This is a genomic window from Nocardia sp. NRRL S-836 (assembly GCF_001279525.1).
In the GTDB taxonomy this organism is placed as follows: Bacteria; Actinomycetota; Actinomycetes; order Mycobacteriales; family Pseudonocardiaceae; genus Lentzea.
The window spans coordinates 1-57,168 of record NZ_LGDY01000127.1; the positions used below are offsets into that span (position 1 = coordinate 1).

General features: G+C 70.5%; 56 protein-coding genes. 26 read left to right on the forward strand and 30 right to left on the reverse strand.

The features are described from left to right. The 7 genes from ADL03_RS35175 to ADL03_RS35205 form a co-directional block, all read right to left on the reverse strand. On the reverse strand, positions 1–3,339 hold a 3,339-nt coding region (locus ADL03_RS35175; protein ID WP_053737934.1), incomplete at its 3' end, for a pentapeptide repeat-containing protein. Continuing rightward, complete coding sequence (locus ADL03_RS35180; RefSeq protein ID WP_053737935.1) at positions 3,336–3,827, reverse strand: TIR domain-containing protein; 492 nt, start codon at positions 3,825–3,827, stop codon at positions 3,336–3,338. The genes ADL03_RS35175 and ADL03_RS35180, both read right to left, overlap by 4 nt. Positions 3,828–3,940: 113 nt before the next feature. Further along, complete coding sequence (locus tag ADL03_RS35185; protein WP_053737936.1) at positions 3,941–4,294, reverse strand: hypothetical protein; 354 nt, start codon at positions 4,292–4,294, stop codon at positions 3,941–3,943. 69 nt (positions 4,295–4,363) lie between these two features. Continuing rightward, positions 4,364–4,954, reverse strand: a complete 591-nt coding sequence (locus ADL03_RS35190) for a hypothetical protein (protein ID WP_063798817.1) — start codon at positions 4,952–4,954, stop codon at positions 4,364–4,366. 65 nt (positions 4,955–5,019) lie between these two features. Continuing rightward, positions 5,020–5,757, reverse strand: coding sequence for a GntR family transcriptional regulator (locus ADL03_RS35195; protein WP_053737937.1), 738 nt, complete (start codon positions 5,755–5,757; stop codon positions 5,020–5,022). A gap of 55 nt (positions 5,758–5,812) precedes the next feature. Further along, positions 5,813–6,289, reverse strand: a complete 477-nt coding sequence (locus tag ADL03_RS35200) for an SRPBCC family protein (RefSeq protein WP_053737938.1) — start codon at positions 6,287–6,289, stop codon at positions 5,813–5,815. After that, a complete protein-coding gene (locus ADL03_RS35205; protein ID WP_157529580.1) occupies positions 6,286–6,612 on the reverse strand; it encodes a helix-turn-helix transcriptional regulator in 327 nt (108 codons plus the stop codon). The genes ADL03_RS35200 and ADL03_RS35205 overlap by 4 nt, the downstream gene beginning before the upstream one ends. 314 nt (positions 6,613–6,926) lie before the next feature. Between ADL03_RS35205 and ADL03_RS35210 the strand changes: the two genes are divergently transcribed. The 3 genes from ADL03_RS35210 (at position 6,927) to ADL03_RS35220 (ending at position 9,235) form a co-directional block, all read left to right on the forward strand. Further along, positions 6,927–7,856 carry a serine protease gene (locus ADL03_RS35210; protein ID WP_157529581.1) on the forward strand — a complete coding sequence of 310 codons (930 nt, stop codon included), beginning with the start codon at positions 6,927–6,929 and terminating at the stop codon, positions 7,854–7,856. A gap of 89 nt (positions 7,857–7,945) precedes the next feature. Further along, complete coding sequence (locus ADL03_RS35215; RefSeq protein WP_053737939.1) at positions 7,946–8,722, forward strand: META domain-containing protein; 777 nt, start codon at positions 7,946–7,948, stop codon at positions 8,720–8,722. Positions 8,723–8,818: 96 nt separating this feature from the next. Further along, positions 8,819–9,235 (forward strand): DoxX family protein, encoded by a 417-nt coding sequence (locus ADL03_RS35220; protein WP_053737940.1) that lies wholly within the window; start codon positions 8,819–8,821, stop codon positions 9,233–9,235. Here ADL03_RS35220 and ADL03_RS35225 read toward each other — a convergent pair. From ADL03_RS35225 to ADL03_RS35235, 3 genes are all read right to left on the reverse strand, one after another. Then, a complete protein-coding gene (locus ADL03_RS35225; protein WP_053737941.1) occupies positions 9,216–9,917 on the reverse strand; it encodes a TIGR03089 family protein in 702 nt (233 codons plus the stop codon). The two genes, ADL03_RS35220 and ADL03_RS35225, sit on opposite strands and share 20 nt — an antisense overlap. Before the next feature lie 10 nt (positions 9,918–9,927). Further along, entirely contained in the window at positions 9,928–11,154 is a 1,227-nt protein-coding gene (locus ADL03_RS35230; protein ID WP_053737942.1) for an LCP family protein, read from the reverse strand. A 73-nt stretch (positions 11,155–11,227) separates the two neighbouring features. Next, positions 11,228–12,673, reverse strand: coding sequence for an LCP family protein (locus tag ADL03_RS35235; RefSeq protein ID WP_197288919.1), 1,446 nt, complete (start codon positions 12,671–12,673; stop codon positions 11,228–11,230). Positions 12,674–12,898: 225 nt separating this feature from the next. Here ADL03_RS35235 and rfbB point away from each other — a divergent pair, with 225 nt between their 5' ends. Next, a complete protein-coding gene (gene rfbB / locus ADL03_RS35240; RefSeq protein ID WP_053737943.1) occupies positions 12,899–13,885 on the forward strand; it encodes a dTDP-glucose 4,6-dehydratase in 987 nt (328 codons plus the stop codon). Between the two features lie 6 nt (positions 13,886–13,891). After that, positions 13,892–14,722, forward strand: a complete 831-nt coding sequence (rfbD, locus tag ADL03_RS35245; protein WP_053737944.1) for a dTDP-4-dehydrorhamnose reductase — start codon at positions 13,892–13,894, stop codon at positions 14,720–14,722. A gap of 259 nt (positions 14,723–14,981) precedes the next feature. Here rfbD and ADL03_RS35250 read toward each other — a convergent pair whose 3' ends face one another. The 5 genes from ADL03_RS35250 to ADL03_RS35275 form a co-directional block, all read right to left on the reverse strand. Then, positions 14,982–16,067, reverse strand: a complete 1,086-nt coding sequence (locus ADL03_RS35250; protein ID WP_197288920.1) for a glycosyltransferase family 1 protein — start codon at positions 16,065–16,067, stop codon at positions 14,982–14,984. Next, positions 16,067–18,553: a glycosyltransferase gene (locus ADL03_RS35255; RefSeq protein WP_197288921.1), complete on the reverse strand. Its 2,487-nt coding sequence runs from the start codon at positions 18,551–18,553 to the stop codon at positions 16,067–16,069. The genes ADL03_RS35250 and ADL03_RS35255 overlap by 1 nt, the downstream gene beginning before the upstream one ends. Before the next feature lie 3 nt (positions 18,554–18,556). Further along, positions 18,557–19,108, reverse strand: a complete 552-nt coding sequence (locus ADL03_RS35260) for a hypothetical protein (RefSeq protein ID WP_053737946.1) — start codon at positions 19,106–19,108, stop codon at positions 18,557–18,559. Between the two features lie 69 nt (positions 19,109–19,177). Next, positions 19,178–19,885 (reverse strand): hypothetical protein, encoded by a 708-nt coding sequence (locus ADL03_RS35265; protein WP_053737947.1) that lies wholly within the window; start codon positions 19,883–19,885, stop codon positions 19,178–19,180. Between the two features lie 248 nt (positions 19,886–20,133). Then, the gene (locus tag ADL03_RS35275; protein WP_197288922.1) at positions 20,134–21,045 is read right to left on the reverse strand and encodes a glycosyltransferase family 2 protein; all 912 of its coding nucleotides are present in this window, start codon (positions 21,043–21,045) and stop codon (positions 20,134–20,136) included. A gap of 20 nt (positions 21,046–21,065) precedes the next feature. Here ADL03_RS35275 and ADL03_RS50930 point away from each other — a divergent pair, with 20 nt between their 5' ends. Genes ADL03_RS50930 through ADL03_RS35290 form a run of 3 tightly spaced genes read left to right on the forward strand, consistent with a single transcriptional unit; the run spans position 21,066 to position 24,139 of the window. Further along, positions 21,066–22,040 (forward strand): glycosyltransferase family 1 protein, encoded by a 975-nt coding sequence (locus ADL03_RS50930; protein WP_053737949.1) that lies wholly within the window; start codon positions 21,066–21,068, stop codon positions 22,038–22,040. Between the two features lie 58 nt (positions 22,041–22,098). Further along, the gene (locus ADL03_RS35285; protein WP_231642671.1) at positions 22,099–23,247 is read left to right on the forward strand and encodes a glycosyltransferase family 1 protein; all 1,149 of its coding nucleotides are present in this window, start codon (positions 22,099–22,101) and stop codon (positions 23,245–23,247) included. Between the two features lie 46 nt (positions 23,248–23,293). After that, positions 23,294–24,139 (forward strand): glycosyltransferase family 2 protein, encoded by an 846-nt coding sequence (locus ADL03_RS35290; RefSeq protein ID WP_197288923.1) that lies wholly within the window; start codon positions 23,294–23,296, stop codon positions 24,137–24,139. Between the two features lie 510 nt (positions 24,140–24,649). Here ADL03_RS35290 and ADL03_RS35295 read toward each other — a convergent pair. Beyond that, entirely contained in the window at positions 24,650–25,072 is a 423-nt protein-coding gene (locus ADL03_RS35295; RefSeq protein ID WP_053737951.1) for a hypothetical protein, read from the reverse strand. Positions 25,073–25,191: 119 nt separating this feature from the next. Here ADL03_RS35295 and ADL03_RS35300 point away from each other — a divergent pair, with 119 nt between their 5' ends. After that, positions 25,192–26,259 (forward strand): sugar phosphate nucleotidyltransferase, encoded by a 1,068-nt coding sequence (locus ADL03_RS35300; protein ID WP_053737952.1) that lies wholly within the window; start codon positions 25,192–25,194, stop codon positions 26,257–26,259. Further along, positions 26,252–27,133, forward strand: coding sequence for a DNA-3-methyladenine glycosylase (locus ADL03_RS35305; protein ID WP_053737953.1), 882 nt, complete (start codon positions 26,252–26,254; stop codon positions 27,131–27,133). The genes ADL03_RS35300 and ADL03_RS35305 overlap by 8 nt, the downstream gene beginning before the upstream one ends. A gap of 10 nt (positions 27,134–27,143) precedes the next feature. On the opposite strand, the gene ADL03_RS35310 is transcribed toward ADL03_RS35305, so the two are convergent. From ADL03_RS35310 to ADL03_RS35325, 4 genes are read right to left on the reverse strand one after another with little or no spacing between them, the layout of a single operon-like run. After that, positions 27,144–27,674: an NUDIX hydrolase gene (locus ADL03_RS35310; protein ID WP_053737954.1), complete on the reverse strand. Its 531-nt coding sequence runs from the start codon at positions 27,672–27,674 to the stop codon at positions 27,144–27,146. After that, complete coding sequence (locus tag ADL03_RS35315; RefSeq protein ID WP_053737986.1) at positions 27,671–28,996, reverse strand: coenzyme F420-0:L-glutamate ligase; 1,326 nt, start codon at positions 28,994–28,996, stop codon at positions 27,671–27,673. Before ADL03_RS35315 ends, ADL03_RS35310 begins: the two co-directional genes overlap by 4 nt. Further along, positions 28,989–29,942 carry a 2-phospho-L-lactate transferase gene (gene cofD, locus ADL03_RS35320; protein WP_053737955.1) on the reverse strand — a complete coding sequence of 318 codons (954 nt, stop codon included), beginning with the start codon at positions 29,940–29,942 and terminating at the stop codon, positions 28,989–28,991. The genes ADL03_RS35315 and cofD overlap by 8 nt, the downstream gene beginning before the upstream one ends. Before the next feature lie 39 nt (positions 29,943–29,981). Then, entirely contained in the window at positions 29,982–30,731 is a 750-nt protein-coding gene (locus ADL03_RS35325) for a site-2 protease family protein (protein ID WP_082373742.1), read from the reverse strand. 245 nt (positions 30,732–30,976) lie between these two features. Here ADL03_RS35325 and ADL03_RS35330 point away from each other — a divergent pair, with 245 nt between their 5' ends. After that, positions 30,977–31,273 (forward strand): WhiB family transcriptional regulator, encoded by a 297-nt coding sequence (locus ADL03_RS35330; protein ID WP_045315329.1) that lies wholly within the window; start codon positions 30,977–30,979, stop codon positions 31,271–31,273. A 41-nt stretch (positions 31,274–31,314) separates the two neighbouring features. Next, entirely contained in the window at positions 31,315–34,524 is a 3,210-nt protein-coding gene (locus ADL03_RS35335; RefSeq protein ID WP_053737957.1) for a glycosyltransferase family 2 protein, read from the forward strand. Between the two features lie 627 nt (positions 34,525–35,151). On the opposite strand, the gene ADL03_RS35340 is transcribed toward ADL03_RS35335, so the two are convergent. Then, positions 35,152–35,595: a metallopeptidase family protein gene (locus ADL03_RS35340; RefSeq protein WP_053737987.1), complete on the reverse strand. Its 444-nt coding sequence runs from the start codon at positions 35,593–35,595 to the stop codon at positions 35,152–35,154. Between the two features lie 93 nt (positions 35,596–35,688). Here ADL03_RS35340 and ADL03_RS35345 point away from each other — a divergent pair, with 93 nt between their 5' ends. From ADL03_RS35345 to ADL03_RS35385, 9 genes are all read left to right on the forward strand, one after another. Further along, positions 35,689–36,048 carry a DUF3499 domain-containing protein gene (locus ADL03_RS35345; RefSeq protein WP_197288925.1) on the forward strand — a complete coding sequence of 120 codons (360 nt, stop codon included), beginning with the start codon at positions 35,689–35,691 and terminating at the stop codon, positions 36,046–36,048. Positions 36,049–36,141: 93 nt separating this feature from the next. Continuing rightward, on the forward strand, positions 36,142–37,494 hold the full coding sequence (locus tag ADL03_RS35350; RefSeq protein ID WP_053737958.1) for a phosphomannomutase/phosphoglucomutase: 1,353 nt from the start codon (positions 36,142–36,144) through the stop codon (positions 37,492–37,494). Between the two features lie 10 nt (positions 37,495–37,504). Beyond that, positions 37,505–37,705: a Trm112 family protein gene (locus ADL03_RS35355; RefSeq protein ID WP_053737959.1), complete on the forward strand. Its 201-nt coding sequence runs from the start codon at positions 37,505–37,507 to the stop codon at positions 37,703–37,705. Between the two features lie 4 nt (positions 37,706–37,709). Further along, entirely contained in the window at positions 37,710–38,771 is a 1,062-nt protein-coding gene (locus ADL03_RS35360; protein ID WP_053737960.1) for an SIS domain-containing protein, read from the forward strand. Positions 38,772–38,791: 20 nt separating this feature from the next. Beyond that, on the forward strand, positions 38,792–40,006 hold the full coding sequence (gene manA / locus ADL03_RS35365; RefSeq protein ID WP_053737961.1) for a mannose-6-phosphate isomerase, class I: 1,215 nt from the start codon (positions 38,792–38,794) through the stop codon (positions 40,004–40,006). Between the two features lie 59 nt (positions 40,007–40,065). After that, positions 40,066–40,989, forward strand: coding sequence for a cation diffusion facilitator family transporter (locus tag ADL03_RS35370; RefSeq protein ID WP_053737962.1), 924 nt, complete (start codon positions 40,066–40,068; stop codon positions 40,987–40,989). 163 nt (positions 40,990–41,152) lie between these two features. Next, positions 41,153–42,652: an amino acid permease gene (locus ADL03_RS35375; protein WP_053737963.1), complete on the forward strand. Its 1,500-nt coding sequence runs from the start codon at positions 41,153–41,155 to the stop codon at positions 42,650–42,652. Between the two features lie 10 nt (positions 42,653–42,662). Next, positions 42,663–43,118, forward strand: coding sequence for a MarR family winged helix-turn-helix transcriptional regulator (locus ADL03_RS35380; RefSeq protein ID WP_053737964.1), 456 nt, complete (start codon positions 42,663–42,665; stop codon positions 43,116–43,118). Between the two features lie 128 nt (positions 43,119–43,246). Then, the gene (locus tag ADL03_RS35385; RefSeq protein WP_053737965.1) at positions 43,247–44,482 is read left to right on the forward strand and encodes a glutamate mutase L; all 1,236 of its coding nucleotides are present in this window, start codon (positions 43,247–43,249) and stop codon (positions 44,480–44,482) included. Here ADL03_RS35385 and ADL03_RS35390 read toward each other — a convergent pair. Together ADL03_RS35390 and ADL03_RS35395 are read right to left on the reverse strand one after the other, a co-directional pair. Beyond that, positions 44,475–44,702, reverse strand: a complete 228-nt coding sequence (locus tag ADL03_RS35390) for a helix-turn-helix transcriptional regulator (protein ID WP_053737966.1) — start codon at positions 44,700–44,702, stop codon at positions 44,475–44,477. The genes ADL03_RS35385 and ADL03_RS35390 overlap by 8 nt on opposite strands. Further along, positions 44,702–45,181, reverse strand: coding sequence for a DUF2975 domain-containing protein (locus tag ADL03_RS35395; protein WP_053737967.1), 480 nt, complete (start codon positions 45,179–45,181; stop codon positions 44,702–44,704). The genes ADL03_RS35390 and ADL03_RS35395 overlap by 1 nt, the downstream gene beginning before the upstream one ends. Positions 45,182–45,258: 77 nt before the next feature. Here ADL03_RS35395 and ADL03_RS35400 point away from each other — a divergent pair, with 77 nt between their 5' ends. Then, positions 45,259–45,837, forward strand: coding sequence for a TetR/AcrR family transcriptional regulator (locus ADL03_RS35400; RefSeq protein WP_231642674.1), 579 nt, complete (start codon positions 45,259–45,261; stop codon positions 45,835–45,837). On the opposite strand, the gene ADL03_RS35405 is transcribed toward ADL03_RS35400, so the two are convergent. The 4 genes from ADL03_RS35405 to ADL03_RS35420 are packed head-to-tail and all read right to left on the reverse strand — an operon-like array spanning position 45,830 to position 49,726. After that, entirely contained in the window at positions 45,830–46,354 is a 525-nt protein-coding gene (locus ADL03_RS35405) for a GNAT family N-acetyltransferase (RefSeq protein WP_053737969.1), read from the reverse strand. The genes ADL03_RS35400 and ADL03_RS35405 overlap by 8 nt on opposite strands. A 2-nt stretch (positions 46,355–46,356) precedes the next feature. Then, positions 46,357–46,830 carry a hypothetical protein gene (locus tag ADL03_RS48965; protein ID WP_197288926.1) on the reverse strand — a complete coding sequence of 158 codons (474 nt, stop codon included), beginning with the start codon at positions 46,828–46,830 and terminating at the stop codon, positions 46,357–46,359. A gap of 4 nt (positions 46,831–46,834) precedes the next feature. Beyond that, positions 46,835–47,311, reverse strand: coding sequence for a hypothetical protein (locus ADL03_RS48970; protein ID WP_053737971.1), 477 nt, complete (start codon positions 47,309–47,311; stop codon positions 46,835–46,837). A gap of 9 nt (positions 47,312–47,320) precedes the next feature. Beyond that, a complete protein-coding gene (locus ADL03_RS35420) occupies positions 47,321–49,726 on the reverse strand; it encodes a hypothetical protein (protein ID WP_063798819.1) in 2,406 nt (801 codons plus the stop codon). Between the two features lie 100 nt (positions 49,727–49,826). On the opposite strand from ADL03_RS35420, the gene ahcY reads away from it, so the two are divergent. The 3 genes from ahcY to ADL03_RS35435 all read left to right on the forward strand — a co-directional run bounded on the left by ahcY (position 49,827) and on the right by ADL03_RS35435 (position 52,284). Beyond that, positions 49,827–51,290 (forward strand): adenosylhomocysteinase, encoded by a 1,464-nt coding sequence (gene ahcY / locus ADL03_RS35425; RefSeq protein WP_053737972.1) that lies wholly within the window; start codon positions 49,827–49,829, stop codon positions 51,288–51,290. Between the two features lie 49 nt (positions 51,291–51,339). After that, positions 51,340–51,783 carry a hypothetical protein gene (locus tag ADL03_RS35430; protein WP_053737973.1) on the forward strand — a complete coding sequence of 148 codons (444 nt, stop codon included), beginning with the start codon at positions 51,340–51,342 and terminating at the stop codon, positions 51,781–51,783. A gap of 81 nt (positions 51,784–51,864) precedes the next feature. Continuing rightward, positions 51,865–52,284, forward strand: a complete 420-nt coding sequence (locus ADL03_RS35435) for an Imm1 family immunity protein (RefSeq protein ID WP_082373744.1) — start codon at positions 51,865–51,867, stop codon at positions 52,282–52,284. Positions 52,285–52,366: 82 nt separating this feature from the next. Here the strand turns inward: ADL03_RS35435 and ADL03_RS35440 are convergent, their stop codons facing one another. After that, positions 52,367–52,819: an Imm1 family immunity protein gene (locus ADL03_RS35440; RefSeq protein WP_197288927.1), complete on the reverse strand. Its 453-nt coding sequence runs from the start codon at positions 52,817–52,819 to the stop codon at positions 52,367–52,369. A 147-nt stretch (positions 52,820–52,966) separates the two neighbouring features. Further along, positions 52,967–53,821: a helix-turn-helix transcriptional regulator gene (locus ADL03_RS35445; RefSeq protein ID WP_053737975.1), complete on the reverse strand. Its 855-nt coding sequence runs from the start codon at positions 53,819–53,821 to the stop codon at positions 52,967–52,969. An 88-nt stretch (positions 53,822–53,909) separates the two neighbouring features. Here ADL03_RS35445 and ADL03_RS35450 point away from each other — a divergent pair, with 88 nt between their 5' ends. Next, positions 53,910–55,979: a TerD family protein gene (locus tag ADL03_RS35450; RefSeq protein WP_053737976.1), complete on the forward strand. Its 2,070-nt coding sequence runs from the start codon at positions 53,910–53,912 to the stop codon at positions 55,977–55,979. Positions 55,980–56,144: 165 nt separating this feature from the next. Here ADL03_RS35450 and ADL03_RS35455 read toward each other — a convergent pair whose 3' ends face one another. Continuing rightward, positions 56,145–57,113: a hypothetical protein gene (locus ADL03_RS35455; RefSeq protein ID WP_063798820.1), complete on the reverse strand. Its 969-nt coding sequence runs from the start codon at positions 57,111–57,113 to the stop codon at positions 56,145–56,147. Positions 57,114–57,168 lie beyond the last annotated feature (55 nt).

Genomic DNA, 57,168 nt, shown 5'->3' on the forward strand with positions numbered 1-57,168 from the left:
GTGGATGGGTTGGCCGGTGGTGGCGTCCCAGATGCGGGCGGTGTCGGTGCTGCCGGTGAGGATGCGGGTGTTGTCGGGGGACCAGGCCACGGAGTCGATGGCGTCTTCGTGTCCGGTTAGCTGGTGGATGGGTTGGCCGGTGGTGGCGTCCCAGATGCGGGCGGTGTTGTCGGTGCTGCCGGTGAGGATGCGGGTGTTGTCGGGGGACCAGGCCACTGCGTTGACCAGGCTCTGGTGCCCGGTTAGCTGGTGGATGGGTTGGCCTGTCGTGGCGTCCCAGATGCGGGCGGTGTTGTCGGCGCTGCCGGTGAGGATGCGAGTGTTGTCGGGGGACCAGGCCACGGAGTCGATGGCGTCTTCGTGTCCGGTTAGCTGGTGGATGGGTTGGCCTGTGGCGGCGTCCCAGATGCGGGCGGTGTCGTTGCTGCCGATGAGGATGCGGGTGTTGTCGGGGGACCAGGCCACTGCGTTGACCGCGGTTTCGTGTCCGGTTAGCTGGTGGATGGGTTGGCCTGTGGTGGCGTCCCAGATGCGGGCGGTGCTGTCGGCGCTGCCGGTGAGGATGCGGGTGTTGTCGGGGGACCACGCCACTGCGTTGACCATGCCCATGTACTGTGCAAAGTGTCTAAAATGCTGCTGTTCATCGCTCTCTGGAATAGGAGCGATCAAAAGGCCGACCCCAGTATTTGGGGCTGGCGTGCAGAACAACAGTTGAGTCCGGTACGTCCTTGTGCTGTTGAAGGCGACACCTTCGATGTGGCAGCGGCGGAGAATTGCCCCAACAGCGTTGGACCCACGCCACGACGACCTGGTGAGCAGCGACTCGTGAAATTCGGCGCCACTGGCCTCCGCATCAGTGAAGTCCGCCTCGGTGAGGTCTACGTGGTGGAACCGGGAACCTCGCAGGTCCGCTCCTGTCAAGGAGGCAGTGTTCATGCGGAGCTTGTCGGCCCGGCTCTCTTCTCCGAAGTGCCAGCCTGACAGCGCTGCTCCAGCGAGCTGCACCCCAACCAGCGACTGACAGGGGTAACCATGCCGCTGAGCGTGAAGTGCGTACGCGAGAGCAAGTTCGGACGCTTGCGGTCGATACCTGCGTCCTATCGTTTGCAGGGCAGCGAGCGGCTCGACCGGCTCAGCCGCGATCAGCTGACCGAGGAAGTCCAGCGTCTCAGGGCTCGGCACCGGCATCGCGACAGCCTCGATGTCGCGACCAGCACCGTTGATCTCGCAGAGGGTGCGGAACAGGTACCGCGCCAGGAAGTACTCGAAGAGTGAGCGGTGCGCGAACCTGAAGGTGTCGCCCTCACGCTTGAGGAATGTGGCCGTGCGGAAGTCCGCGGTCCAGAGGTCAGGAAGGTGCCCGCGGTAGTGCCGGAGGAGATCCGGACGCTGGTCGAGCGCACCCAACAGCCAGTCGTCCACCTCGGCGGGGCTCCACGCATTCTTGCCGGAACGCCACAGGCCGGCCGCGATCTCCTCCATCAACAGGCGTTTGTGATCGGGGGTCAGCGTGTGCTTACCGCTGTCGCGGGCGATCCAGCGGTCCACCACCTCGGCGTAGATGTCGACCGAGCGGAGCGTCCGGCCCTCCAGCTTGGCCGTCTCGATGAACTCCACCTGGTCGGCGATGAGCCGCAGCGTGATGGGTCGTTGGGAGAGTTCGGTCAGGTTGTGGACGGCGCCGATCGTCTCGAGGAAGCGGTCGACCCACTCGTCGTCCCGGCCGAGGTTGCCCTTCAGGTACTCGCGCACCTGCTCCGGCCGGAACGGGCGCATCAGCAGCGCCAGGTAGTCGTTGCCACGCAGCTTCCTGCGGGATTCGCCCGTGAAGAAGGTGACCTCGTCGCGGATGGTGCGGAAGTACTGCGTGCGACAGGTCAACAACATCTTGGACGGAGCGTCCGCGGGCAGCGCGCGCCACAGTTGACGGGTGAACAGCTGGCGGTCGTGTGGGCTCAGGTGGACGAGGACCTCGTCCAGGCCGTCGAACACGATCACCGCGCGTTGTTCGAGCTGGGACCGCACCACTGCCGCGTTGAGCCGTTCAGGAGGAACACCAGGGCGGCGGGTCGCGTCGAGGACGTTGTCCAGGATGCGGTCGAGCGTCATCGCGCCGTCGAGACCGGTGATGCGCACGTTCCGCAAGTCGAACAAGAGCGGCATCGGGAAGGACGCGTCGTTCTCGTGCAGTTCGAGCAGCCGCTGGGTGAAGAGTGTCGCGGTGGTGGTCTTGCCCATGCCCACGTCTCCGAGGAGTGCGCAAAGCCTGGGTGCCTCAGGTCTCCCGTCGATGGCCCACTCGACGAGACGGTCGATCGCGCGCAGCGGCGGGCCGACGGCGTGGCGGCTGCCGTCCAGCTGCGACTCTTGAAGGGTCGTCTCTTCCGCCTCGCCGTGTACATAGTGCCCGGTGAAGAGATGCACCTGCTCCGCGACGTGTTCCCGCAGAACGGTTTTGCTGTCGGCGACCCGGCCGCTGGGCTTGGCCGTCGAAACGGCGCCTTCGATCCGTTGCACCAGCACGTTGATGTAGTCGGTGCGCTGAGCGGAGGTTCGCAGCTGGTCCCATGGCTTGCCGAGATGGGTGATCTCGTGGCTCTTCAACGGGTGCAGGTCGACCGGCCCGTGCGGCAGGCCGCTCAGCGTGCAGGCCACGAGCTTGTGCCGCAGACCGAACACGTGCTGTCGTTCGGCCGACTCGGTCAGGTAGGCCGGGCTGACCAGGCTGACGCAGACGTCCGCTTGGGCGCTGTAGCGGCGCCGTGCCTCGGCGATGTCCTCACCCAGACCGGGTGACCGGGAGTCCGCTACTTCCCACGAGATCCCGTCGAGCGCTCCGAGCGCCGAGGTGAGCTGCTTGATCAGCGTGTGCGCGGAACGGGCGGCTGGCCCGTTCGTGGGGTGGAAGCTGACGTAGACGCGCCGACGCCGGGACTCGCCGAGCTCGGCGACTTCGGGCGCCACGGGACTGTCGACGCTGAGCTGTTCCGCGGCGTCCTCGGTGAACGCGACCAGACCCTTGTCAATCGGGTTGCCCGCGAACCACCCGTAGCGATGGTCAGGCGAGGTCTTGTGGGAGTCGAGCTCCAACTGCAGGTCGACGCCGGCTTCGACGGCGAGCTTGTTGACCTTGTTGCGGAAGTCGCGGAAGGCGTCCTGGGCACGGGTGTCGTCGCCGGTGAAGCCACCTTCGTCCAGGGCTGCGCGGAGCAAAAAGCGGTTGTTCTCGTTCACCAGGTCGCGGATCGTAGTCAGGCGCGCGGCCTGCATCGCCGTGAGCGACGACTGGAGTGCCTTGATCCGTTCGGTGATCTCGGAAGGCTGCAGGGGCGTCGTCACGCTGCGGTGTATCCGTTCTGGCCGAGGGCGCGCCGACGGATCTCGGCGGCGAGGTCGATGGCGAACTCCGCACGTCGTGGGCCTGTTGTGGCGCTGTAGCTCTTGCCCTCACGCGAGAACATGTTCAGTTCGGCCAGACCGCCGAAGTCGATCTCGGAGCCGAACGGCGGCAGGACGCCGAGCATCACCGGCAACGCGCCCTTGTCCGCCGCCGGACCCGCGAACCTGGGCAGCTCGTGCTTTCGGATGTACGGGCTGACGAGGTAGTGGGTGGAGGTCAGGAGCAGGCCGAAGTCGCACTCGTCGATCCGGTCGACGATCGCGGGCGTGAACTCCTCGCCGACCATCAGCCGGTCGTCGCCCCACCATTCGACCCTCAGGTCGGTGAAGAGCCGCAGTGCGGGGCGCAGGTCGTGCAGCAGAGCTTCCTTGTGCACCTTGTCGCGCCTGCACCAGCTCAGGAAGATCCGAACCGTTTGGATCGTCATGAGCTAACGGTAGCTCCGGATCACTCCGGATCAAACTCCGGATCGGAGTCAGCTATGGACAGCTCTAATATGACCTGGTCAGATGGGCCGCACATCATTCCAGGCCACGTGGGTCAGCCGCCCACGCAGGTGCCGAGAGCGTCACCGATCGCGGCCTTGGCCCCCACCACGCACGGCTCCTCAGCCTTCACCGACTGGTCCGCCAGCTGCTGCGCGCCCGCGATCGCGGCGTTCAGCAACCGCGCCCCGCTGCCGCTCTCCGCGGCCGCCTTCACCGACTCGTTCCTCGCCTCCTCCGTCGTGCACGAGATGTCCGTGCCGATGCCGTCGACGCGCGGCAGCCAGAGCGCCTTCTGGCCGGCCGGGCACGGCTGGACCTGCCAGTGGCCGGAGGGCACGGCGTCGGCGTGGGGAGTCGACAGTGCGGTGGCCGAGGCGACGGCGAGCGCTACGAGGAAACGTCCCATGGCGCGAACGTAACCCGTCTGACCTGCCCCGACAGGGGGAATCGTGGCCACGGTCGGGTGGGGAGCGCGCTACCCGGTGATGTCGGCTTCGACTGTGCAGCCCCGCAGCTCGCGGATCAACGCCGACGCGAGCACCCGGTGGACCGCAGGGTCGTCGTAGGTGAAGTCGCCGCCCCGCACGACGACCGGAGCCAGCGGGCCCGGCCGGTACAACGAACCGCGCACGCCGACGACCGGGCACTGGCGGACGCGCACCGCCACAACGCCTTTGCGCAACGATGGGCACAGGCGCCGCGAGATCGGCACGCACGGACGGCAGACGGGCGGCTCCGTCGACGCCATGCCTTCCGGCCACTGTGGCCAGTCGTCGCGGAAGTCGCGCAGCAGCCAGAGCACGCCGGACTCGTCCTGATCGGCCGGCTTGCCGCAAACCTGGCACAGCAACCGTTCCATCGCCCGCCGTTGCCGCAGCGGGTGGACCTTCGCGAACTCGGGACGGCCGTCACCCCGGCGCAACGCGGTCTGCCGCCACAGCACGCCGTGACCGTCGCGGTCGGTGAGGAGTTCGGACGCGTACCCGAGGCGGTCGTCCGGGAGGTCGACCAGCACGCACGGCAGGTCCTCTTCGCCACTCCAGGCGGTGACATACGGCGCGATCATCGGACTCGCAATCTCTAGAGAACCACGCGAGGCGCAGTCAAGCGTAGTTCCCTAGAGAACGCAAGTCAGTCGTTCGATGAGAAACGGTATTCGAGCAGGTATGCCGAGGAGTCGAGAGCCATCTCGTTGATCTCGACAGGGCGGCCGTCCGTGGTGCGGGCGGTGCGTGTGATCAGGATGATCGGCGTGCCCTGGGCGAGGGCGAGAGCTTCTCGCTCGGATTCGCGTGGCATGCGGACGCGGAGTTCTTCGGTGAAGCGCGTCGGCTCGGCACCCAGTTCGGCCAGCCGCGCGTAGGCGCCGCCCGAACCCGTGTCGATCCGCGTGATCGCGGTCCCTGCCACGAGCGGTTCCGGGAAGTAGGACGTCGCCAGCTGGACGGGCTTGTCCTCGACCACGTACCGGCGCCGCCGGACCACCACGCGTTCACCGTCGCCCAGGTTCAGCGCCTCGGCGATCATCGACGAAGGCTGCTCCACGTCGACGGTGACGTTCTCGGTGCGCGGCCGGGATCCGAGGTCTGCGTCCCAAATGGACTGACCTGCCCGCAACCGGTTCGGAGAGACGCGCCTGATCGGCTTGAACTCGCGCACGAAGGTTCCCGAGCCGCGCCGGGCGACGATCAGGCCCTCGTTCTTCAGCACTTCGAGGGCCTGCCGTGCGGTCGGGCGTTCGACGTCGTAGCGCGACATCAGGTCGTTCTCGCCGGGGACCCGGCTGCCGGGTGTCAACTCGCCGGAGTCGATGCGCTGCCGCAGTTCGTCGGCGATGTCGCGATATCCGACTCGTCCGTTGTCCGCCATGAGCCACCCCCTCGGCTGCACCAGGTTCCTTGTGCAGCCAAGTTACCCGGTGTCTTCAGAACGTCGGCAGCAGCTCGTTCAACCGCTCGTAGCTGCGCCCCGCGCCCTCCGACATCCCGGTCGCCAGCACCGCGTCCCGCGCCTCCTGCGACTCCAGCCGCATGGTCGCCGACATCGTCGTGCGGCCGTCCACCTCGGTGAACGTCGTCGTCACGACCACGGGCGGGTTGTCCTCGAAGTGCTCGGTGTGGACGATCCGCGACGGCGGGTCCAGTTCGAGGTACTCGCCGTGCATCTCGAAGGCCTCGGACCCGTCGGGCTGAGCCCAGCCGTAGCGCCACTTCCCGCCGGCCGTGAGGTCGATCTCGCAGATCGGCATCTCCCAGCCGTCGGGCCCGAGCAGCCACTGGCGGACCAGCGCGGGCGTGGTGAAAGCCTCCCACACCAACGCCGCGGGGGCGTCGAACTCGCGGGTCATGGTGATCTCGGTGGCGGACGGCGTGGTGACGACGGTGCCGTAGGTGGTGGTCATTCCTCGTTCTCCTTCATCTCGGTCAGCAGGGCGTCCAGGCGCGCGTAGCTCGCGTCCCAGAAGCGGCGGTAGTTCTCGGCCCACACGGCGACCTCCTTCAACGGTGTCGCGTCGAGCTGGCAGGGACGCCACTGGGCCTCCCTGCCGCGGGTGATCAGGCCGGCCTTCTCCAGCACGCGCAGGTGCTTGGAGATCGCCGGGCCGCTGATGTCGAACGGCTCGGAGAGCTCCTTCACCGTCGCGGGGCCCTCGGTGAGCCGCGCGAGGATCGCGCGGCGGGTCGGGTCCGCCAGTGCGGCGAAGGTGGCGCTCAGCTGGTCCATCGCGTACCTAACCAGTCGGTTATCTAACCTCTGGGTTAAGTACGCCACGCGGACGGGCCGCTGTCAAGCCCCAACCGCGTGACCCGCGGGCCTGGATAGCGCTTTCCGATGCGCAGATAACGGGTCGAAATGGCCCGGAAAGACCTGTTTCTGGTGGGCTCGGAATATTGCTGCTGCTGAACAGAGCAACTTCAAACAACGGCCTGGACAGCAGGTCAGAGGCCTCGCTACGTTCCCAACGCCGCAAGTTCGCCTCATTAAACGGGGTATTTCGAATGAGACCGAAAAGAACTGTTTCTGTTGTCCTGGGATTAGTGCTGGTTTCTTCCGCGTTCGTGTCGCCCGCGCAGGCGGCACCGAACGGGAGCGTGGCCAGCATCGCCAGGACGACCTCGGGTGACGTGCAGTCGGCCGCTGCCGCAGCGGACTACTGGACGCCGGAACGGATGAAGGCAGCGATCCCGGCGCAGGCACCGGCCACGGTGCAGGTGTCCAAGCCGCGTCAGCAGGGCAAGGCGGGCAGCATCGACGGAGTCGCACCGTCGGTCAAGTCCGATGTCGGGCAGGCGCAGGGGATCGGCATCCAGCTCAACGAAGCGCAGACGGTCGGCAAGGTGTTCTTCACCGACCCGGCCAGCGGCCTGAACTACGTGTGTTCGGGCGCGGTGGTGAACAGTGGCAAGAAGAAGCTGGTCTCGACGGCGGGGCACTGCGTGCACGGCGGTGCCGGTGGCCAGTGGATGCAGAACTGGGCCTTCGTGCCCCGCTACCGCGACGGCGCGCGCCCGTACGGCACCTGGGCCGCGTACCAGCTCGCCGCCCGCACCGCCTGGACGAGCTCCAGCAGCGGTGACGAGGACATGGGCATGGTGATCATGCAGACGCTCGGCGGCAACTCGATCGCCAACGTGGTCGGCGGCAACGGGTTGCGCTGGAACTGGGGCTACTCGGTGGCGGTGACGATCCTCGGCTACCCCGCGGGTCCGCCGTTCACCGGTGAGCTGCAGTACTTCTGCCAGGGCACGACCTGGAACGGCCACGCCCAGCAGGTGCGCGCCAACTGCAACATGACCGGCGGATCGAGCGGCGGTCCGTGGCTGCAGGAGTACAACGACCAGACCGGGCTCGGCTACGTCAACAGCGTCGTCAGCCACCGGCACACCGACCCGAACACCATGGACGGGCCGTACTTCGACAACGACATCAAGAGCCTCTACGACTTCGCGGAGTCGCTGTCCCCGTGACGTCGAATTCCCTTGGCCGGGCGCGGGATCGAAGAAACCGCGCCCGGCCTTCGGGCAACCCGGGAGTGACCGTGTTCCGTCCAAGGACCATGAGCAACCGACTTCTCCTCACCGGCGCCGGCCTCGCTCTCCTCCTCGCGGCCACCGGCTGCGGTGACCGGTCCGCCGCGGGCGGCAGCGGCGGGGGAGACCTGCGCGGCAAGGTGTTCGTCTCGACGTCCGTCACCGAGCAGGGCAAGCCGCGCGCCCTCGTGGAGGGCACGTCGGTGTCGCTGCGGTTCACCGACGACGGCCGGCTGATCGCCAACGCGGGCTGCAACATGATGCAGGGCCCGGTGTCGCTGGACGGCGGCACGCTGCGGGTCACCGACCTCAGCACGACGGCCATGGGCTGCCCGAAGCCGGAGCTGCACACGCAGGACGACTGGCTGTCGAAGCTGCTCGGCGCCGGTCCGTCGTGGCAGCTGAAGGACGCGAACCTGGTGGTCACCGGGCCGGACGCCGAGATCGTGCTCGCACCGGAGGCGCCCGCGCAGCTCGAAGGCGGCGAGTGGAAGGTCGACACGCTGATCTCCGCGGCCGCCGCCTCGTCGGTGCCCGGAGCAGTGCCCGCCACGCTCAGGTTCGCGGGCGGCAAGGTCGAGGTGTTCACCGGCTGCAACTCCGGCTCCGCGTCCTACCGGGTGGACGGGCGCACGATCACGTTCGAGCAGCTCGTGCACACCGACAAGGCGTGCGGGCCCGACGAGACGCTGGTGGAGAAGGCCGTGCTCGCGGCGCTGACGGGGCAGGTCACGTACAAGATCGACCGCAGCTCGCTCTCGCTGACCAACACGCAGGGTGACGGCGTGCAACTTAAGAAGTAGCTGTTGGCTTCCTGTCGAAATCATGAGGTTGTTCAAACCTGTACTAGTTTGGTTCGAAGTTGAACAGCTGAACGACAGGATCGGGGAGCAACAACCATGGTCAAGGACGTCACCGCGCTGATCGGGCGGATCGGCATCGGCATCGTCTTCATCGCGCACGGCTGGCAGAAGTTCGCCCAGTACGGGATGGACGGCACCGCCGCGAGCTTCGAGAAGATGGGCGTGCCGCTGCCCACCCTGTCCGCGTGGTTCGCCGCGGTCGTCGAGCTCGTCGGCGGCATCGCGCTCGTCGCCGGTGTCGCGCTGCCGATCGCCGGTGTCCTGCTCGCGGTCGACATGCTCGGCGCGTGGCTGATCGTCCACCTGCCCAACGGCCTGCTCGGCGAGGGCGGCTCCGAGCTCGTGATCGTCCTCGGTGCCGCGGCGCTCGCGCTGGGCTTCAACGGTGGCGCCTACGCGGTGGACCGCGTGCTGTTCAAGAACAACAGGGTGCTCAACCCAGCGGCAGCGTGACGCTGACCTTCTCGACGTCCCGGCGCGCGGCCAACCGGCCCGCGTCGGGATTCGTCACCTGCACGAGCGAACCACCGGCCGCCAGCACCGCGATGAACCCTTCCAGCACATCGGAAGGCGTGTTCCACTCCAGGGTGGACAGCACGCGCGGCTGGTCGCCCAGCGCCTCGGCGAGCTCGCGCGCCCGTGCCACCAGCTGGTCCACAGTGGACTCACCCAGCGCCGGGGCGGAACCGGCGACCGCGTCCCACGGCGTGAAGTCGTCGCCGTGCACGCGCACGTCGTCGTTGTAGTCGACCGCCGCGCCCGAGCCCAGGCCCATGGGGTGCAACGAGGCCACGGCCACCACGTCGGCGTCGGCGGTGCCACCCGGCGGCACCACGGCCACCTTCGCGCCGGCGCCGCCGGAGTCCGCGCCCATCACCACGTGCGCCCCGCACCACCAGGCACCCAGCAGCACGCCGGTGGTCTGCCAGTGCGCGGGCAGCAGCACCGCCACCCGGTCGCCCGGCTCGACGTCGTGCTCGTCGCGCAGCCAGTTCGCCGTCTTCGCGGCCCAGTTCGCCACGGTCGCCCGGGACAGCTCGACCCGCGTGCCCGCCGCGTCGTCGTAGTGCGTGATCAGCGGACGACCGGAGTCGGCCTTCAGCAGCGGCGCGAAGAGGATCTCGGTCACGCTCACGGATGAACTCCTAGTCGACGCAGGGCACAGAGGGTTGCTGCGCTGCCACGGCGCGGACGCCGTCCAGCGACAGCAGCTTCCCACCGCCGAAGCGCGCGGGCGTGCTCGGGGTGGTGCTGCCAGAAGGGGTCCCGGACGGGGTCGCCGAGGTGCTCGGCGGCACCGGCGTCAGCGTCTCGCCGATCAGCTGGCGCACCCACGCCTTCACGGCGTCGCGGTCCACCGTCACGACGCTCTGGCCGCGCTCGTTGCGCGCGTCGATGTTCGTGACCGGGATCGTGGCGAACTCCACGTTGCCCGACGCGAGGCCCTGCGCCTGCGTCGCGAGCGTCGCGAGGTCGAGCTTCTGGTCCACCACCACGGACTTCGACACCGCGTTCAGCAGGCCGTTCATCCTGGCCGGGTCGGTGAACGTGCCCGCGGACAGCAGCTGCTTCACCGCCTGCGACATGAACACCTGCTGCCGCGCGATGCGCCCCAGGTCACCGCCGGGCATGTTCCGCTGCCGCACGAACGACAACGCGTCACCACCGGAGACCACCTGCTCACCGGCGCGGAAGTTCGCGCCGGAGTTCGGGTCCGACGTGCCGGCCTTCAGGCACACCCGCACGCCGCCGATCACCTCGGTCAGCAGGTAGAAGCCGTAGAGGTTGATCTCGGCGTAGTGGTCGACGCGCATACCGGTCAGGTCCTGCACCGCCTGCACGAGCGCCTTGCGGCCCGCCTCGTCCGACTTGCGCTCCCGCTCGGCCTGGTCGCTCACGCCCTCGGCCTGCAACCGCTGTGCCGTCAGGTACTTCACCGCGCCGTACGCGGAGTTGATCTTGTCTTCGCGGTAGCCGGCGATCGGCACGTACGTGTCGCGGGGGATGGAGATCGCGCTCGCCTTGCCGCCGTTGCGCGGCACCCGCAGCACGATGATCGTGTCGGTGTTCACGCCGTCGGTGCTCTCGGTGCGCAGCTTGCGCAGCACGTCCGCGGGCAACGGGCGGCCCTGCGCGTCCGTCCGGCTGTCGCTGCCCACGAGCAGGATGTCGACGGCGCCGTCCTCGACCGGCGGCGAGTTCGGGATGTCCTCCAGGACCTCGAGGATCTGCGTGGTGTTGGTGTTCTGCTTGACCAGCCGCAGCGCCGTCCAGAAGTACCCGGAGAACACCAGCGTCGCCACCGCGACCAGCGCCACCGCCGTCCGGCCGGTGACCAGGGCGGCCTTCCTGGCCCGCGATGCAGCGCTCAACGGGTGTTCCTTCCAGTACGGGCTTCGAATGCACAGCGTAACCGTCGACCACCCGTACCGCCGGGATTTCCGGTCAGTTGACGCAGACGAGACCACCTGCGGTGATCCGCGGTGTGCTGCTCGTCGCACTCGACGGCGAGCCGGTCGCGTTCTGCGCCTCGACGTCGTTGCCGTCACCGTTCGCAACCGCGTGGTCGGTGCCGACGAACACGTGCACCTGTCCTCTTCGGACGGTGCTGTCCTCCTGGACGGTCACGTCCGGCCCGAGCTCGCTCGCGACCTTGCGCGCGGAGCCCTCCTCGCCGGGCGCGTAGCGCACCACCGTCGCGTCCTGCTGCTGGGCGGTGAACGCCTCGCCGCGGGTGAAGCCCTTGGCCGCCAACGCGGTCAGCACCTCGTTGGCGAGGCCCTGGCGGTTCGCCGCGTTGTGCACCTGCACGGTGATCGAGGAGTTCGGCGGCGCGGGCAGCGTGGTCGTCGGCGTGGCCGGGCCGCTGCTCGCCGTCCGGTCGCTCGCGAGGCCGGTGATGAAGTCCTTGACCTGCTTGGGGTTCACCGGCAGCACGTTGCCGTCGCCGTAGGTGTCCATCGGGTCACCCACCGGAATCGTGCGGAACTCGATGTTGCCGCCGACCAGGCCCTGCATCTGCTCGGCGAACGTCGTGATGTCCCAGCCGTCGCTGAGGATCACCGACTTCTGGATGGCCGAGATGAGCCCGGAGAGCTTGCCGGGGTCGGTCAGCGTGCCGGTGGACAGCACCTTCTTCGCGAGCGCGCCGATGAACACCTGCTGGCGCACGATCCGGTCCAGGTCGCCGCCGGGCAGGTTCTTGCGCTGCCGCACGAACGACAGCGCCGCGCGGCCCTCGATCAGCTGCGGGCCCGCCGCGAAGTCGGCGCCGGAGTCGCTGTCGGAGGTCGGCTCCCTCAGGCACACCTCGACGCCGCCGATGGCCTTGGTGACCTCGTAGAAGCTCGCCAGGTTGACCTCGGCGTACCGGTCGATGCGCACCGACCCGCCGGTCATGCCCTCGATGGTCCTGATCAACGTCTTGCGGCCGGCGGCCATCGACTCGTCGCGGATCTGCTTCTCGTCGGACATGCCCTTGGCGCGCAGCTCCTGGTCGACCGTGTTGCGCTGGCGGGCGAACGCCGAGTTGAGCTTGTGCTTGCCGAACCCGTCGGCCATCTCCACGTACGCGTCGCGCGGGAAGGAGATCGCCACCGCCCGCGTGCCGTCGACCGGGATGTGCACCAGGATCATGGTGTCGGTGTTCTGCTCGCCGTCGGCGTAGCCGCCGTTGAGCAGGGCCAAAGCTTCCTGCGACAGCGGGTTGCCCTGCGCGTCCGTGCGGCTGTCCATGCCGACCAGCAGGATGTCGATGGCGCCGTCGAGCGGCTTGCGCCCGGCGTCCTTCGCGATCTCCTGGTCGATCACGTCGGTCTTCGCGATGCCGTCGTTGGCGTTGTTGTACTGCGCCCAGCCCACCGACGTGACGAGCAGCACACCCGCGGACACGAGTGCGACGAAAACGCGCCCCGTGATCAGGAATGCGCGGAAAGCGGCTGACGGCCGGGCAGCCGTGACCCGCGCCGGCAGACTTCTGCCTTCCACTGCTGGTTCCTCCCCCACCACATGAAGTTTAGTCGTTTATAAGACACACGACGTGACATTGCTGTGGGTTGCACCGATGGACCACATGACAGACTGCAAGTGGTGGAACGCCACGGGAGGAAACTGAGCATGCGCGTACTGGTGACTGGTGGGGCCGGGTTCATCGGCTCGCACTACGTGCGGGAGTTGGTGAGCGGCTCGTACCCGGCCTTCGCGGGTGCCGACGTGGTGGTGCTGGACAAGCTCACCTACGCGGGCAGTGAGACGAACCTCGCACCGGTCGCGGGCGGTTTCGAGTTCGTCCGCGGCGACATCTGCGACCCGGCCGTCGTCGCCGAGCAGATGCGCGGTGTCGACGTGGTCGTCCACTTCGCCGCCGAATCGCACGTGGACCGCTCCATCACCGGGTCAGCGGACTTCGTGCTGACGAACGTCCTCGGCACGCAGACCCTGTTGCAGGGCGCGCTGAACGCCGGTGTGGGCCGGTTCGTGCACGTGTCGACCGACGAGGTCTACGGCTCGATCGAGTCCGGTTCGTGGGACGAGTCGCACGCTTTGGAGCCGAACTCTCCGTACTCGGCCTCGAAGGCCTCCTCCGACCTGCTGGCGCGGGCGTTCCACCGCACGCACGGACTGCCGGTCAGCATCACCCGGTGTTCGAACAACTACGGGCCGTACCAGTTCCCGGAGAAGGTCATCCCGCTGTTCGTCACGAACCTGATCGACGGCAAGAAGGTGCCGCTCTACGGCGACGGCCTGAACGTGCGCGACTGGCTGCACGTCGACGACCACTGCCGTGGCATCCAGCTCGTCGCCGAGGCGGGCCGGCCGGGCGAGATCTACAACATCGGCGGCGGCACCGAGCTCACCAACCGCGAGCTCACCGAGCGCCTCCTCGCGGCCACCGGGCGTGACTGGTCGTTCGTCGAGCCCGTCGAGGACCGCAAGGGCCACGACCGGCGCTACTCCGTCGACATCTCCAAGATCGCCGCGGAGCTGGGGTACAAGCCGCGGGTCGACTTCACGACCGGGCTCGCGGACACCGTCGAGTGGTACCGCTCGAACCGCGCCTGGTGGGAGCCGCTCAAGGAGCGCGCGGCGCTGGCGAAGGGCTGAGCGGTCGTGATCCTCGTTCCCGGTGGCCGCGGTCAGCTCGGCCACGACCTCGCTCTGCTCTCTCCCGACGTGCGCGCGGTGTCGTCGGCCGAACTCGACGTGACCGCGGTGACCGCCGACGACGTCCGCGGCTGCACGGCGGTGATCAACTGTGCCGCGTACACCGCCGTCGACGCGGCCGAGACCGATGAGGACCGCGCGTTCGAGGTGAACGCCGTCGGTGCCGGGCGGCTGGCGCGGGCGTGTGCTTCCCTTGACATCCCGTTGATCCACGTGTCGACGGACTACGTCTTCCCCGGTGACGCCACGCGTCCGTACGAGCCCTCCGACGACGTCGGCCCGAAATCCGCTTATGGGCGAACCAAGCTCGAAGGCGAACGCCGGGTGCTCGAAGAGGGCGGCTGGGTCGTGCGCACCGCGTGGGTCTACGGCGCACACGGCTCGAACTTCGTGAAGACCATGGCGGCACTGGAGTCCACGCGTCCCACACTGTCCGTTGTGGACGATCAGCGCGGCACGCCGACGTGGGCGCGCGACCTGGCCGCCGGGCTGCTCGAAGTGGCCGCGTCGCTGCCGCCCACCCGGCTGCTGCACGCGACCGGCGGCGGTGAGACGACGTGGTTCGGTTTCGCCCAGGCGATCTTCGAGGAGCTGGGCGCCGATCCCGCGCGCGTCACGCCGTGCACCACCGCCGACTTCCCGCGCCCGGCGCCCCGGCCCGCCTACTCGGTGCTGTCGGGTGCGGAGTGGGCGGAAGCGGGACTGAGCCCGTTGCCGCACTGGCGCAGCGCCCTTTCGGAGGCCTTCCGGGCAGGTGTGGTCGCTCCCCGTACCTGAGCTGGTCCATTGGGGTGACCGGGGTGGCACGGCTGTGGGTGATGAGGGAGCCTGTTCGGCATGTTCGATTCCGGGCGCGACCCCCAGCGTCCCGCGACAACGGATTCCGACAGGCAGCGTTTCCTGCGCTGCGTTGCCGTGGTGACGGGCTCGCGACAGGTGTCGCTGGGCCAACTCGACAAGCAGCCACCTCGTCCGCATTCGCGGTGACGTGGAAAAGGTGGTGGGGCGTCAGGGTTTCCTGACACCCCACCGCGCCTCAGGCCCTGCTGCGCCGGTACGCCCCGAGCGTCAGCTCCGCACACCGCCGCCACGTGAACCCCGCCGCGTGCGTGCGCCGTTCCGCCTGGGCGGCCGGGGTCGCCGGTGCCGCGACGGCCTGCGCCAGCCCGGCCGCCAGCGCGTCGACGTCACCGACCGGCACGTGCAGGGCGTGCCCGCCGGCCACCTCGCGCAACGCGGGCACGTCCGAGCAGACCACCGGAACGTTGCACGCCAACGCTTCCAGCACCGGCAGGCCGAAGCCCTCGTCCCGGGACGGCAGCACCAGCGCGGTCGCGCCGGCCACCACCGAACGCAGGTGCACGTCCGACAGGTACCCGGTCCGCAGCACGCGACCGTCCACACCGGACCGACCCGGCCCGACGATCACCAGCGGCGGCAGCGACGGGTCGGACGCGTGCGCCTTCACCAGGTACTCCAGGCCCTTGCGCGGCCCGTCCGCACCCACGAACAGCAGGTACTCCGACGGCAGCCCGAGCCGGCCGCGCAGCGTCGCGGACGGCGGCCGGGAGGCGAACCACGCCGGGTCGACGCCCAGCGGTGTCACGACGATCTTGTCCAGCGGCACCGCGAACCGGTCCGCCACCACGGTGGCGACGGCGGCGGTCGGCGTGCAGATCACGTCCGCCCGCTGCGCCGACAACCGCACCAGCTCCGGCAGCCGCGCGTCGGACGGCGGCAGGTCGCCGGGGCTGTCCAGGAACGCCAGGTCGTGGATCGTGACGACCTTGCCGGCCCGGATCGTCGGCGGCAGCACGAAGTTCGTGGCGTGCATGACGTCGGAGAAGCCGGTCAGCAGCTCCACCGGCGGGAACGGCGCGCGCAGCCACAGCCCGCGCAGCGCCCGTGCCGCGACGGGCAGGCCGCGGGCGGTGACGTCGTGCGGCAGCACCGTCCGCAACGCGCGCCAGCCGCGCAGGGTGAACGCGACCGCCCGCACATCGGCCTCGTCCGGCATCGACGCCAGCTCTTCGGCCAGAGCCGCCGTGTAGCGGCCGATTCCCGTGCGGTGTCCGAGCAGGGGGGTGCCGTCGAGCAGCACCGAAAGGGGTTTACGAGCCATCAGCTACCGCCACGCGCGATCTTGCGCAGACGCCCCGTCGCCCGCTTGGCCAACTCGGACGGGCCACCCGCGTCGAGGTACTCGCGCACCAGCCGCAGGTCCCGCTTCACCTTGTCCGCCTTGCTCAGCTCCGGTGTGCGCACCAGCGGCGCCGAGCCGGGCAGACGGTCCGCGGCGGGCCTGGGGTTGCGGCAGAACTCGGCCAGCGGCGCGAGTGCCGTCTCCCAGGTGAACCGCTCACGGACGACGGCGATGCGCTCACGGCACGCGGCCGCGAACTCCTCGTCGTAGAGCACCTTCTCCAGTGCGTCGGCCAGCGCCTCCGGGTCCTCCGGTGGCACCACGACGCCCAAACCCTCCCGTGCCACCAGGTCCGCGAACGAGTCGCCGGACGTGGTGACGATCGGCAGCCCCGACCACAGGTAGTCGAGCACCCGCGTGCGGAACGCGAACGTGGTCTCCACGTGTTCGTAGTGCGTGGTGACACCGCAGTCCGCGTCGAGCAGCCAGTTCTGCCGCTCGGTGTAGGGCACCCAGCCGTCGTTGAAGAACACGTGCTCGCCGGTCAGCCCCAACGACGCGGCGAGGCCGCGCGTCTGACCGGCGATGTCCATGTCCGGCACCTCGGGGTTCGGGTGCTTCATGCCCAGGAAGTACAGCTTGGCCGACGACCGCCGCTTGCGCAGGTGGTCCATGGCCTCGATCAACGTCAGCGGGTCGAACCAGCTGTAGACGCCACCGGCCCAGATCACGACCTTGTCCGCGTCGCTCACGCCCGGCACCACGCCCTTGATCGCCGGTGCGGTGCGCTGCGGCGGCTTGCCCGACAGTCCGAAGGGGACGATGCCGAGCAGCGATGTGGTCGTGGGGTCGTTGTCGTACAACGTGGGCGTGAGCCGGCCGAGCGAGGCCAGGTGGCCGAGCCAGAAGTGCCGCTGGCGTTCCGACGCGCACAGGAAGAAGTCGCCGCGTTCGAGCTGGGTGTTCAGCACCCGCGTGACCGTCTTCAGGTCCAGCGCGCGCTTCTCGTCCGTGTCGTCCTTGCCCTGTTCGAGCAGCTCCAGGTGCATCGGGTCGTACATGTCGCAGACCACGATCTTGGTCGAGGACTTGCGCTTCAGCTCCTGCACCATCTCCAGCGCGTGGCCCTGCAACACGATCACGTCCGCCCACGCCACGTGCGGCGGCAGCTCCTTGGGCCGCGCGCGCTCGACGGCGAACGGCGCGTCCGGCGGCGCGCACAGCGGGTTCGTCGTCACCAGCCGCACCTGGTGCTCGCCGGACAGCACGTCGGCCATGTGCCACGCCCGGATCGCCGGGCCCGCCATCCGGTCGGAGATCGCGTCACCGGTGATCACCAGGATCTTGCGCGGCTTGCCGAACACGTCGTCCAAGCCTAGGACGTCGACCAGGATGTCGTGGGCGGCGAGGTAGCGCGGCAACGGGTACGCGGGCTCCAGGGCCTTGCGCATCAACGGGACCAGGTCGGTGTCCGAGAGCCGGCGGCCGGCCTGCTCGACCTTCCGCGACTCGGCCAGCGACGGCATCATCTCGACGAACTGGTCGATCGCGAGGAACCCGGCGAGCGCCTGCCGCTGCACCGCGACCGGTTCGCGGTCGAGCGCCGGGTCCGCCGGCCTGCGGGTGATCTCCAGCTGCGTCGGGTCGAGCTCACCGCGCGCGGTCGCCCTGCGCACGCACAGCGCCAGCGCCGCGGGCAGCACCTTCGCGAGCGTCTCGTCGGAGAAGTTCTTGTACAGCGCCGCGAGCGCGTTGCGCTCCAGCAGGTACAGCTCGCGGCTGTGGTCGATCGAGCTCATCGACGCGTGGTGGCGGTGGAACGTGAGCGACGCCGGCTCGTAGCGCACCCGCCAGCCGCGCAGGTTCATCCGCCAGCCGAGGTCGACGTCCTCGTAGAACATGAAGAACCGCTCGTCGAACCCGCCGAGCTCGCGGTACAGCTCCGCACGCACGAACAACGCCGACCCGGTGCCGAACAGCACGTCCTGCGGCCCGTCGTGGCTGCCGTCGTCCGGCTGCCCGGCGTGCCGCTTGTAGCCCATGCCGAACCAGGTCAGCCCGCCGTCGACGAAGTCGATGTTCACGCCGTCCCAGTCGAGCACCTTGCTCGCGACCGCGCCGACCGCGGGTTCGGCGTGGAAGACCTTGATCGCTGCCTTGACCCAGTTCCGGTCCGCGCGCGCGTCGTTGTTCAGGAACGCCAGCACACTGCCGGTGGCGTGCTCGACGCCGAGGTTGCAGCCGCCCGCGAACCCGAGGTTCTCCTGCGAGGTGACGATCCGGGCCGACGGCAGCTCCCTGGTCAGCCGCGCGGTGTCGTGCGCCTCGTTGTCGACCACCACGACCTGCAGCAGCTCGGCCGGGTAGTCGAGCTCGGCGAGGCCGCGGACGCAGGTGATGGTGTCGTCCGCACCCCGGTAGTTGACGATGACAACCGACACGACGGGCAGAGAGGCTCGATCCACGCGCTAAGCCTGCCTCATCACTCTGCGCGCCCGCAGGCTGGTCGCACAGATCAGCAGGACGAAGATCGCGATCGGTACGCCGAACACCCACTCCGCCGACCAGTCGTTGCGGTCGGCGAGCAACGGCCGCATCCACTCGTGCCGCAACACCGCCACCGGCCCCGGCGGCACCCGCTTGTCGGCCTCACCCTGCACGACGACCGTGAGCACCGCCCCGTCCAGGCACCGCACCCGGTGCGCGTACGCGGGCGTGTCCGTCCCCGTGACCTCGTCGACCCGCTCGACCACACACGTCTCCCGGTGCGCGACGAGGTCCATCAACGCCCGGTGCCCGTCACCGACCAGCACCGCCGTGCCCGGCACCAGCACCATCAACGCCGGGAGCACCAGCCACGGGTCGCTCAACCTGCCGACCCCCCACGCGAACGCGCACGCCAGCAGGCACCCCGGCACCATCACCGCGAGCCGGTGCTCGTCGGGCACGACCGCGCCCAGCACGACGGCGGCGGCGATGCCGAGCACGCCGGAGACGATCAACGGGACGGGTCGGTTCACAGGCTTCTTCTCACGGCTTTCACGGTTTCACGGGTTTCACGGCTTTCGGCGCAGGGTTCTCGCGGGTTCTCACGGCTTTCGGCGCAGGGCTTTGGCCAGTGACACGAGGGCGATCATCGTCAGGGGGACGCTTGTGACCAGCCAGAGGTTCCATCCGGTCGGTTCGGCGAACACCGGCCGAGCCGGCGGCCCCACCCTGACCTCGGCCTGCGCGGTGCGCAGCCGGTCCGGCCAGTCACGACTCAGCTCGACCACGCCACTCGGGCACGCCAGCACGTAGTCGACCGACGGGTACTTGCTCCGCGGGCGCTCCACGGCCTTCGTGACCGTGCACTGCTCCGTGTGGCCGATCTCGTTCATCAGCACGCTGTGCCCGCCGAACGTAAGGACGAACGGCGCCGCCAGCCCGACGGCGAACGCGGGCAGCGCGACCACCTTCCGCTCCGCCACGCCGCTGACGCCGAGCGCGAACGCGAGTCCGCCGAGGAGGGCGGCGAGGAGGAAGCCGACGTTCACGGTGATGCCGAGGGCGGCGCCGACGACGACGGTGGTCGCGCCTGCTGCGGTCAGGCGCCCGGCGAGGCGTTTTTGGGCGGTGTCGAGGGCGTGCAGGTAGTGCGGGGCCTCGGGGTCGAGGGTGAGGCTGGGGTTGTGGGTCGGGTTGGGGTTGTGAGCCTGGCTGGGGTTGTGGGTCGGGTTGGGGTTGTGGGCGGGGTTGGGGTCGCGCCTTTGGGTGGTCTTCGCGCGGACCGGTCTGCGTTTGCGTCTACCCGGCATGAATTGTCAGACCCCTTTGCGACGATGGGAGTGGGGGCCGAAACACCCCCAGCGGGGGCGCTAGGCGGGATCGATTCAGGTCAGCAGGCCGAGTTGGTGGGCTCGGGTCGGCTGGCCCAGGTCAGTCGGCTCAGTTCGGTTGTGGCAGGCAGACAGGTCGCGCCTGTCCATCGAGCCGACACCGCTGGCCGAGCCCGTCTGCCAGCCTGCAAAGCCCCAGGTCGTCGACCCAGGCCAGTCGGCCCAGCTCAGCGCCCCGACCAGGCGCGCCACACCGCCTGCCGCGACACGGTCGACCGGCCACCGATCCGCACCCGCTGCCACAGCGTCGCCGGCAACCTCAGCACCACCTCCGCCAGCACCTGGACGCGCAACCCCACCCGGAAGTTGGCCGCCTCCGGCACTCCCCTCCGGCGGAACGGCAGCAAAGCCGTGATCGCGGCGAACCGGCCCAGCTCGCGCGCCGCCACCACCCCCGGCGCGCACCGCAGCAGCATCAGCAGGCGGTTGCGTTCGTTCCAGCGGTGGAACAGGCGCGAGCCCAGCCGCGTGGAGGCGCCGTGGCGGTGGCGCACCCGTGCCGGGTCGACCGAGATCACCCGGTGCCCGGCCAGGCGCAGCCGCCAGGCCGTGTCGGTGTCCTCGTAGTAGCAGAAGAAGCTCGCCGGCACCCCGCCCGCGGCGCGCAGTGCGTCGGTGCGCAGCAGGGCTGCCCCGCCGCAGAAGCCGAACACCTCGCGGCCGGCGAGCACGACGTCCTTGCCGTGGCCGTCGGCGGTCAGTGCGACGCCCACGGACTGCGTGGAGCCGTCGGTCAGCAGGATCGACGAGGTCGCGGCGGCCGCGGCGGGGTCGGTCCGCAGGGCGTTCTCCAGTTCGGCGAGCCACGACGGGTCCGGGACCGCGTCGTCGTTCAGCCAGGCGACGTACCGGGTGTCGACCATCGCCAGGACCGCCGCCAGGCCGCCGGCGTAGCCGCGGTTCGCGGGCAGTCGCACGACCTCGTGTCCGCTGATCAGGGCGGCGGTGCCGTCGTCGGAGGCGTTGTCGACGATGATCGTCCTGTGTGGACTCTTCTGGGCGGAGAGGGCGTCCAGGCACGCCGTGATGTGGTCACGGCCGCGCCACGTCACGACCACCACGGTGCTGAGCGGCGACACGGCGTGAGACGGTACGCGACGTGCCCGAGCTAGTGCTGCTGACCGAGCAGCTCAACGCGCCCGTCCCCGGTGGGACCGGCCGGTACACGGCGGAGCTGCTCAAAGCGCTCCGGACGACCGCGCCCGAAGGCTGGAGCGTGACCACCGCGGCCACCGCGAACGCGGACCGCGTCATCAGGGTGCCGCGCCGGGTGCTCGTGGCGCTGTGGGAGCGCGGTCTTCCGCCGAACCCCGGGCCGCACGTGCACGCGCCGACGCCGCTCGCCCCGCGTGCGGGTGCTGTGGTGACGGTGCACGACGTGGTGCCGTGGACCCACCCCGAGACGCTCACGCCGCGCGGGGTCGCGTGGCACCGCAAGGTGATCACGCGCGCGGCGAAGGAGGCCAGGGCGCTGGTCGTGCCGACGAGAGCGGTCGCGGACCAGCTCGGCGCGTTCGTCCCGGTCGAGGTCCCGGTCCACGTGGTCCCGAACGGCGTCACGAATCTTCAGGTGACCGACAGGGCCACCGATCTGCCGGAGAACTACGTCCTCGCGGTCGGCACGATCGAGCCGCGCAAGGGTTTCGACCTGCTCGTGCGGGCCACAGAACGGCTGGGCGTGCCGCTCGTGGTCGTCGGGCCGCAGGGCTGGGGCGGGGTGGACCTGCGGGCGCCGCACGTGCGGCTGCTCGGGCGGGTCAGCGACGAGCGGCTGGCATCGGTGCTGGCAGGGGCCACGGTGCTGGCCGCGCCGAGCCTCGCGGAGGGGTTCGGGCTGCCGGTGCTGGAGGCGATGGCGGCGGGGGTCGCGGTGGTGCACTCCGACGACCCGGCGCTCGTGGAGGTGGCGGGCGGCGCGGGGACCGTGGTCCGGCGCGGTGACCTCGCGTCGCTCACCGAGGGGCTGCGCGCGGTGCTGGCCGATCCGCATCACACGACCGAGGCGGGCATCACTCGCGCGAGTGAGTTCACCTGGGAAAATACTGCGCGTGGTGTTTGGGAAACCCACGTGTAACGGCTCAGATGGAGCATTCGGTGTAAACGGGTTTCGTGATGACCGTACGCTGCTGACCGTGCCGATCGTCGAACCCAGCGTGCTGATCGACGCCACCGCCGTGCCCGCGGACCGAGGTGGCGTCGGGCGATACGTGGATTCGCTCGTCGCGGCGCTCGACGCGGACGGGGCCAAGCTCTCCGTCGTGTGCCAGCCACGTGACGAGGACCTCTTCACGAAGATCGCCCCGAACGCCCGCGTGATCCGCGCCACCGACGCCGTCGCCACCAGGACAGCCCGCCTGACCTGGGAACAGACGACGCTGCCGCGGCTGGTGCGCACCCTGGGCATCGACGTGCTGCACTCACCGCACTACACGCTGCCGCTGGCCAGCAAGGCCGCATCGGTCGTGACGCTGCACGACGCGACGTTCTTCACCGACGCCGTGCTGCACTCCTCGGTCAAAGCGCGCTTCTTCCGCGCGTGGACCCGTGCCTCGCTCAAGCGCGCCGACCTGTGCGTGGTGCCGTCACAGGCCACCGCCGACGAGCTGGTGCGCGTCGCCGGCGCGGACCGCAGGGCGTTGCACATCGCCCAGCACGGCGTCGACACCGAGCGCTTCCACCCGCCGTCGCCCGACGAGATCCTGAACGTGCGGCGCACGTTGTCGTTGGGGGACATGCCTTACGTGGCGTTCCTCGGCGCCCTGGAACCCCGCAAGAACGTGCCGGCGCTCATCCGCGGCTTCGCCCAGGCCGTCTCCGGCCGCGCGGACCCGCCCGCGCTGGTGCTCGCCGGCCAGCCCGGCTGGGACAGCCAGGTCGAACGTGCCCTCGACTCGGTCCCGCACCGCATCCGCGTGATCCGCGCCGGCTACCTGCCGTTCGAACAGCTCGCCGGTTTCCTGGGCGGCGCCGAGCTCGTCGCCTACCCGTCGCTCGGCGAGGGCTTCGGCCTGCCCGTGCTCGAAGCCATGGCGTGCGGCGCGTGCGTGCTCACCACGCGAAGACTGTCGCTGCCGGAGGTGGGGGGCGAGGCGGTCGCGTACTGCGGTGTCGGAGCGGGTGACATCGCGGCGGCGATCGCCGAGTTGTTGGACGACCCGGCCCGCCGATCGTCGCTGGCCACGTCCGGTCAGCTACGCGCGAAGGACTTCTCGTGGGCCGTCAGCGCCGAACGCCACCGCCTCGCCTACGAGCGCGCCGCGCTGATCCGTCACCGCCGCTGACGACGCACGCGTTTTCGGTCAACAACGAACCACTATCGTGTCGCGCGTGAACTACGGCGACGGACTAGGTGTCGTGACGGTCACGTACTCGCCGGGCGAGACGCTGGCACCGTTCGTGGACACCCTCGCGAAGGCGACAACGCGCGAAATCAGGGTGATCCTCGCCGACAACGGCTCCACAGACGGCGTGCCCGAACAGGTGGCCGCCGAACGCGAGCACGTCACCTTTGTGCCGACCGGGGGCAACCTCGGCTACGGCGGCGGAGCGAACCGCGGCGTGGCGGCACTGCCGCACGACGTCGGCTGGATCCTGATCTCCAACCCGGACATCGAGTTCTCCCCCGGCAGCGTCGACGTGCTGATCGACGCGGCCTCCCGCTGGCCGCGGGGCGGCATGTTCGGACCACTCATCCGCGAACCCAACGGCGAGATCTACCCCTCGGCCCGGCTGCTGCCGTCGGTCGGGCGGGGCATCGGGCACGCCCTGTTCGCGGTCGTGTGGCCCGGCAACCCGTGGACCCGCGCCTACCGGCAGGAGCAGGAACCGGTCGAGCGGGAGGCCGAATGGCTGTCGGGCTCTTGCTTCCTGATGCGCCGCGAGGCCTTCGACGCGGTCGGCGGGTTCGACGAGAGGTACTTCATGTACTTCGAGGACGTCGACCTCGGCGACCGGGTGGCGCGGGCCGGGTGGCTCAACGTCTACGTGCCCGAGGCGGAGGTCGTGCACATCGGCGGGCACTCGACGGCCCGGGCCTCGGACCGGATGCTGGCCGAGCACCACCGGTCGGCGTACCGGTACCTGGCGGACCGGCACCGCGGGGTGCTGTGGGCGCCGTTCCGGTGGGCGGTGCGGGTGGGGTTGAAGGTGCGGGTGCGGTTGCTGACCCGGTGAAGTGGCGCGCTCCGGGTGGCTGAGATGCCGCCCGGTTGCGTTGGTGGCCGGTTGCGTTGCGGCCGGTTGCTTCGGCGGTCGGCGGGCACGGCTGTGGGGTTCGGCAGCGGCCGGTAGGCGAGAAAATGGCAACCTGCCAAGGAAAGCGTCTCGCCGACGGCCCGATCAACGTCGTGCGCCGCGTCCCGCGTTCGCACACACCCGATCTTGTCGGTGCCCCTGAGTACCGTGGGCCGCGGGGGACCCGAAACCCGAGGGGACCCCTGCGCGAGCCTGCAAGGGCGCCGGACAACGGGTGAACCCGCTCACCCGACCCCGCCGAGCCCACGATGGACGCACGAGCTCAAGCCGGGCGACGCGACACTGCGATCAATCTCTGTGTGGAAACGGACGCCCACGCGTCGAGGCGCAACTCCGAAGCGCGCAACGCCACAACCGCCGCGCGCCACCAAGCCGTCCACCCCCGAACCACGCGAGTCCGAACTCACACCCCGCGCGCGAAGCGGGCAATCACATGTCGCCGCTCAACCGCTGCGACAGCGACGAACGGGTCGTCTGGTGGTGTGAGACGGTCGGGATCATGCCCGGCTGGACGACCTGGGTGATCTCCGCGTCGTCGGCGGCCTGCGCGGGCAGGGGCTGGGTCGGCATGGGCGGCGGCGGTCCGGCCTGCTGGTGCGGGCGGGGTGACTGCGCCGGGCGCTGCGGCTGGGCCGGGCGGTGCAGCGGGGCCTGACCGGAGGCCTGGGCCGCGGTCAGGATCATCGTGGAGTCCGGGTCGAGGCGCGGGTCCACGGCGTTGACCAGGGTGCGGGGGATCTGGAGGGTGTCCGAGGAGTCCATGGGGGACGTCATGTTGTCCGGCGTCACGATGTTCCGCCCACGTGCGCGGGCGCGGGCGAGCATGGCGTCGGCCCGGTCGCGGGGGTCCATGTCGGATTTTGCTCCTTGCCGGGGACCAGATCCCTGCCGGGACCAGACTCCATCGGACGATCTGCTTCGTGTCAGAGTATTCCGTCGAACGGCTTGCCGTAACGCGGAGGAGGAAAAAGGTGCACGGCGTTGAAGCTGTGGTGCTGGTCGGGGGTAAGGGCACCCGTCTTCGCCCGCTGACCCTGTCCGCTCCCAAGCCCATGCTCCCGACCGCTGGGGTGCCATTTTTGACACACCTGCTGTCGCGGATCAAGGAGGTCGGGATCACCCACGTTGTGCTCGGGACCTCCTACAAGGCAGAGGTGTTCGAGGAGTACTTCGGGGACGGATCGAGGCTCGGGCTGGAGCTCGAGTACGTGGTCGAGGAGGTGCCGCTGGACACGGCGGGGGCCATCAGGAACGTGGCGGACAAGCTGCGCGAGCCCGATGTGATGGTCTTCAACGGCGACATCCTGTCGGGTGTGGACCTGGCCGGGATCGTCGACACCCATCGCGAGCACGCGGCGGACGTCACGCTGCACCTGGTGAAGGTGGCCGACCCGCGGGCCTTCGGGTGTGTGCCGACGGACGAGGAGGGGCGCGTTCAGGCGTTCCTGGAGAAGACCGAGAACCCGCCGACCGACCAGATCAACGCGGGTTGCTACGTCTTCAAGCGCGAGGTCATCGACGCGATCCCGGCGGGCCGGCCGGTGTCGGTGGAACGGGAGACGTTCCCGGGGCTGCTGGAGGCCGGGAAGCGGCTGCAGGGTCACGTGGACGCGACCTACTGGCTGGACCTGGGCAAGCCGGAGGCGTTCGTGCAGGGGTCCGCGGACCTCGTGCGCGGGGTCGCGCCGTCGGCCGCGGTCGCGCAGCCGGGGGACTACCTGGTGCTGGCCGGGGCGAGCGTGCACGAAGGCGCCACGGTCCGGGGCGGCAGCACAGTCGGTGCGAACTGCACGGTGGCCGAGGGTGCGGTGCTCGACGGCGCGATCCTGTTCGACGGGGCCGTGGTCGGTGAGGGCGCCGTGGTCGAACGGTCGATCATCGGTGCCGGTGCGCTGGTGCAGGCCGGCTCGGTGCTCAGGGACGCGGTCGTGGGCGACTCGGCGGTGATCGGGGCGCGGTGTGAGCTGATCGGCGGGGCGCGCGTGTGGCCGGGCGTGGTGCTGCCGGAGGCCGGCGTGCGCTTTTCGACGGATGCCTGAGAGGAGCTGGACACCACCGTTCCCGCTCGACCTGGGAGCGGTGCTCCTGCCGTTGCGCCGCGGGCCGGGTGACCCGTCCTTCAGCACGGAGGGCGGCGTCTGGTTCGCGGCGAACACCCCGTGCGGGCCCGGCACGATGCACGTCACGCGCACCGGCGGCGAAGTGCGCGCCGAGGCGTGGGGCGAGGGCGGCCCGTGGCTGCTCGACGGCCTGCCCGCCCTGCTCGGCGCGGACGACCCCGTGGACGAGTTCGTCGCGCACCACGACGTCGTCGCCGAGGCGCGCAGGCAGCGGCCGGGTCTGCGGCTGGGCAGCACGGGCCGGGTCTGGGACCTGCTGTTCGCCTCGATCCTGGAGCAGAAGGTCACCGGTCTCGAAGCGTTCCGCACGTGGCGGGAGCTGGGCCGCCGGTTCGGTGAGCCGGCGCCGGGGCCGATGCCGCTGAAGGTGCCGCCGACGCCGCAGCGGTTGCTGGGCCTGCGGGACTGGGAGTGGCACCAGTGCGGGCTGGACGGTGCCCGGCGCAGGACGTTGGTCAACGCCGCCCAGGTCGCGCACCGGCTGGAGAAGGCCGCCGAGATGCGGAGCCGGGAGCTGCTGGAGAAGGTGCCCGGCATCGGCGTGTGGACCTCCGCCGAGGTCGCGCAACGGTCGTGGGGCGACCCGGACGCGGTCAGCGTCGGCGACTACCACGTGGCGAAGAACGTCACGTGGGCGTTGACCGGCACGCCCGGCGACGACGACGGGATGATGGAGCTGCTGGCGCCCTACACGCCGCAACGGCACCGCGCCGTCTGCTACCTGCTGGCCGCGGGCCTGCGGCGGCCGCGGCGGGCACCGCGGTTCTCGCCGCGCGACTACCGCCGGTTCTAGCCGCGCGGTGTCACCGGCGCAGGCGGGCCAGCGCCGACTCGATCAACGGGTGCAGGTCGTCCACGTTGTCCGGCAACCCGTCCAGCGGCCACCACTGCAGGTCCACCGACTCGGCCGACCGCACCGGCCGCGCACCGACCGGCGCCCGCACCAGGAACCGCACGTCGAAGTGCCGCGTCGGCACGCCCAGCGAGCACGTGATCGGGTGCACGTCGAGGTGGATCGGTGTCGGCTCGATCCGCAGGCCGCGCATGCCGGACTCCTCGGTGGCCTCGCGCAACGCGGCCGCCGTCAGCGTCTCGTCGCCGGGCTCGCAGTGGCCGCCGAGCTGCAGCCACCGGCCCACGCGCGGGTGCAGCGTCAGCAGCGCGTGCTCCGCCGTGGCGTCCAGCACCAGCGCGGAGGCCGTGAGGTGGCCCGGTTCGCACGACCGCTGACAGGCGTCCTCGCGGGCCGCCAGGAAGCCCAGGTAGGCCTCCTTCAACGCGTCCTGGCCCACGAAGCCGCGCAGCGTCGCGACGGCGTCGGCGTGCAGTGTCACAGCTCGATCAGTCCTTCCAGCGGCTCGCGGGGGACGAGCGGCTCCAGCGGGTGGCCCACGGCCACGGCGCCCAGCGGCTCCCACTCCGGCGGCACCCCCAGCACGGAACGCACGACGTCCGCGCAGAAGATCGTCGACGACACCCAGCACGAGCCGAGGCCCTCGGCGGCCAGCGCCACCAGCAGCCCCTGCACGGCGGCGCCACCGGCAATGGTGAACATCGTCTTCTCGGCGTCGGCCCTGCGCTCGTCGGGGTAGCCGTGGGCGCCCTCGCGGACCAGGAACGGCACCACGACCTCCGGCGCCTCCACCAGCAGGTCGCCCCGGCGCACCCGGCGCGCGACCTGCTCGTCGGTGAACCCGTCACCGCGCAGGTCGGCCTCCCACCGCTCGCGCATTGCGCGCAGCAGCTCGGCCCGCTTCTCGCGCACCAGCACGAACCGCACCGGCCTGGTGTGGTGCGGCGCGGGGGCGGTCAGCGCCGCACCGACCGCGCGCTTCACGGCGGCCAGGTCCACCGGCTCGTCCGAGTAGAACCGCACGGACCTGCGCAGCAGCACGGCCTCGGCGCGGCCCTGGGCCAGCGCCTCCTCGGTGCCGAGCCGGAACAGGTCTTGCTCGGTCGGCCGGACGAGCTCACGGGCCGTGGAGCCGTCGTCGACCACGTCGAGCCCGCGCAGCACCGCCACCGGCATGGCGCCGAGCTTGCCCTTGACCAGGTCGGCGGCCGCCGCGATCTCGTCGGCGACGGCGATCATCGTCACGGCGAGCTCGTTGCCGTGCCGGTCGACCGAGCCCGCGTAGTCGTGCAGCACGCGGAGGCCGGACGAGCCGATCGCGGCGTCGGTCTGGCCGACCCGCCACGCGCGGCCCATGGTGTCCGTGACGACCACGGCCACCTCGACGCCGAGCAGGGTCTTCAGCGCGCCGCGCAACGCCGCCGCCGAGCCGTCCGGGTCGACCGGGAGCAGCGCGATCTCGTCACCGGCCACGTTCGAGGCGTCTACACCCGAGGCGGCCTGCACGATGCCGAGCTTGTTCTCGGTGATCAGGGTCCTGCCCTTGCGCGCGAGCACCCGCACCGACTCGGCGGCGACGTGCTCGCGGCGGATCCGGTCGCGTTCCTCCGGGTCGGTGGGCACGGCGACCAGCCTGCCCTCCACTTTGGACAGCACCTTGGAGGTGACGACCAGCACGTCGCCGTCGCGCAGCCACGGCGCGGCGGCCGCGATCGCACCGGCCAGGTCGTCGCCGGGCCGGAACTCCGGCAGGCCCGGCACCGGCAGCAGCTCCAGGGCGGCCGGTGCGGCGTGGTCAGCCAACGTCGACTCCGGCGAGGTCGAGCGCGGCACGGGCCATCTGCGCCGTCGCGTCCACATCGGACATCAGCAGTGGGACCGCGCGCACGGCCACACCCGGCACGTCGGCGCGGTCGCCGGTGTGGACCAGCCACGCGTCGAGGATGCCGTCCTCCGAGCACTTGCGGGAGCCGTACAGCCGGCCGACCGCCTCGGCCGTCGTCTCCAGACCGATCGCGTCCAAACAAGCGTCGGCCATGCCCCGCAACGGTTTCCCGCCGATGATCGGCGACAGGCCCACGACACCGGCCTCGGTCTTGCGCAGCGCGTCCCGCACGCCGGGCACGTTCAAGATCGTGCCGATGCTCACAACCGGGTTCGAGGGGGCCAGGACCACCGCGTCGGCCTCGGCGATCGCCTCCAGCACGCCGGGGCCCGCGGTCGCGGTCTCGGCGCCGACGAACGCGAACGACTTCGCGCGCACACCCGCGCGGTGCTTGACCCACCACTCCTGGAAGTGGATCGCCTTCGTCTCGTCGTCGAGCTCGACGACGACGTGCGTCTCCACCCGGTCGTCCGACATCGGCAGCAGCCGCACGCCCGGCTGCCAGCGGTCGCACAACGCCTCGGTGACCGCGGACAGCGGGTACCCGGCGCGCAGCATCCTGGTGCGGACGAGGTGCGTGGCGATGTCCCGGTCGCCGAGCCCGAACCAGGTCGGCTCGGCGCCGTAGGCCACCAGCTCGTCCTTGACGGTCCACGACTCGCCCGCACGGCCCCAGCCGCGCTCGGAGTCGATGCCGCCGCCCAGCGTGTACATGCAGGTGTCGAGGTCGGGGCAGATGCGCAGCCCGTGCATCCACACGTCATCGCCGGTGTTCACCACCGCGGTGACGTCGGCTCCCAGGTGCTTGAGCCCTTGCAGGAACCTCGCGCCGCCGACCCCGCCGACCAGTGCTACGACCTTCACGTCAACCCATGCTTCCACAGCCGGTCGGACGGCCTGGAGTCAGCGCCAGAACATGAAGTTCTCAGAGCCGTAGAACGCCGCGATGGTGTTGCCGCCCATGAGCTCGAACAGCCACGTCGACACCCGCCACAGCAGCAGGCTCACCTCGGAGAAGGTGAACAGCACCGCGAACAGCACCAGCGGGGCCCACGGCCGGACCTTCGCGCCGAACTGCTGGGCCTGGTACGACATGAACGGCTCCCAGACGCCCCACCCGTCGAGACCGGGGATCGGCAGGATGTTCAGCACGAACGCGAGCACCTGCAACAAAGCGAGGTACGAAATGGCCGCCATCAGCGCGGCCGGCGGCGAGAACAGCACCACGACCCCGACGAGCAGAGCGCCGATCACCAGGTTGCTGGCCGGGCCGGCGAGCGAGACCAGCGACTCGACCTTCTTCGAGCGCAGCGCGTGGTGGTTGATCCACACGGCGCCGCCGGGGAGCGGGATCCCGCCGAGCGCGAGCAGCACCAGCGGCAGGACGATGCTCAGCACCGGGTCGGTGTAGCGGCGGATGTCGAGGGTCAGATAACCCTTGTCGCGCACCGAGAAGTCGCCACCCTTGTAAGCGACCGCCGCGTGCCCGAACTCGTGCAGGCACAGCGTCACCGCCCAGCCTGCGAGTACGAAGAGGATGGTGCCGGAGATGACCGCCACATCGCCTTCGAACAGGGTGAGAACAGCTCCGGCGGCGGTCGCCGCGAGCAGGCCGAGGAACAGTGGACTGGGGCGCACCGCTGATCGCTTCACCCCACCAGTGTGGCGTGTCGGCTGGCGCCGTGGGCCGTTCGGGGACCCGTTACGACACGTGGATCACTGTCCGTGCTGCCAGTCAAGGTCTTTGCGGCCATCCGCGCGAATATCCCCCGACGTGTGGACTCGGCTTGACCCCCCGCTGTGACGCAGGTGTAATCACATCGGTGTCATTCGTCGTTGTGGGAACGGCGACTGGCGTCCGCCAACCGGGGAGAGCGGAAGGCGAGGAGGCGGACGAAATGCAGGAATTCGAAGAAGATCACGTCGCGCAGCCGGTCGTACAGGGCGAACTGTCGTACCTGTTCGACCCAGCCGACGAGCAGGACTGGCAGGAACGCGCCCTGTGCGCGCAGACGGATCCCGAGGCGTTCTTCCCCGAAAAGGGTGGTTCGACGCGGGAGGCCAAGCGCATCTGTCTGGGTTGCGAGGTGCGTTCGGAGTGCCTTGAGTACGCGCTCCAGCACGACGAACGGTTCGGCATCTGGGGCGGTCTCTCGGAGAGGGAACGCCGCAAGCTGAAGAAGCGAGCGGTCTAGCCGCGCGCGGAAGTGTGATCTTTTTGCCCTAACTTGAGGGAGTGACAAGCCCTCACCCGAGGCTCCGGACCGCGCCGGTGCTGTGCGTCCTGGTCTGCCACGACGGCGACCAGTGGCTCAGCACGGCGCTGTCCGCCTTGCGGCGTCAGCGAATTCGTCCTCGGCACGTGATCGCGGTCGACACCGGATCCCACGATCGCACCGCGACCGTGCTGAACCAGTCAGGGCTGTCCGAGTCCGACGGTCTGCTGGACGGCGTGCTCTCCCTGCCGCGCGGTACCGGTTTCGCGACCGCCGTGCGGATCGCGGTCGAGCACGCCGTCGAACGCTGGGGTGATCCCGGCAGGTGGCTGTGGCTGTTGCACGACGACAGCGCACCCGAACCGGACTGCCTCGCGGCACTGCTGACCGCCGCCGAGGTCTCGCCGTCGGCCGCGGTGCTCGGTCCGCTGTGCCTCGATTGGGTGGATCCTCGGCTCGTCGTGGAGGCGGGTCTGTCGACCGACGCCTCCGGGCACCGGCAGACCGGGCTGTCCTCCGCCGAGCACAGCGCGTCGTTCCAGCAGAGCACCGAGGTGCTCGCGGTCTCCTCGGCCGGCTCGCTGATCCGCCGCGAGGTCTGGCACGAGCTCGGCGGCTACGACGAGGCGATGCCGTTGCTGCGCGACGACCTCGACTTCGGCTGGCGGGTCAACCGCGCGGGGCATCTGGTGCTTTGCGTACCGGTTGCCCGAATGCGGCACGCGCGTGCCGCGACCAAGGGCGCACGCCGTCTGGACGCGGCCATGGCACGGCCCGGTCCGTCGTTCCGCGGTGTCGACCGCGCGCACGGCATGCGCACGTTTCTGGTCAACACATCGGGTTTCTCGTTCCTCATCGGACTCCCGCGCCTGCTGTTGTTGTCCTTGTTGCGTGCTTTGGGATTCCTGCTGCTCCGACGTCTCGCCGACGCGCACGCGGAAGTGGGCGCCGCCCGGTACCTGCTCACCCGCGGCCGGTTGCTCGAAGGCCGCCGGGCCCGGCGTGGTTCCGCGGTGGTGCCGGGGCTGTTCACGAGCCGGCTGACCCGGTTCCGCAACGCCCTGCGCGCCGGTGCCGCGTTCCTGATCCGCCGCCGGGTCGAGGCCGACGCCGCGCTGGGTCGTTTGCCCGCAACCGATTCCGGTGCCACCTGGCTCGAACCGTCCGAAGTGGACGTGCCACGACCGGTCGGCCCGTCCGCGCTGCCCGCGGGTGCGCGCGGCCGGCCGCGGGTCGCCGGCCTGCGCCGTCCACCGGTCGTGGTCACGGTCGACGCGGCGCTGCCGGGGGCGTTGCGGCCGTCACCGAAGCCGCGGCCGTCGCCGGGACCGCGCCACGACATGGTGTTCGTCGAGGTCGACCAGGGCCGGATGCTGCGCTCGCTGCTGCTGGCGCCGCCGGTGCTGCTGGTGCTGGGCCTGTCTGCGGTGGCGCTGGCCGCCAACTGGTCGCGGCTCGGCCTCGACCTCGCGGGCGGCCGGTTGCTGCCGGTCGGCTCGGTCGGTTCGGTGTGGTCGTCGTACCTGGCGTCGTGGCACCCGGTCGCCGGCGGCACCGCGGCACCGGCCCCCGCCGCGCTGGCGGTGCTGGGACTCGTGCCCGGCGGACCGCAGTTCGCGGTCGCCCTGCTGCTCCTGTTCGACCTCCCGCTGGCCGCCTTGTCGGCGTACATCGCTTCCCGCGGCATGCGCGTACGGCGTTCCGTGCGCGCGGTGGTCGCCGCGTTCTACGGCTTGCTGCCCGTGTCGACAACGGCCGTCGCCGAGGGTCGTGTGGACGTCGTCGTCGTGCACGTCGTCACGCCGTTGGTGTTCGCCGGCGTGTACGCCGTCTTGCGCGCGTCGTCCACCCACGCCTGGCTCGCCACGGCCTCGGGAACGGCGATCGGCGTCGCGGTGCTCGGCGCGTTCTCGCCGCTGAGCCACGTGGTCGTGCTGGTGGGCGCCCTGGTCGGCTTCGTGGCCGTGTCGGGTGGCGCACGCCGCATCGCCGCGCTGTTCGCGATCGTCCTGCTGCCGATGGCGTTGCTGCTGCCGTGGCCCGCCGTGCTGCTGCAACACCCCGAGATGGTCCTGAACGGCCTCGGCGCGGCCTACGACTCACCGGCGCCGAACCTGATCGTGTGCTCGGTGTTCGTCGCCGCCGCCTTCGCCGCCGCGGTCCTGCGCCCGAACAGGTCGATGCTGCCCGGCCTGTTCGTGATCGTGCTGGCGATCGGCGCCTTGGCCGCCGTCACCGCCGCACGGGCCTGGCCGGGTGCGCCGCTGGTGATCCTGGCGTGGGGTCTCGTCCAGGTGGTGCTGGCGGGTTGTCAGCGCGGCGTCGCCCCCGGTGTCGCCGGCCACGCGCGGGTGCGGCGCGCCGTGTACGTCGCCGGGGTGGTGACGCTGGTCAGCCTGGGCGTGGCGGGCCTGCTGGACTTGCGGACCGGTCCGCTGCGGGCCGGCGGCGGCGAGCGGCTGAGCCCGTCGCTGACCGCCGAACTGGAACGCACCGGCCGTTCGGTGCTGATCATCGGCACACCGACCCGCCAGGTCGCCGGCCGCATGCCCGCCTTCGGCGACGACGACCTCGTGCCGACCACGTCGTCGCCGGCCCGCCTGCGGCGGTGGACCACGTCACTGCTCGACGGCTCGTCTTCGGCCGTGGGCGTGGCATTGGCGCAGGCGGCGTCGTCCGGGGTGTCGTTCGTGGTCATGCCCTCGAACGCGGCCGCCGACCGCGTGCGTTCCGCGGCGGGGGAGCTGGTGTCGCCGGCGCCGCCGACGACGGACGGCCGCCCGGTGCTGCGGGTGCGCCTGACCGCCGACACGGGCGTCCTGCTGCCCCCCGACCTGGCCCGCCGCGCCCGCACCGGCGGCGACCCGCCGTCGGCCGCGACCGAGATGGTGCCGGTGAACGTGACGCTGCCGGACGTGGCGGTGCGGGTCTCGCCGGGCTCCGAGGGGCGGGTGCTGGTGCTCGCGGCGGAGGACGAGCCGGGCTGGGAGGTGTACGTCGACGGCCAGCGGGTGCCCGTCGTGCGGGCGTGGGGTCACCTCGTCGGGGTGCCGCTGCCGGGCGCGGCGGCGGAGGTGAGGGTGACGATGAGCACAACGCTGCGGGACCTGCTGCTGCTCGCCCAGACCGCGGCGGCGTTGTTCACGTTCCTGACGGCGATCCCGACCCGGTCCGGGCCACGCCCTCCTCGCCCGGAGGGACGGCCCGTGCCGCGGCCTTCTCGCCGCTAGGAGCGGCCGGCCGCTGCCTTCGCGGGCCGAGGGTCCGCCCGTGCCGCGGGCTTCCCGGCCCGAGGGGTGGAGCGCATAGCGCCGTGTTGCTCGGCCGAGGGACGTCCCGCGCTGCGGCGTTCCCAGTCCGAGGGGATGCCCGTGCCGCAGCCTTCCTGGCCCGAGGGGTGGAGCGCGTAGCGCCGTGTTGCTCGGCCGAGGGGACGGAGCGCGTTGCGCCGTGTGCTGCTGGGCGCGAGGGACGTCCCGCGCTGCGACGTTCTCAGTCCGACGGGCTGCCCGTGCTGCAGCCTTCCCGGCCCGAGGGGAGTAGCGCATAGCGCCGTACTGCCCGGACGAGGCGACGGCGCGCGAAGCGCCGTGCGTTGCTGGGCCCGAGGGAGTGACGCGCATAGCGCCGTGTGCTGCTCCACACACACGAGCCCGCCGGGTTCCCCCAATTCCGATTTTACTCGGCGGGTCCGACAACGAGCCGTGCTCCACCACGCGTGGACCCGCCCGCCCATTCACCCACAGGACCCTCCCCAGCCTCATTTCGTCGTACGCGGGGCCCTTTCGTACGCCAGGAGCGCACGAAAGGGCCCCGCGTACGACGAAGACGAAGCGGGAGGCGGAGGAACGACGGGCTCAGCCCTCGTCGATCACGTCCGGGTCCAGACCGAGGTAGTTCGCCACCTGCTCCACCAGCACGTCGTGCACCAGGTCGGCGAGGTCCGCGCCGTCCTTCGCGCGCGCTTCCAGCGGCCGCCGGTACAGCACGATGCGCGCCCGCTGGTCCGATCCGGCCGGCAGCAGGCGGGCGAGCGGGACGTTGCCGTCCTCGACCACGCCGTCCTCGCCCTCGACCTGCACGTCGGGGACGTCGTCGACGGCCACGTCGAGCTGGGTGAGCTCGGTGCGCCAGCGGGCCTCGATGGGCTCCAGGGCCTCGATCACCAGGGCGTCGAAGCGTTCCGCGCGGGAACGGGCCGCGGGCAGGGTGGCCGGGTAGAGCGGGCCGCGCAGGCCTCGGCCGTGCCGGTCGCGGCTGCGCCGACGCGACGAATCCTGCCGCCGTGAACCCCTTGCCATCACCACAACCCAGCAGCCTAGTTGCTTCCCCGCGCGACCAAACACAGCGTGCCTCACACACAGCCCCGCGTGGACGCGCTATCGTCCCCGATCGTGCGGAGCGTGAGACGGTGCTCGCGAACCGGGTGTGCTAACCCGGCTGTCGCCACGCTCACCTACGCCTATGCGGACTCCACCGCAGTCGTCGGACCGCTCGCCACGTACTCCGAACCGCACAGCTACGACCTGTGCGAGGAGCACGCGATGCGGCTCACGGCGCCGCGCGGCTGGGAGGTCGTGAGGCATCAGGGTGAGTTCGCGGCACCCGAGCCGAGCGTGGACGACCTGACGGCCTTGGCCGAGGCCGTGCGCGAGGCCGGGCGAGCAGATGTGACCCCGAAGCTGCCTGAGGTCCCAGCGGGGACCCAGCGGCGCGGTCACCTGCGCGTTCTTCCGGATCCGCACGAGGACTGAGCGCTCAGGCCACGACCACACGCACCACTGATCTGCTCGCCGGTAGGCTGCCCTGGCAGTGGCCGTCAAGAGCGAGTTTCGGGAGTGTGCGGCGTGCGTGACCTGTCCGGCATCGTCAAGGCGTACGACATCCGCGGGGTGGTCGGCGAACAGCTGGACGCCGGTGTGGTCCGGGACTTCGGCGCGGCCTTCGCGCGCCTGGTCGGTGGACCCGCGATCGTGATCGGGCACGACATGCGCGACTCGTCGCCGGAGCTGTCCAGGGCGTTCGCCGAGGGCGCCCGGGCGCAGGGCGTCAACGTGATCAGCATCGGTCTGGCCAGCACCGACATGCTCTACTTCGCCTCCGGCAAGCTCGACCTGCCCGGCGCGATGTTCACCGCGAGCCACAACCCGGCGCAGTACAACGGCATCAAGCTCTGCCGCGCGGGCGCGAGCCCCGTCGGCCAGGACACCGGTCTCGCGCAGATCCGCCAGGACGCCGAGAACCAGGTCCCGGACGCGGAGGGCGTCGAGCCCGGCACGTTCGAGGAGCGCACCATGCTCGTCGACTACGCGGCGTACCTCAACGAGCTGGTCGACCTGAAGAACATTCGCCCGCTCAAGATCGTCGTGGACGCGGGCAACGGCATGGGCGGCTACACCGTGCCCCAGGTCTTCGAGGGCCTGCCCATCGAGGTCGTGCCGATGTACTTCGAGCTCGACGGCAGCTTCCCCAACCACGAGGCGAACCCGCTCGACCCCAAGAACATCGTCGACCTGCAGGAACGCACCAAGGCCGAGGGTGCCGACGCCGGTGTCGCGTTCGACGGCGACGCGGACCGCTGCTTCGTCGTGGACGAGAACGGCGACCCGGTCAGCCCCTCCGCGATCACGGCGCTGGTCGCCGTGCGCGAGCTGGCCAAGGACCCCGGCGGCACGGTCATCCACAACCTGATCACCTCGCACGCCGTGCCGGAGATCGTGCGCGAGCACGGCGGCAACCCCGTGCGCACCCGCGTCGGCCACTCGTTCATCAAGGAGGAGATGGCCAAGACCGGCGCCATCTTCGGTGGCGAGCACTCGGCGCACTACTACTTCCGCGACTTCTGGCGTGCCGACACCGGCATGCTGGCCGCGCTGCACGTGCTGGCCGCGCTCGGCGAGCAGGACGGCCCGCTGTCGGCCCTGACCGCGGACTACAACCGCTACGCCGCCTCCGGTGAGATCAACTCCACGGTGACCGACCAGGCCGGCCGCATCGCCGCCATCAAGGACGCCTACGGCGCGAAGGACGGCGTCACGATCGACGAGCTGGACGGTCTGACCGTGCAACTGCCGGACGGGTCGTGGTTCAACCTCCGCGCCTCGAACACCGAGCCGCTGCTGCGCCTGAACGTCGAAGCCCCCACGCCCGAGGCCGTCGCCGCGCTGAGCGGCGACGTGCTCGCGATCGTGCGGGCCTGAGGAGAACATCGTGGCCGTCAAGCTCGAAGAGCAGTTGCTGCAGATCCTCGCCTGCCCGTGCCCCGAGCACGCACCGCTGCGGGTCGGGACGCCGGACGACCCGGAGGCGGACTTCCTCACGTGCACCGCGTGCGGGCGTTCGTTCCCGGTCCGCGACGGCATCCCCGTCCTCCTGCTCGACGAGGCCGTCGAGCCGCCGTCGGCTGGGTGACCCGGTGCTCGACGACACGCTGCTCGACGACGCGAGCCGCCTGACCGACGCCGACACCGGCGGCTGGCTGCGTGCCGCCGCACGGGCCGGCGCGCAGGTCCGCTCCACCGCCGAGGCCGCGGCCGAGGCGGGCGTGGAGCGGGTCTTCGCCGAACGCCCGCGCGCGGTCGTGCTGGTCACCCGGCCCGGCCACGCGGTCGCGGTGGCCGGCGTCGTCGTGGCGTTGCTCGGCCCCGGCTGTCCGGTGCCGGTCGTGGTGTCCGACGAGGTGCCGCCGTGGGTCGGCGCGCTCGACGTGGTGCTCGCCCACACCGAGGACCCCGGCGACCGGGTGCTCGCCGAGTCGATCGACCGCGCCGGCCGCAGGGGCGCGCGGACGCTGGTGACCGCGCCGGACTCCGGACCGGTCGCCGCCGCGGCCGCCGGCCAGGCCGTGCTGCTGCCGCCGCGGGTCGACGTGCCGCCGGGCTTCAGCTTCCACCGCGCGCTCGCCGCGTGGCTCACGGTGCTGGGCTCGCTGGGCCTGCTCAAGGTGGACGTGTCGCTGATCGCGGACGAGCTCGACCGCGAGGCGGAACGCGACCACCCGGTGCACGAGTCGTTCGTCAACCCGGCCAAGTCACTGGCCCTGCGGGTGGCCGACCGCACGCCGCTGCTGTGGGGCCTGGACGACGTCGCCACGTCGGTCGGCGTGCACGGGGCGGGGGTGCTGGCCGCGTTCGCCGGGGTTGCCTCCGACGTCGCCGGGTACCCGCAGGCACTGACCCGTCCGGTGCTGCACCGCCGCGCGGTGCAGGGGACCTCCGGCGCCGACCTGTTCGCCGACCCGGACGACGAGATCGGTGGTCTGGTCCGCGTGCTGCTGCTGGCCGTGCGCCAAGGCCCGGTGGCCGAGGCGCTGCGCCGTGCCGCGGAAGACGCTCTGCCAGGAGCCGACGTGCTCGAACCGGCGGTCGAGGTGGCGGGAGGCGACGCGGTCAGCGCCGCGCTGCTCGCGCTCCGCTTCGAGCTCGCCGCGTTGTACCTCGGGCTGGCCGCCGGGACGCTCGGTGGCAACCCGTACTGAGTTGGGGAGCTGAACGGATAGTGGACCTGCTGCACAACGCGGTCAGGCCGTACGCGTGGGGTTCACGCACGGCCATCGCAGAGCTGCTCGGGAAGGAGGTGCCCGCACCCCATCCCGAGGCCGAGCTGTGGATGGGCGCCCACCCCGGCGACCCGTCCCGCGTGGTCGGCCGGGACGGGACCCAGCACTCGCTGCTCGACCTGCTGTCGGCCGACCCGGACAACCAGCTCGGACCGCGCGTGGCCGGGCGGTGGGGCAGCCGGCTGCCGTTCCTGCTCAAGGTGCTCGCCGCCGAGGAGGCGCTGAGCCTGCAGGCGCACCCGTCCGCGGCCCAGGCGGCGGAGGGCTTCGCCGCGGAGGAGGCGGCCGGCGTGCCGCGCGACGCCGCGGTGCGCAACTACAAGGACCCGGCCGCGAAGCCGGAGCTGGTCTGCGCGCTGACCGAGTTCCACGCCCTCGCCGGCTTCCGCGCACCGGACCGCACGGCGGCGCTGCTGCGGTCGCTCGACGCACCCGCTCTCGCGCCGTACACCGAGATGCTCGTGGCACAGCCGGACTCCTCCGGCCTGCGCGCGTTGTTCACGATGCTGATCACGCTGCCGCAGACGTCGCTGAGCGTCCTGCTGCCGCAGGTGCTGGACGCGTGCGTGCTGCACGTGAAGGAGCACGGCGAGTTCGACCTGGAGTGCCGCACGATCCTGGAGCTCGGCGAGTCCTACCCCGGTGACGCGGGCGTGCTGGCCGCGATGCTGCTCAACCGGATCGTCCTGCAGCCCGGCGAGGCGATCCACCTGCCCGCCGGCAACCTGCACGCCTACCTGCGCGGCACCGGCATCGAGATCCTCGCAAACTCCGACAACGTGCTGCGCTGCGGCCTCACCCCGAAGCACGTCGACGTGCCGGAGCTGTTGCGGGTGCTGGACTTCGCGTGCGACGACATGCCCGTGTCGACCGGCGAGGAGGTCGCGCCCGGTGTGCGCGTCTACCGCACGCCCGCGCCGGAGTTCGAGCTGTCGCGACTGGACGTGACGGACGAGACCCTCATCGACCACGACGGCCCGCAGATCATGATCTGCACGGACGGCGCGGCGGTGCTGTCCAACGCGCGCGGCGAGGAGCTGCACCTCACCCGCGGCCAGTCCGTGTGGCTGCCCGCGTCGGACCCGGCCGTGCTCGTGCGACCGGATGGTGTCGAATCCGCCCAGCTTTTCCGCGCGACCGCCGGAACAGACTAAGGTTCACGACCGGACAAAGCGGACTGGTCTCGGCCAGGACAGGTTGCGAGGAGACACGCGTGTCAGCAGGAGGCGGTAGCAAGGCCATCATCGCGGCGCTATTGGCTAACGCCGGTATCGCGGTGGCCAAGTTCGTCGGATTCTTGATCACCGGCTCGTCGTCGATGCTGGCCGAGTCGGTGCACTCGCTCGCCGACACGTCGAACCAGGGCCTGTTGCTGCTCGGCCAGAAGACGGCCCGGCGCAGGGCGACGAGGCTGCACCCGTTCGGCTTCGGCCGCGACCGCTACTTCTGGTCGTTCGTCGTCGCCCTGATGCTCTTCACCCTCGGCTCGGTCTTCGCGCTCTACGAGGGCATCCACAAGCTGCAGCACCCGGAGCCGCTGACGAACCCGCTGGTCGCCGTCGCGATCCTGCTGGTGGCCATCGGCCTCGAGTCCTACAGCTTCATGACCGCCATCAAGGAGTCGAAGCTCATCAAGGGCGACGCCACCTGGTGGGGCTTCATCCGCAACTCCCGCACCCCCGAACTCCCGGTGGTGCTGCTGGAGGACGCGGGCGCGCTGATCGGCCTGGTGCTCGCCCTGCTCGGCGTGGGCCTGTCGACCGTCACCGGCAACCCGGCCTTCGACGCGCTCGGCACCATCGCGATCGGCGTGCTGCTCGGCGTCATCGCCGTCATCCTGATCATCGAGATGAAGTCGCTGCTGATCGGTGAGGGCGCGTCCGACGCCGACCTCGACGCGATCTGCGACGAGCTCGCCGCCGGCAAGGTGCAGCGCGTCATCCACATCAAGACGCAGTACATCGGCCCCGAGGAGCTCCTGGTCGCCGCGAAGATCGCCCTGGAGCCGCAGCTGCCGCTCGACCAGGTCGCGCAGGCGATCAACGACGCCGAGCTGCGGGTGCGCAACCGGGTGCCGCACGCGCGCCTCATCTACCTGGAGCCGGATCTGGACCGCACGACGGTCGCCAGCTCCTGACGTTCCGCTTCGAAGCCCGTCCCGGTTCCGCCGGGGCGGGTTTCGTCTTGTCCGGGACCGGGAAGCACGGAGGTCCTGACAACGTCCGAACAGCGCTGTGGGGATCTCACCTGGTGAAACGTCTAGGGTGGGCCGGACGCGTTCCATTGAGGAGGTATCCATCGTGCCGGGCAACGGGTTGTGGCGCACGAAGTCGATCGAGCAGTCGATCGCGGACACGGACGAGCCGGACACCAAGCTCCGCAAGGATCTCACCGCGTGGGACCTGACCGTGTTCGGCGTCGCGGTCGTGATCGGTGCCGGCATCTTCACGCTCACGGCGAGCACCGCGGGCAACCTGGCGGGGCCGTCGGTGTCGCTGGCGTTCGTGCTGGCGGCGGTCGCGTGTGCGCTGGCGGCGTTGTGCTACGCCGAGTTCGCGTCGACGGTGCCGGTGGCGGGAAGCGCTTACACGTTCTCGTACGCCACGTTCGGCGAGTTCGCGGCGTGGATCATCGGCTGGGACCTGGTGCTGGAGTTCGCGCTCGGGTCCGCGGCGGTGGCGAAGGGCTGGTCGATCTACCTGCAGACGGTGCTGGGGCAGCTCGGCATCCACGTGAAGACGACGCTCGCGATCGGGCCGGTCGACTTCGACTGGGGTTCGGTCGTGCTGATCGGCGCGCTGACGGCGTTGCTGGTCGTCGGCACGAAGCTGTCGTCGCGGGTCAGCGCGGTGATCACGACGATCAAGGTGGCCGTGGTGCTGCTGGTGATCATCCTCGGCATCCAGTACGTCAAGGCGGAGAACTACACGCCGTTCATCCCGCCCGCGGAGTCCGGCGGCGGTGCGCACACCGGCGTCGACCAGTCGCTGCTGAGCGCGATCACCGGGTTCGGCGGCAGCTCGTACGGCACGCTGGGGCTGCTGGCCGCCGCGAGCCTGGTGTTCTTCGCGTTCATCGGGTTCGACGTCGTGGCGACCACGGCGGAGGAGACCAAGAACCCGCAGAAGGCGGTGCCGCGCGGCATCCTCGGGTCGCTCGCGATCGTCACCGTCCTGTACGTCGCGGTGTCGCTGGTGATCACCGGCATGGTGCCGTACGAGAAGCTCAAGACGCAGCCCGACGGGTCGCGTGCCACGCTGGCCAGTGCGTTCGCCGAGAACGGCGTCACGTGGGCGGCCACGGTCATTTCGGTCGGCGCGCTCGCCGGTCTGACGACCGTCGTCATGGTGCTGATGCTGGGCCAGAGCCGGGTGCTGTTCGCGATGTCGCGGGACGGCCTGCTGCCGCGCGGTCTCGCGAAGACCGGCAAGCACGGCACGCCGACGCGCATCACGGTCATCATCGGCTTCGTCGTCGCGATCGCGGCCGGCTTCACCTCGATCGGCACGCTCGAAGAGATGGTCAACGTGGGCACGCTGTTCGCGTTCATCCTCGTGTCCGGCGGTGTGCTGGTGCTGCGCAGGACCCGGCCGGACCTGCCCCGTGGGTTCCGGGTGCCGCTGGTGCCGTTCGTGCCGATCCTCGCGATCCTCGCCTGCCTGTGGCTGATGCTGAACCTGACCGTGTTCACCTGGATCCGGTTCCTGGTGTGGATGGTGCTCGGTGTCGGCGCCTACTTCGTCTACAGCCGACGCAACTCGGGGCTGGCGAAGCAGAACGAGAAGACCAGCACCAACTAATCTGCGCACCATGGCGAACCCGCGGTGGCTGTCCGAGGAGGAGACGTACGCCTGGCACCACTTCGTCCAGGCGTACCACCTCCTCGAACGGCAGATCGAGCAGCAGTTGCAGCGCGACGCGGGGCTTTCGCACGCGCAGTACAACGTGCTGATCGTGCTGTCCGAACAGCCCGGTCACCGCATGCGGATGACCGAGCTGGCCCGCCGCGTGGTGGTGTCGAAGAGCTCGCTGACCTACCAGATCGGCAAGCTGGAGAAGTCGGGGCTCGTGCGGCGGGAACCGCACGAGTCCGACGAACGCGGCATCGTCGCCGTGCTCACCGAGGCAGGTCAGGCGCTGCTCACGACCACCGCGCCCGGCCACGTCGAGACCGTGCGCGAGTACCTGGTGGACCTCTTCACACCGGAACAGCTCGCGCAGCTCGGCGCGTTCATGAAGGTCGTGCACGAGAAAGCCGACGACTAGAACGCCGGCGGCACCACCGGTTCCGGAGCCGGACCCACACCGCCGCCGGGGCCGGACCGGCCACTGTGGACAGGTCCGCCCTCGAAGATCCCCTTGGGTGTGAGCTCCGCGGTGCGTTAGCTTGCCTTGTGATCCTGTGCCTCGACGTCGGTTCCACCTGGACCAAGGCCGCTCTCGTCACCGAAGAGGGCGAGCTGGTCCGCACGGGACAGCACCCGACCACCCCGCCCGAGGTGTTGCACGGCATCGACGCGCTGCGCGGGTCCGTGGGCGACGGCGAGGTTCTCGCGTGCTCGTCGGCCGGTGGCGGGCTGCGGCTCGCGGTCGTCGGCCAGGAACGCGTGGTCAGCGCCGAGGCCGGGTACCGGGTGGCGCTGAGCGCGGGCGCCAAGGTCGTGCACGTCAGCGCCGGACCGGTCGACGTGCACGCGTTGCGCGCGGCCGCCCCCGACCTCGTGCTGCTGGTCGGCGGCACGGACGGCGGCGACCGGTCGGTCCTGCTGCACAACGCCGCGAAGCTCGCCCGCGTCGCCGTGCCGATCGTGCTGGCCGGCAACGCCGAGGCGCAGCCGGAAGCGTTGGAGCTGCTGGCGAAGCGGACCGTCGTGGCGTGCCCGAACGTGCTGCCCGACGTCGGCAGGCTCGCACCGGAACCCGCCCGCAGGGCGATCAGGGAAGCGTTCCTGCAGCACGTGATCGGCGGCAAGGGCCTGTCGCGCGGGCAGCGGTTCCGCCGGCTCGTCCGCGCCGTGACACCGGACGCCGTGCTGGCCGGTGTCTCCCGGCTGGCCGCCCAGGAACGTGAGGGCGCGGTGCTGGTGGTCGACGTCGGCGGCGCCACCACGGACGTCTACTCCGCGGTGTCCACCGCGGACGGTGAAGGCGTGGAACGCACCGTGGCCCTGCCGCCGGACCGCCGCACCGTCGAGGGCGACCTGGGCATGCGCTGGTCGGCACCCGGCGTGGTCAAGGAGGCCCACGCCGAACGCCTGACCACCGAGGACCTCACGGCGGAGGCGAGGAAGCGGGCCGAGAACGTCGGCTGGCTGCCGGAAGACCCCGCCGTGGACACGAAACTGGCGTCGTTCGCCGCGATCCTGGCCGTCCGCAGGCACCTGCGGCAGGTCGACGGCCAGCTCGGCCCGCACGGCGCGGGGCTGCTCGTGCTGTCCGGCGGTGTCTTCCGGCACGCGGCGGACCTCGCGCCGATCGAGGAGGCGTTGCGCGGCGACCCGGTGCTGCGGCCGGTGCTGCGGACCGCGGCGATCACCGTCGACCGCGACTACGTGCTGGCACCGGTGGGCCTGCTCGCCGGGTCGGGGCGCCTCGACGCCGCCGACCGGCTGGCGGAACGGCTCAGCTGACCTGGTCTTCCTGCTCGTCGTCGACGAACTCCAGCAGGTCGCCCGGCTGGCACTCCAGCACCCGGCACATGGCTTCGAGCGTGCTGAACCGCACGGCCTTCGCACGGCCGTTCTTCAGCACCGCGACGTTCGCCGGCGTCAGCCCGACCTTCTCCGCGAACTCGCCGACGCTCATCTTGCGCTTGGCCAGCTCGACGTCGATGCGCACGACGATCGCCATCAGATCACCGACTCCATGTCGGCGCGCAGCGTCGTGGCGCGTTGCAGCAGCGCCCGCATCACGACCAGCACGAGTCCGACCACGCTCACCCCCGTCGTGAACAAGAAGAACAGCACCAGCACACCGGGGTCGTCCGCGTTGAGGCCGACCCACACGAACACCCCGACCAGCACGACCCACGCGGCCGCGACCGCCCAGACCATCACGTCGACCCACCTGATCGCCGCATCGGTGAAGATCAGATCTTTGCGCACCAGGGTGAGCAGCTTCCAGGTGGCCACGACCACCACCTGCACGCACACCACCCAGAACACCGAGACGATCGTCGACGGCCACCGCAGGTAGGCCTCTTCCGGGTGCTGCTGCGCCATGTACGCGTACTGGCCGGGGAGCGAGAACGTCTCCAGCATGACGAGGATCCCGAACAGCGCCGCGAGGAAGAACCGGAGGGCTGTCACCGCCCAGCGTTCAGAAATCATGCATCGAGTATCGGTAATCATCTATCGAAAGTCAATCGGTAGTGATCGTGTTGCAACAGGTCTCTACAGTGATCGCCGTGGGACTGCGTGAGCGCAAGAAGACCGAGACCCGAGCGGCGCTGTCGGCCGCCGCACTGCGCCTCGCCCTGGAGAAGGGCGCCGACAACGTGCGGGTGGACGAGATCGCGGAGGCGGCGAACGTCTCCCCGCGCACCTACAACAACTACTTCGCGAGCCGCGAGCAGGCGATCGTCGCGGGCATCACCGCCACGAGGGCCCTGCGGGTGGCCGACGAGCTGCGGGCCCGGCCGGCCGACGAGCCGCTGGTCGACTCGATCGTCGCCGCGTTCGCCGAGCAGTACCGCGAACCCCCGTCCGAGGCGCTCGCCCTGATCACCTCGACGCCGTCGCTGCGCGAGGCCTACCTCGACTCGGTCTCCTCGATGGAACCGCCGATCGCCGAAATCGTCGCGGCCCGCCTGGGCAAGGACCCGCTCGGCGCCGCCGTCCTGGCCGCCGCCGTGTCCGCCGCCGCGCGGATCGCCGTGCGGCGGTGGGTGGACGTGCGGCCGTCCGGACTGGTCGTGGTGCCGGCCGCGCCGATCGAGGCCCTGCTGCGCGAGGCGATCGGCCACCTCGCGCCCGCACTCACCTGAGCTCGTCGCGCAACACGCACATCAGCAGCGCGTCGTGCCACTCGCCGTCGCGGTAGAACGACTGCCGGAACCGCCCGTCGACCTGGAAGCCGACCTTCTTGTACGACTTGACGGCGCGCTCGTTCGCCTCGACGACGCCGAGCTCGATCGAGTGCAGCCGCATGGTGTCGAACCCGTACCGGCAGGCCGTGCGCAGGGCGTCCGTGCCGTAGCCGCCGCCCCAGTGGTCCTTCTCGCCGATGTAGATGTCGACCTCGGCCCGCGCGCTGACCGGGTCCGCGTCCCGCAGCACGACGACGCCGATGAGCTTGCCCTCCTCCAGCGTCTCGATGCAGAAGGTGACCTTCTCCTGCGAGTTCTCCTGACGGTCGGCGAAGCGCTTGCGCGTGGCCGCCAACGACGTGTGGTAGTAGCTCTGCAACCAGCGCACGACCTCCTCGTCGTTGTGCCACCGGTAGAACGCGTCGGCGTCCTCCGGCTCGACGGGACGCAGGCGGACGAGGTTTCCGGTGAGCACGTTCAGGGCCTCCAGTCGGATCGGACGACGCCGTCGTCGTCGGGTAGCACCGCCGCGAGCAGCGGGTGGTGTTCGTGCGCGTAGAACGAGTTCGCCATCGCACCGCGGGCCTGCGCCAGCCGCAGGTAGAGGTCGAGGTGGTCCTCAGAGCGGGCGAGCGCCTTGCGGAAGTGGCCGTCGCGGTCCTCCCACACGAGGACGTACATGCGGTCGTCGTCGTCCCGGATGGTGCGCAGGACCTCCTGGACGTCGACGTCCAGTTCGGGCCACACCAGCAGGCCCGCCCGTGGCGTGAGGTGCCGCCTCAGCTCGCCGAGCTCCCCGGTGCGCAGCCGGTGCCAGCGTTCGGCGTTGCGGACACCGACCTCCTCCAGCAGCACCGAACCGCGCTCGCCGACGAGTTCGGCCACCTCGCCCCAGAACGCCTCGTCGGCAGGCCGCGGCGGGTCGTCGTCATCGTCATCAAGGCTCCACATCGCGTCACCGGCCGGAATGGCGAAGAGGCCGAGCGCGCGCGCGTTCCACGGCCTCGCCACAGGGCTCGGAACTGCCGATGTACATGTACTGGTCGTAACCGACCCGCACGAGGAACCGGTCCGCGACCTCAAGGCGGCACCACGCGCCGTTGTCGCGCAACATCGCCCTGACCAGCGCGACGCCGGTGCTGAGCGGCACCCACGCGCCGTCGTGGAAGCCGGTCAGATCATCCGGGAACAGCCCGGCGAGTCCGTGTCCGGGGATCGGCGCCTCCAGGCCGAAGTTGACGAACCCCGTGACCTCGGGGTCGCGGATCGTCAGCTCGGTGACCCCGCATACCTCGGCGAACGCCTCGACGGCCGCGAGGTAAGCCGCCTCCTTGGGGCCGTGGTCGCTCAGCGAGTCCTCGGGACCTTCGTACCCGGACGAGCCGTAGTCGTCCGGGTCGTACTTGGTCACGGTGTAGCCGTACGGGAGCACCCGCGCAGGTTAGGAGCCGCCCAGCACGTCACGCGAGCCGATATTCGGCCTGCGCGCGAACGGCAGCGGCGGCGTCTCCGGCGTGTCCACCCGCATCAGCCCCGCCGCGATCGCCACCGCCCGGTCCCACTCCGGGTCCGAGGTGTAGTCGGAGTGCGCCGACACCCCCGACCGCCAGCGCCGGCCGGGGAAAGGTCCCCGCTGCGGGTCCGGCAGCCAGTGGTCGCCGCCGAGCACGAGCGCACCGGTGGGCCCGCGCAACGCCGGTGCCAGTGCGCCCTCCGAGCCGTCCTCGCGGTAGCCGACGCCGAGCAGCATGCCGTTGAATACCTGCCGCCGCCACGTCATCACCGCGCCGCCCAGCGGGTCCGTGCCGCGGCACAACGCCCGCCAGCGCCCGTCCAGCCCACCGGCCAGCCGGGCCAGCGACGCGTGCGGCACCACCGCCGGGAACGCCCGCGGGTAGGCCCACTGCAGCTGGGAACCGGCGGTGACGAGCCCGATGCGTTCGCGGTCCTGCGGCGGCAACGACTCCAGCAGCCGCGCGGCCGCGACGGCGACGAGCAGCGAGCCCTGCGAATGTCCACAGAGGACCACGCGGGTGCCGGGGTCGCGCAGGTGGTCCTCGACCCGTGACACCAGCTCCGGCACGACCTTCAGCGCGTAGCAGGGTGGCACGATCGGGTGCGCCTCGCGCGGCCAGAACTGCGCGATGTCCGCGATGATCCCGAGCCGCCGCCCCGACTCCGGCTGCCGCGCCGCCAGGTAGACCGCCCGCAGCAACGACACGGCCAGCAGGCCGAGCACGCCGACGCCGAACGCCGAGAACGGCCGGGTCCACGCCGCCAGCGGGACGTCGCGCACCCGCAGCACCGTGGCGATCACGGCACCGATGAACAGCACGGACGCGATGATCAGCATCAGGTGGTGGCTGTGGTTGCGCTCCCAGCGCGCCCACCACCACGCCCGCGTCGCGGCACGGAGGTCGCGCATCCGGCCGGAGTGCAGCAATGACGCCTCGCGCGCCCACAGCTTGCCTCTGCGGAACGCCCGCCAGCGCACCAAGCCCGTGAACGACGCCACCGCGAACGTGCTCAGCAGCCCCAGCGCGCCCGCCACGCCCCACAGCAGCGTGATGTAGCCGTACCCGGCCGGCAGGTCCAGGTGGTCACCGAGCGCCTTGCGCACCGGCAACGCGATCCCGGCACCGAACCCGCCGCCGAGCAGCCCCGCGACCGCGAGGACCGGCGCGGCGAACCAGCCGCCGGCCCACGGCCGCAGCTCGCGCGGCAGCCCCTTCCACGTCCCGCGCGCCAGCACCGCGGCCGGCACCAGCAGCAGCCCGAACAGCACCAGCACGAACGCCATCAGCAGCGCGATCACCTGCACGGTCACGTCCGCGCCGAGCACGCGGTCCGGCAGCTGCTCCTGAAGCCCGAGCGTGACCAGCACGAGCACCGCGGTCAGCACCAGGAACACCCGGCGCGGCCCGCGCGACAACGCCGCCCGCAACCACCGCCCGCCGCGGTGGGGAGCACCGCCCGTCGGGTCGTCGATCAGCAGCGTGCCGAGCATGCAGAGCCCGATGAACACCATCGCCGCGACCCACGCGACCGTGATCGCCACCTCCATCGGCCCGGTGGCCGTGAGCTGCTTCAACGGGCCGCCCAGCGCGATCAGCGCGGCCGTCGCCAGCCCCATCACCACGTGCAGCGAGCGCAACGCGGGCGTGTCCGGGTCGGTCGCCACGTGCGCACCGGGCAGACCGGAGGACGGCTGGCGCTCCTCCTGCTGGGCCTCGGCGATCTCCCGGCGTTCGATGCGCCACTCGACGTGCGAGATCCGGCGCATCACCGACACCAGCACGACGACCGGGAGCAGCCCCAGGGACGTCCGGAACCAGGGAAAGGCCCGCACCTCGGCCGGGACGCCGGTCAGGCAGTCGGCACCGGGCCGCAGGCACTGGCCGGCGAGCAGGTCGAGGCTCACCACCGAGACCTGGGCGATCAGCAGTGCCGTGAGGAGCAGCGCGAACACCCGCAGCAGCGACCGCAGCCCCAGCCCCAGCAGGTGCGCGGGCAGGTTGCGCTCCGGCACGGGCGGCAACATCCAGTGCGCGACGTTCGCGATGCTGAACGGGAAGAGCAGCGCCCACGTGGCCTTGGCCACACCACCGGACGTCATGCCACCCCACAGGTAGCCCTCGACCACGCGGGGCACCGACCGCGACTCCGTCTGGAGCACGGGCCCCGGCGCCGGTCTGCGGAGCCGGTCGGCCGGACGCACGATCCGCCCTAGCCCGTCTCCCGCAACGTCCACGGCAGCGACGGCGTCGACCAGCGTCTGCGGCGTCGTCCCCTGCACGCCGTGCACCCGCAGTTCGACGACCCGTGTGTCCGGGCCCGTGATGAACACCCGAGACCTCCCTCACCCAACGTGGGGGTCATAGTGGTGCATTGTGGGAGCGGTATGGTCGCACGACACCCTCTCTGAAGTGCCTTGGAGGACTTCGCAAATGACTGCGGACCGCTTGCAGACCCGCAACGGCATCGACTTCGCTGTGGCCGACCTGTCACTCCACGAGTTCGGTCGCAAGGAGATCCGTCTCGCCGAGCACGAGATGCCCGGCCTCATGGCGTTCCGCCGCGAGTACTCCGGTGTGCACCCCCTGAAGGGCGCCCGCATCTCCGGCTCGCTGCACATGACCATCCAGACGGCCGTGCTCATCGAGACGCTGGTCGACCTGGGCGCCGAGGTGCGCTGGGCCTCCTGCAACATCTTCTCCACCCAGGACCACGCGGCCGCGGCCGTCGTCGTTGGCCCCCACGGCACCGAGGAGGAGCCCAAGGGCGTCGCCTGCTTCGCCTGGAAGGGCGAGACGCTGCCGGAGTACTGGTGGACGTGCGAGCAGATGCTGACCTGGCCCGACGGCAAGGGCCCGAACATGATCCTGGACGACGGCGGCGACGCGACGCTGCTGGTCCACAAGGGTGTGCAGTACGAGGCCGCCGGTGTCGTCCCCGCGGCCACGGAGGACGACTCCGAGGAGTGGACGATCGTCCTCGACACGCTCCGCGCGTCGCTGGAGAAGGACGGCAAGAAGTGGACGAACATCGCCGAGGGCATCCGCGGCGTCACCGAGGAGACCACGACGGGCGTCATGCGCCTGTACCAGCTGGCCGCCGCCGGTGAGCTGCTGTTCCCCGCGATCAACGTCAACGACGCCGTCACCAAGTCGAAGTTCGACAACCGCTACGGCATCCGCCACTCGCTGATCGACGGCATCAACCGCGGCACCGACGTCCTGATCGGCGGCAAGGTCGCGGTCGTCTGCGGCTACGGCGACGTCGGCAAGGGCTCCGCCGAGTCCCTGCGCGGCCAGGGCGCCCGCGTCATCGTCACCGAGATCGACCCGATCTGCGCCCTGCAGGCCGCGATGGACGGCTACCAGGTCGCGCGCCTGGAGTCGGTCCTGCCGATCGCCGACATCATCATCACGACGACCGGCAACAAGGACGTCGTCACCGTCGAGCACATGGCCCAGATGAAGCACCAGGCGATCCTGGGCAACGTCGGCCACTTCGACAACGAGCTGGACATGGCCGGCCTCGCCCGCTACCCCGGCATCCGCAAGAACAACATCAAGCCCCAGGTCGACGAGTGGATCTTCCCGTCGGGCCGCACGATCATCGTGCTGTCCGAGGGCCGCCTGATGAACCTGGGCAACGCCACCGGCCACCCCTCGTTCGTCATGTCGAACTCGTTCTCCAACCAGGTGATCGCGCAGATCGAGCTGTTCACCAAGTTCAAGGAGTACGACAACGAGGTCTACCGCCTCCCGAAGGTGCTCGACGAGAAGGTCGCGCGCATCCACCTGGAGGCGCTCGGCGGCGAGCTGACCAAGCTCACCAAGGAGCAGGCCGAGTACATCGACGTCGACGTCGAGGGCCCGTACAAGGCGGACCACTACCGCTACTGACCGGTCCTGACAGGGGCCTCTCGCGCACGCCGCGGGAGGCCCCTGTTTCATGTCCGACGTGGGATTCTTCGGCACCTATGCCTACGAGAACGGCTCCTGGACGACCCTGTCCGAGGGCGAACTGCCGCCGCTGACCGAACCGTGGCTGTGGATCGACATCCACGACAGCGACATCACCTCGGTCGTCTACGCGCCACCCGGCCCCGGCACCGGCGTCGCCTACCTGGGCCTGACGCCGCGCACGTACTTCGAGAACCCCGGCGCGTCCGATCCCACCGATCCTGTGCGGGAGGCCGCCGGGCTGGCGGCGTGGGCCTCGGTTCCGGCCGAGGAGATCCGCGGGTACCTCGCGGAGGACGAGGACCCGGACGACTTCTCGTGGGACGAGGTGGAGGACGTGGACGCGATCGACGACGGCGAGGTGTTCGTCGAGGTCAAGACGGCGCGGTTCCTGGCGGCGCTGGGGTTGCCGGTGCCGTACGAGCTCAGCTGACGCTCGACACGTTCGCGTAGATGTGCGCGGGCATCGACGCGCTGCCGCGCAGCGGACCTACCGGGGGAAGGAAGCCCAGGGATGAGCTGTGTCTTGGAGGCTTCGTACAAGCACGGCGCCGGCGTACGGCTCCTGCGCGGTGACGATGACATCGACAGCTTCCTGGCCGAACTGCTGGGCGCCGGGCCGGACTACCGGTCAGCGACCATCTACGCCGTGGACGAGGCCGCCGCCGAGGACCCGTCGCACGAACTCGTGATCGGTGTGGACGAGGCCACCGCGCTCGGTGCCGTCCGCTACGCCGGCGACGACGGCGAATGGTTCAGCAAAGGCGAGAAGATCAATCCCGATGGTGTGCGATTCACGTACTACGGCACCGCGCACGAGTACCCCGCCGACTCGGAGGTACCACTCGACGTCGTGCGGCAGGCCCTGCGGGAGCTGCTGGCGAACGAGGGCAAGCGGCCCGAGTGCGTGACGTGGCAGGCGGCTGGCGACTAGCGCTCGCCGCCGCTGACGAACGCCCGCCACGCCTCGACGGTGAACTCCGATGACCTGCGGTCCGGCGAGCGCCGGCCGCATCTCAGGCCTCGGTGACTTCGCGCAGGTGCGGGAAGTCCGCAGGAATCAGCCCGCCGTGGTCGAGGTAAGCGGCCAGCACGGCGCGGACGGTGTCCAGCGGGACCTCGTAGCTCGCAGGGATCAACGTCTCGTGCCCCTGGAAGTCGTACACCCGCACTCCAGTCGCATCAGGCGTGCCCTGAGTCGCGCGCAGCTCGTCCATCCCGCTGATGCGGACATATCCCTTTTCCGCACCGATGCCGGCGTTCACCGTGGGGAATCCGTAGGGGTCCTCCGCGATGGACACCTCCACCAGCGACGGGTACGGCTGGGTCGCGGATCGTGTGCTCACCCGATCGATCAACGCGGACAACTCCTCGTGCGTCTGCACGATGATCGCCGGCTCGCCCAGGCCGTAGTCGCTGTCCGGTTTCTGGTCGTACCAGATCTCGGCGAGTCCCTCCACGACCTGCACAACGCCTCCGGACTCGCGGTTCGCCACATGCTCAGACGGCCACGAACGCCCGCCAGGCCTCGGCGCGTCAGGCTCTCGCAGGGGTACCCCCACCAAGGGGACCCCTTGATTCAATTCTCCCAGACAGCACCGACAATTTCGGGCCGCTCACGCCCGGTGCAGGTTCCGCCCGCCGAAGTGCTGCCGGGCCCGACTGGCGAGATCGGCGACCATCGCTCGTGACTGGGTCTCGTTGAGAGCAACCGCATCCAGCCGCTCGAAGATCGCCTTGCACCCCTTGACACCAGCCTGGTCCTGCACGAACACCTGGGCGATGTCGGACTCCGCGTAGGCGACCGCGCTGCGCTTCTCGTAGTCCCACAGCGTGTAGGCGCCCATGAAGACACCCGCCGGACCACTCGCCGCCGTCACGATCCGGATGACGTGCGTGTTGAAGAGCAGCCTCATCAGCTGGTCTTCCATCACCTCGGCGCTGCCGACCTGGAGCCGCAGAGCGTTCTCGTGGATGAAGAAAGTGCATTGCGGCCGGTCGTGGCGCTGGAGGAGCGTCGTCCGCTCCGAGCGGAAGCGAACCGCCACCTCGATCTGGTCCGGCGGCAGCACACCTCGGGCTTCGTACAAAGCCTGCGTGTACTCCTCCGACTGCACCAGGCCCGGCATGGTCGCCAGGGTGTAGCAGGTGATGCCCTGCGCAGTCGTCTCGGCCATCGACAGGGTCCGCAACTTGCCGGGCGCCTGCACGAAGTACGGGTCGAAGGCGCGGCGATACCGGTCCAGAAACCCCTCGATGAACTCCAGCGACCGCCCACACCTCCCTAGGTACTGGACGAGGTCGATCTCGCTCGCGCGCACCTTCCCGTGCTCGATGTTGGAGACCTTGGCCGGGTCCCACCCGAGCATCCGCGCGATCCTGCGCGCGTGGAACGTGGTGTAGCGCTCGCGGACCTGCCGCAACTCATCGCCCAGGTCACGGCTGTACGGAGTGGACGGATCGCCGTTCATGGGACTCGACGTTAGGCGTTGTGCGAAGAACATCACCGGCCCCGAACGGGTGCACTTACTCGGTTGACGTGCGAGGTTGACTGAGCGGGTGCTCACGACCCTCATCGGCCGGACCCTGCGCGTGCCCACCTCGACCGGGGCCGTCGGTGACGGCCGGGCGGAGGCCAGGCGGTTGGACGCGGCGCTGGTGCAGGTGGGGTTCAAGGCGTCGAAGGAGCTCGTCGAGCACGTGGCGGGTCTGCGGAACCCGGCCGCGTACACCCGGACGATCGTGGACGCCGTCCGCAGGCTCGTCGGGGACGACGTGCGGCACAACCCCTACTTCAAGGACTTCCCGCACGGCGTGCCGGACACCGTCGAGTTCTGGGCGCACTGCCTGCGCGACGCGCTCCTCAAGAACGTGCCCGCCGACGAGATCGCCGCGAACGGCGTGCTCAACCTGCTCGCGTTGCCGGAGTACGGCACCCGCCGGCACACCTACGAAGAACTCCTCCAGGCGCACGACGCGCTGATCCCGTCCGTCAAGGACCGCGTCACCGTCCTGCACCTCGGCGGGACGGAGGCGGAGGAGACGCGGCGCCTCTACCTGGAGCTCGCCACCAGCTCCACCCCGCTCAACCCCGCCGACCTGGAGCTGCTCGGCGAGCTGGCGCAGCAGACGAACGAGTGGCCGGTGGTCATCCCGGTGCGGGAGAACCGGGCCGTCATCAACGCCGCGCGGCTGGTCCGCGGGCTCGCGGTGCGCGTGGACACCGTCACCGACGTGCTGCGGCTGGCGTGCCGGGCGTCCGGCGGCGATGTCACGCTGGTGGAGCCGACGCGGTTCCGGTCGTTCTGCCGGCCGGAGCGGCGGCTCGTCATGGCCGCGCTGGACGAGGTCGTGGCGGAGAACCCCGGCAAGCTCGGCGACGTGCGGCAGCGCCGGGAGGCGTGGAAGCGGCTCGGGGAGCGGGTGCACCCGCACGAGTACCGGAACCTGCCGCACGCGCAGGACGTGTTCGCGGTCGCTCGCGGGAACAAGGTCGTGCGGTCGTTCGCGGGCCGGGCCGAGCTCGCGTTCTCGGACGGCGACATCGCGCGTGCCACCGAGATCCTGAAGCAGGCGCCGGGCATGTTGCTCCGCCAGGTGGACCGGCTGCTGCGCAACGCGTCCGAAAAGGACGTTCCCCTTGTCGTCGACGCCGTGCGGGAAGCCGTCCCCGCGGTGTCCGGCCGCGTGCTGTGCTCGTTGTTGCAGCACCTGGAGAACCGCGAGGAGCCCGAGGCCGCACGGGTGTTCGCCACCCGGCACCGCAGGGCGTGGATCACGTACGACACCCGGATGCCGCTGGCCTGCGACGTCGTGCGGGAGCTGACCGCGGTCCTGGAGGACGAGCTGGTCCGCCGGCTGCCGGAGGTGGCGGAGCTGACCGTGGCCGACGAGGTGCGCGACGTCGTGCTCCCGTTGTCCGGCAACGCCTCCGAGGACGGCTTCGGCGTGCTGCCGCGCGGGTCGAAGGTGCGGCTGGAGGGCGATCTGCTGCGGTTCTTCGTGTATTGGAGGGAAAAGGCGCGGTCCACCGACTACGACCTGTCCGCGGTGCTGCTCAACGGCAACTTCGACCACGCCGGTCAGGTGTCGTGGACCAACTACGAGCAGGGCGGCGCGTACTACTCGGGCGACCTCACGAGCGCGCGCGACGGGGCGACCGAGTTCATCGACGTGCCGCGGCGGGCGGTGAAGGCGAAGTTCGTGGTGCCGCAGGTGAACATCTTCGGCGGCGAGGGGTTCACCGAGGTCGCCGAGTCGATGTTCGGGTTCATGTCACGGGAGCTGGACCAGCGCGGCAGGCCGTTCGAGCCCAGCACGGTCCGCGCCCGCAGTGCGATGCGCGGCTACGGCAACGTGGCGGTGCCCGTCGTCTTCGAGCGCACCGACGACGCGTGGGTCGCCACGTGGCTGCACCTGTACCTGCGCGGAACGCCGTGGGCGAACCGGGTGGAGGACAACCGCGACATCTCCCGGCAGCTCGCGCGCGGTGTGTTGAGCCGCAGGTACTTCACGGTCGGGCGGCTCGCGGGGCTGATGCGCCGGAAGACCGCGGTGGACGGTCTGCGGCTGCACGTCGACCTGACGAACGTCGACCAGCTGGACAAACTGCTGGAACCGATGGGCTGAACGCGCTAGCGTGAAGCCCGCGAGGCCATGAGAGGGCTTCCTTCTCACACTCCTGGAACTAGCCCTCTCGCTTTCCTCGCGCCCAGCTCCGGGGAGGTGTGTCCGCGGACCGCGCGGACCACATCGCCCGGCGTGTCTTCTGGGGCCACCCCAGACCCCGGGTTTCTAACTCCACTCGACCGCGATGCCCGCGATCCCCGGCCCGACCTCGCTGAAGTAGGCGCTCACCACGCCGCCGAGCCCGCACACGAGCTCCTCGACGTCGACCGGCGTGGCCTCCGGCGAGGCACGGAACTGCTTCATGCACCGGGCGGGCATCGCGCGCCGGTGGAACGACAGCTGCACCAGGTACGAGCCGCACGTGTCGCGGAACGTGCGGTGCGTGCCGGGGGTCGGGCCGCCGGTGTCGTCGACGATGGTGAAGCTGAAGACGTGCTCCTCACCGGCCGCGAGCCTGCGGTCGAAGAGCAGCTCCACGGCCAGGTTCCGGGAAGCGCTTTCCCGCCGCAGCCGCCCCTGCCGGCAGCCCTCGCCGGCGCGCACGAGGGCGTTGTCGATCATGGCGCCGTCGTCGCCCTGGTGGACGGCCAGGTAGCGGTCCGGGCCCTGGCGCAACGCGCGCACGACCAGCCGTGTGGTGATGGAGCGTTGTTCGCGGTGCATGCCGATCTGCACGGTGTCGTGCACGGACAGCACTTCGAGCTCGGCGTTGCTGCGTGCGGCCTCGGGCACCGAGCCGAACGAGGCGAGCAACGGCGCCGAGTCCGGCCAGGTCGGCACCGGGCGTGGCAGGTAGGTGTTGGCGGTGCGCGGGCCGATGAGGTCCAGCAGCGACGACGGGGGCAGCCGCAGGACGGACTCCAACGCGCGCACGGTGCCGATGGCGCGCGGGACCTCGGGGTGGCGCAGGCCGCGCTGCCAGTACGAGAGCGTCGACTGGCCGACCTGGACACCGAGTTGTTCGAGGTGGGCGCGCAGCCGTGCGAGCGAGAGGCCCCGGTGGGCGATCGCCTCGCGCAGTGCGCGGTGGAAAGGCCCGTAGCGCAGCGTCTCGGCGAGCGGGGTCGGCAGACCCCCGGTCGGGGTACCGATCGGTTCGTCGACCGATTCGGCGTGCCCGGATTCCGCGGCCACCGCGGCACCTACCCTTCACACGCGCCGTGTGACTGTTCACCGTAGTCACTCGTTC

Bases quoted from the DNA above. Each gene is read 5' to 3' on its own strand.
- ADL03_RS35180 (WP_053737935.1), bottom strand. From the start codon at position 3,827: ATGACGATCCAAACGGTTCGGATCTTCCTGAGCTGGTGCAGGCGCGAC.
- ADL03_RS35380 (WP_053737964.1), top strand. From the start codon at position 42,663: ATGGCGAACCCGCGGTGGCTGTCCGAGGAGGAGACGTACGCCTGGCAC.
- ahcY (WP_053737972.1), top strand. From the start codon at position 49,827: ATGACTGCGGACCGCTTGCAGACCCGCAACGGCATCGACTTCGCTGTG.
- ADL03_RS35265 (WP_053737947.1), bottom strand. From the start codon at position 19,885: ATGCCGGGTAGACGCAAACGCAGACCGGTCCGCGCGAAGACCACCCAA.
- ADL03_RS35445 (WP_053737975.1), bottom strand. From the start codon at position 53,821: ATGAACGGCGATCCGTCCACTCCGTACAGCCGTGACCTGGGCGATGAG.
- ADL03_RS35250 (WP_197288920.1), bottom strand. From the start codon at position 16,067: ATGGCTCGTAAACCCCTTTCGGTGCTGCTCGACGGCACCCCCCTGCTC.
- ADL03_RS35185 (WP_053737936.1), bottom strand. From the start codon at position 4,294: ATGGGACGTTTCCTCGTAGCGCTCGCCGTCGCCTCGGCCACCGCACTG.
- ADL03_RS35390 (WP_053737966.1), bottom strand. From the start codon at position 44,702: ATGGCGATCGTCGTGCGCATCGACGTCGAGCTGGCCAAGCGCAAGATG.
- ADL03_RS35340 (WP_053737987.1), bottom strand. From the start codon at position 35,595: ATGGCAAGGGGTTCACGGCGGCAGGATTCGTCGCGTCGGCGCAGCCGC.
- ADL03_RS35190 (WP_063798817.1), bottom strand. From the start codon at position 4,954: ATGATCGCGCCGTATGTCACCGCCTGGAGTGGCGAAGAGGACCTGCCG.
- ADL03_RS48965 (WP_197288926.1), bottom strand. From the start codon at position 46,830: ATGTGGAGCCTTGATGACGATGACGACGACCCGCCGCGGCCTGCCGAC.
- ADL03_RS35220 (WP_053737940.1), top strand. From the start codon at position 8,819: ATGGTCAAGGACGTCACCGCGCTGATCGGGCGGATCGGCATCGGCATC.
- ADL03_RS35195 (WP_053737937.1), bottom strand. From the start codon at position 5,757: ATGGCGGACAACGGACGAGTCGGATATCGCGACATCGCCGACGAACTG.
- ADL03_RS35305 (WP_053737953.1), top strand. From the start codon at position 26,252: ATGCCTGAGAGGAGCTGGACACCACCGTTCCCGCTCGACCTGGGAGCG.
- ADL03_RS35330 (WP_045315329.1), top strand. From the start codon at position 30,977: ATGCAGGAATTCGAAGAAGATCACGTCGCGCAGCCGGTCGTACAGGGC.
- ADL03_RS35395 (WP_053737967.1), bottom strand. From the start codon at position 45,181: ATGATTTCTGAACGCTGGGCGGTGACAGCCCTCCGGTTCTTCCTCGCG.
- ADL03_RS35205 (WP_157529580.1), bottom strand. From the start codon at position 6,612: ATGGACCAGCTGAGCGCCACCTTCGCCGCACTGGCGGACCCGACCCGC.
- rfbB (WP_053737943.1), top strand. From the start codon at position 12,899: ATGCGCGTACTGGTGACTGGTGGGGCCGGGTTCATCGGCTCGCACTAC.
- ADL03_RS35435 (WP_082373744.1), top strand. From the start codon at position 51,865: ATGAGCTGTGTCTTGGAGGCTTCGTACAAGCACGGCGCCGGCGTACGG.
- ADL03_RS35200 (WP_053737938.1), bottom strand. From the start codon at position 6,289: ATGACCACCACCTACGGCACCGTCGTCACCACGCCGTCCGCCACCGAG.
- ADL03_RS35430 (WP_053737973.1), top strand. From the start codon at position 51,340: ATGTCCGACGTGGGATTCTTCGGCACCTATGCCTACGAGAACGGCTCC.
- ADL03_RS35215 (WP_053737939.1), top strand. From the start codon at position 7,946: ATGAGCAACCGACTTCTCCTCACCGGCGCCGGCCTCGCTCTCCTCCTC.
- ADL03_RS35295 (WP_053737951.1), bottom strand. From the start codon at position 25,072: ATGGACCCCCGCGACCGGGCCGACGCCATGCTCGCCCGCGCCCGCGCA.